37 protein-coding genes, 1 tRNA gene and 1 pseudogene are annotated in these 46,285 nt (G+C 60.5%); 26 read left to right on the forward strand and 13 right to left on the reverse strand.

What is annotated here, in order from left to right; translation table 11 throughout:
• Nucleotides 1–183: 183 nt before the first annotated feature.
• Together GYA94_RS15115 and GYA94_RS15120 are read right to left on the reverse strand one after the other, a co-directional pair.
• Nucleotides 184–1,341 carry an alpha/beta hydrolase family protein gene (locus GYA94_RS15115; RefSeq protein ID WP_161892612.1) on the reverse strand — a complete coding sequence of 386 codons (1,158 nt, stop codon included), beginning with the start codon at nucleotides 1,339–1,341 and terminating at the stop codon, nucleotides 184–186.
• Nucleotides 1,342–1,432: 91 nt separating this feature from the next.
• On the reverse strand, nucleotides 1,433–2,380 hold the full coding sequence (locus tag GYA94_RS15120; protein WP_110679215.1) for a LysR family transcriptional regulator: 948 nt from the start codon (nucleotides 2,378–2,380) through the stop codon (nucleotides 1,433–1,435).
• 281 nt (nucleotides 2,381–2,661) lie between these two features.
• Between GYA94_RS15120 and GYA94_RS15125 the strand changes: the two genes are divergently transcribed.
• The 16 genes from GYA94_RS15125 to GYA94_RS15200 all read left to right on the forward strand — a co-directional run bounded on the left by GYA94_RS15125 (nucleotide 2,662) and on the right by GYA94_RS15200 (nucleotide 20,901).
• Nucleotides 2,662–3,603 carry a VOC family protein gene (locus GYA94_RS15125; protein WP_161892613.1) on the forward strand — a complete coding sequence of 314 codons (942 nt, stop codon included), beginning with the start codon at nucleotides 2,662–2,664 and terminating at the stop codon, nucleotides 3,601–3,603.
• A gap of 2 nt (nucleotides 3,604–3,605) precedes the next feature.
• Entirely contained in the window at nucleotides 3,606–3,947 is a 342-nt protein-coding gene (locus GYA94_RS15130) for a Rieske (2Fe-2S) protein (protein ID WP_110679213.1), read from the forward strand.
• A 142-nt stretch (nucleotides 3,948–4,089) separates the two neighbouring features.
• Nucleotides 4,090–5,214 (forward strand): FAD-dependent oxidoreductase, encoded by a 1,125-nt coding sequence (locus GYA94_RS15135; protein ID WP_161892614.1) that lies wholly within the window; start codon nucleotides 4,090–4,092, stop codon nucleotides 5,212–5,214.
• A gap of 137 nt (nucleotides 5,215–5,351) precedes the next feature.
• The gene (locus tag GYA94_RS15140) at nucleotides 5,352–7,034 is read left to right on the forward strand and encodes a DUF1302 domain-containing protein (protein WP_161892624.1); all 1,683 of its coding nucleotides are present in this window, start codon (nucleotides 5,352–5,354) and stop codon (nucleotides 7,032–7,034) included.
• An 11-nt stretch (nucleotides 7,035–7,045) separates the two neighbouring features.
• Nucleotides 7,046–8,410, forward strand: a complete 1,365-nt coding sequence (locus GYA94_RS15145) for a DUF1329 domain-containing protein (protein WP_161892615.1) — start codon at nucleotides 7,046–7,048, stop codon at nucleotides 8,408–8,410.
• 55 nt (nucleotides 8,411–8,465) lie between these two features.
• Nucleotides 8,466–9,563 (forward strand): WD40/YVTN/BNR-like repeat-containing protein, encoded by a 1,098-nt coding sequence (locus tag GYA94_RS15150; protein ID WP_110679228.1) that lies wholly within the window; start codon nucleotides 8,466–8,468, stop codon nucleotides 9,561–9,563.
• A 4-nt stretch (nucleotides 9,564–9,567) separates the two neighbouring features.
• Complete coding sequence (locus GYA94_RS15155) at nucleotides 9,568–12,018, forward strand: efflux RND transporter permease subunit (RefSeq protein ID WP_110679209.1); 2,451 nt, start codon at nucleotides 9,568–9,570, stop codon at nucleotides 12,016–12,018.
• Between the two features lie 128 nt (nucleotides 12,019–12,146).
• Entirely contained in the window at nucleotides 12,147–13,343 is a 1,197-nt protein-coding gene (locus tag GYA94_RS15160) for an MFS transporter (RefSeq protein WP_110679208.1), read from the forward strand.
• 16 nt (nucleotides 13,344–13,359) lie between these two features.
• Nucleotides 13,360–13,950 (forward strand): malonic semialdehyde reductase, encoded by a 591-nt coding sequence (locus tag GYA94_RS15165; protein WP_110679207.1) that lies wholly within the window; start codon nucleotides 13,360–13,362, stop codon nucleotides 13,948–13,950.
• A gap of 23 nt (nucleotides 13,951–13,973) precedes the next feature.
• Entirely contained in the window at nucleotides 13,974–14,546 is a 573-nt protein-coding gene (locus GYA94_RS15170; protein ID WP_110679206.1) for a cupin domain-containing protein, read from the forward strand.
• The gene (locus GYA94_RS15175; protein WP_110679205.1) at nucleotides 14,543–15,535 is read left to right on the forward strand and encodes a fumarylacetoacetate hydrolase family protein; all 993 of its coding nucleotides are present in this window, start codon (nucleotides 14,543–14,545) and stop codon (nucleotides 15,533–15,535) included. Before GYA94_RS15170 ends, GYA94_RS15175 begins: the two co-directional genes overlap by 4 nt.
• Nucleotides 15,526–16,518, forward strand: a complete 993-nt coding sequence (locus GYA94_RS15180) for an NAD-dependent epimerase/dehydratase family protein (RefSeq protein ID WP_110679204.1) — start codon at nucleotides 15,526–15,528, stop codon at nucleotides 16,516–16,518. The genes GYA94_RS15175 and GYA94_RS15180 overlap by 10 nt, the downstream gene beginning before the upstream one ends.
• On the forward strand, nucleotides 16,515–17,300 hold the full coding sequence (locus GYA94_RS15185) for a cyclase family protein (RefSeq protein ID WP_110679203.1): 786 nt from the start codon (nucleotides 16,515–16,517) through the stop codon (nucleotides 17,298–17,300). Before GYA94_RS15180 ends, GYA94_RS15185 begins: the two co-directional genes overlap by 4 nt.
• Before the next feature lie 13 nt (nucleotides 17,301–17,313).
• Entirely contained in the window at nucleotides 17,314–18,951 is a 1,638-nt protein-coding gene (locus GYA94_RS15190; protein WP_438826238.1) for an arylsulfatase, read from the forward strand.
• The gene (locus GYA94_RS15195; RefSeq protein ID WP_161892617.1) at nucleotides 18,948–19,931 is read left to right on the forward strand and encodes an SUMF1/EgtB/PvdO family nonheme iron enzyme; all 984 of its coding nucleotides are present in this window, start codon (nucleotides 18,948–18,950) and stop codon (nucleotides 19,929–19,931) included. The genes GYA94_RS15190 and GYA94_RS15195 overlap by 4 nt, the downstream gene beginning before the upstream one ends.
• A gap of 139 nt (nucleotides 19,932–20,070) precedes the next feature.
• Complete coding sequence (locus GYA94_RS15200) at nucleotides 20,071–20,901, forward strand: cache domain-containing protein (RefSeq protein WP_110679200.1); 831 nt, start codon at nucleotides 20,071–20,073, stop codon at nucleotides 20,899–20,901.
• A gap of 127 nt (nucleotides 20,902–21,028) precedes the next feature.
• Here the strand turns inward: GYA94_RS15200 and GYA94_RS15205 are convergent, their stop codons facing one another.
• Nucleotides 21,029–21,727, reverse strand: a complete 699-nt coding sequence (locus GYA94_RS15205; protein WP_110679199.1) for a CatB-related O-acetyltransferase — start codon at nucleotides 21,725–21,727, stop codon at nucleotides 21,029–21,031.
• A gap of 203 nt (nucleotides 21,728–21,930) precedes the next feature.
• Here GYA94_RS15205 and GYA94_RS15210 point away from each other — a divergent pair, with 203 nt between their 5' ends.
• Both GYA94_RS15210 and GYA94_RS15215 read left to right on the forward strand, forming a co-directional pair.
• Nucleotides 21,931–22,461: a phenolic acid decarboxylase gene (locus GYA94_RS15210; protein ID WP_054913434.1), complete on the forward strand. Its 531-nt coding sequence runs from the start codon at nucleotides 21,931–21,933 to the stop codon at nucleotides 22,459–22,461.
• Between the two features lie 212 nt (nucleotides 22,462–22,673).
• A complete protein-coding gene (locus GYA94_RS15215) occupies nucleotides 22,674–23,726 on the forward strand; it encodes an alpha/beta hydrolase (RefSeq protein ID WP_161892618.1) in 1,053 nt (350 codons plus the stop codon).
• Nucleotides 23,727–23,791: 65 nt separating this feature from the next.
• On the opposite strand, the gene GYA94_RS15220 is transcribed toward GYA94_RS15215, so the two are convergent.
• Together GYA94_RS15220 and argE are read right to left on the reverse strand one after the other, a co-directional pair.
• Nucleotides 23,792–25,069 carry an MFS transporter gene (locus GYA94_RS15220; protein ID WP_110679197.1) on the reverse strand — a complete coding sequence of 426 codons (1,278 nt, stop codon included), beginning with the start codon at nucleotides 25,067–25,069 and terminating at the stop codon, nucleotides 23,792–23,794.
• Between the two features lie 46 nt (nucleotides 25,070–25,115).
• The gene (gene argE, locus GYA94_RS15225) at nucleotides 25,116–26,423 is read right to left on the reverse strand and encodes an acetylornithine deacetylase (RefSeq protein ID WP_232108535.1); all 1,308 of its coding nucleotides are present in this window, start codon (nucleotides 26,421–26,423) and stop codon (nucleotides 25,116–25,118) included.
• Nucleotides 26,424–26,528: 105 nt separating this feature from the next.
• Here argE and GYA94_RS15230 point away from each other — a divergent pair, with 105 nt between their 5' ends.
• From GYA94_RS15230 to betB, 3 genes are all read left to right on the forward strand, one after another.
• Nucleotides 26,529–27,440 carry a LysR family transcriptional regulator gene (locus GYA94_RS15230; protein WP_054913438.1) on the forward strand — a complete coding sequence of 304 codons (912 nt, stop codon included), beginning with the start codon at nucleotides 26,529–26,531 and terminating at the stop codon, nucleotides 27,438–27,440.
• A 78-nt stretch (nucleotides 27,441–27,518) separates the two neighbouring features.
• The gene (locus GYA94_RS15235; RefSeq protein ID WP_161892619.1) at nucleotides 27,519–29,270 is read left to right on the forward strand and encodes an N-acyl-D-amino-acid deacylase family protein; all 1,752 of its coding nucleotides are present in this window, start codon (nucleotides 27,519–27,521) and stop codon (nucleotides 29,268–29,270) included.
• 17 nt (nucleotides 29,271–29,287) lie between these two features.
• Nucleotides 29,288–30,757, forward strand: a complete 1,470-nt coding sequence (gene betB, locus GYA94_RS15240) for a betaine-aldehyde dehydrogenase (RefSeq protein ID WP_161892620.1) — start codon at nucleotides 29,288–29,290, stop codon at nucleotides 30,755–30,757.
• Here betB and GYA94_RS15245 read toward each other — a convergent pair.
• Nucleotides 30,733–31,401 (reverse strand): TetR/AcrR family transcriptional regulator, encoded by a 669-nt coding sequence (locus GYA94_RS15245; protein ID WP_161892621.1) that lies wholly within the window; start codon nucleotides 31,399–31,401, stop codon nucleotides 30,733–30,735. The two genes, betB and GYA94_RS15245, sit on opposite strands and share 25 nt — an antisense overlap.
• 291 nt (nucleotides 31,402–31,692) lie before the next feature.
• On the opposite strand from GYA94_RS15245, the gene GYA94_RS15250 reads away from it, so the two are divergent.
• Complete coding sequence (locus tag GYA94_RS15250) at nucleotides 31,693–33,609, forward strand: DUF1302 domain-containing protein (RefSeq protein ID WP_174824184.1); 1,917 nt, start codon at nucleotides 31,693–31,695, stop codon at nucleotides 33,607–33,609.
• A gap of 86 nt (nucleotides 33,610–33,695) precedes the next feature.
• Nucleotides 33,696–35,024 carry a DUF1329 domain-containing protein gene (locus GYA94_RS15255; protein ID WP_054913443.1) on the forward strand — a complete coding sequence of 443 codons (1,329 nt, stop codon included), beginning with the start codon at nucleotides 33,696–33,698 and terminating at the stop codon, nucleotides 35,022–35,024.
• Between the two features lie 96 nt (nucleotides 35,025–35,120).
• Here GYA94_RS15255 and GYA94_RS15260 read toward each other — a convergent pair whose 3' ends face one another.
• The 4 genes and pseudogenes from GYA94_RS15260 to GYA94_RS15270 all read right to left on the reverse strand — a co-directional run bounded on the left by GYA94_RS15260 (nucleotide 35,121) and on the right by GYA94_RS15270 (nucleotide 39,708).
• Complete coding sequence (locus GYA94_RS15260; protein ID WP_054913444.1) at nucleotides 35,121–36,080, reverse strand: cation diffusion facilitator family transporter; 960 nt, start codon at nucleotides 36,078–36,080, stop codon at nucleotides 35,121–35,123.
• 144 nt (nucleotides 36,081–36,224) lie between these two features.
• The gene (locus tag GYA94_RS28725; RefSeq protein WP_371105812.1) at nucleotides 36,225–36,980 is read right to left on the reverse strand and encodes a methyl-accepting chemotaxis protein; all 756 of its coding nucleotides are present in this window, start codon (nucleotides 36,978–36,980) and stop codon (nucleotides 36,225–36,227) included.
• Between the two features lie 102 nt (nucleotides 36,981–37,082).
• Nucleotides 37,083–38,291, reverse strand: a pseudogene (locus tag GYA94_RS28730) (cache domain-containing protein); the annotation flags it as partial.
• Nucleotides 38,292–38,355: 64 nt separating this feature from the next.
• Nucleotides 38,356–39,708: an APC family permease gene (locus GYA94_RS15270; protein ID WP_110679189.1), complete on the reverse strand. Its 1,353-nt coding sequence runs from the start codon at nucleotides 39,706–39,708 to the stop codon at nucleotides 38,356–38,358.
• A gap of 446 nt (nucleotides 39,709–40,154) precedes the next feature.
• Here GYA94_RS15270 and GYA94_RS15275 point away from each other — a divergent pair, with 446 nt between their 5' ends.
• Both GYA94_RS15275 and nadA read left to right on the forward strand, forming a co-directional pair.
• A complete protein-coding gene (locus GYA94_RS15275) occupies nucleotides 40,155–41,663 on the forward strand; it encodes a YdgA family protein (RefSeq protein WP_161892623.1) in 1,509 nt (502 codons plus the stop codon).
• Nucleotides 41,664–41,894: 231 nt separating this feature from the next.
• Nucleotides 41,895–42,953 carry a quinolinate synthase NadA gene (gene nadA / locus GYA94_RS15280; RefSeq protein ID WP_009684090.1) on the forward strand — a complete coding sequence of 353 codons (1,059 nt, stop codon included), beginning with the start codon at nucleotides 41,895–41,897 and terminating at the stop codon, nucleotides 42,951–42,953.
• Nucleotides 42,954–43,346: 393 nt separating this feature from the next.
• Here nadA and GYA94_RS15285 read toward each other — a convergent pair whose 3' ends face one another.
• From GYA94_RS15285 to GYA94_RS15295, 3 genes are all read right to left on the reverse strand, one after another.
• Nucleotides 43,347–44,318, reverse strand: coding sequence for a magnesium and cobalt transport protein CorA (locus GYA94_RS15285; RefSeq protein ID WP_009684091.1), 972 nt, complete (start codon nucleotides 44,316–44,318; stop codon nucleotides 43,347–43,349).
• A gap of 64 nt (nucleotides 44,319–44,382) precedes the next feature.
• Nucleotides 44,383–45,102, reverse strand: coding sequence for a lysophospholipid acyltransferase family protein (locus tag GYA94_RS15290; RefSeq protein WP_110679186.1), 720 nt, complete (start codon nucleotides 45,100–45,102; stop codon nucleotides 44,383–44,385).
• A 151-nt stretch (nucleotides 45,103–45,253) separates the two neighbouring features.
• Nucleotides 45,254–45,943 carry a crotonase/enoyl-CoA hydratase family protein gene (locus GYA94_RS15295; protein WP_110679185.1) on the reverse strand — a complete coding sequence of 230 codons (690 nt, stop codon included), beginning with the start codon at nucleotides 45,941–45,943 and terminating at the stop codon, nucleotides 45,254–45,256.
• 198 nt (nucleotides 45,944–46,141) lie between these two features.
• Here GYA94_RS15295 and GYA94_RS15300 point away from each other — a divergent pair.
• Nucleotides 46,142–46,231, forward strand: a tRNA-Ser gene (locus GYA94_RS15300).
• Nucleotides 46,232–46,285 lie beyond the last annotated feature (54 nt).

Consider the following 46,285-nt stretch of genomic DNA (forward strand, 5'->3'; position numbering starts at 1 on the left):
GCAGCCTGTACAGGCTGCGGGCTTTTTCTTTTATCTGGCCAGAATAATCATTTGAGCCTGCCCGCCTCCTGCGCAAACTGGGCCAGGTGTTTTGCTGAAACGCCTGAGTCGGCCTGTTTCAGGCACCTCCAAGCTTTATCGTAAAAGCTGGGAAGTGGCTGAAAAACCACAGGACCCTTGCAGTCAGGCGAGGCGACCACCGAGGGTTTCAGCGACCCAGTCGGCTATATAATGGCCAGCGTTGATACTGTTATCGAAGCTTGAGTGCTGTACCCCCCCCATACGCTCATCGAAAATCTTCAGCTCGCGTTTTGGGCTGTTGACCAGTTGCTCGTAGGTGCGTTCGGCCCACTTGACGGGAATCTGCGAGTCCCTAGCGCCGTGGGTAACGAGAAATGGGACCTTGATGCGATCCAGCACGCCGTCCAAGTGCACGTTCTCGGCGATGCGCATGAAGTCCTCCATGTCCTTAGCACCCCATACCCATTGAACGTGAGCCCAATAGTGCGGTACCGGAAAGCTACCTTCCTTCTCCAGGCGGCGCTTTTGTACATCGCGCCAGTCATGGTTCGCCCCCCAGACCACGCCGCAGGCGAAGCGCGGTTCGAACGCCACTGCACGCGGGCAGTAATACCCACCAAGGGAAACGCCTTCCATGCCGATACGCTTGGCATCGACGTCGTTGCGGGTTTCCAGCCAGTCCACCACACGGCTCGCCCAATGTTCGCTGTCGTACCGCGCGGTCAGGTGATGCAGGCGCAATGCCTCTCCGGTACCCGGCTGATCGATGATCAAAGAGGACACACCACGTTTGGCCAGCCAAGCGGGCAGGCCAACGCGATACTTCATTTCCTTGGTTGAGTCCAGTCCGTTGACCTGAACCAACAGCGGAGCCGCTCCAGTAACACCTTCGGCGCGTACAAGCAGGCCGGACAGATGCGCCCCCTCATAGGGTATTTCTACCCGCTCGCAGTTTTCCTTGGACAACTCAATGCTGCGAGCGAAGGTTTGTAACACGCGTTGATAAAGCGCTTCGCGACCTGGAGCGCCATGAGCCTGAAGGCGCTCGCAGGTCAGGTAGTAAGTCGATGCCCGGCTGTATTTCTCGCCCGCTGAGAACAGGCGCCCTGCGGCTTCATCTTCCTCGGCCATGCTGCAAAGCTTGTCGGCCATTTTTGCCCAGGTCTCGCGGAAGGCCGCAGTACCGGCCGCATCCGGATGCTTGGCAGCTTCAGCGAGCGGTTTGCACATTTCTTCGATTTCGCCGATGCGCGCGCCCATCTCTATGGCCAGGTTGACGGAAAGATCCCAGACGTAGTTGGTAGGGAAGTAACGGAACATTCTTGTTGTCCTTTGAGGTCGTCTGACACGCCCGCCTTGCAGGCGTAGTGCTGAGTCACCTTAAGGACCCATTCGGCAAGTTGGCCAATCGTTACTTTGGATGCGAGGTATCACGCGCCGCGATGCCTGGGGGCGAGAGATCGACCGTCTTGATGAATTCGTGAATACGTTCGCGCAGCCATCGGTGCATGGGGTCCCCGTCCATGCTGCGGTGCCATAGCATGAATTCCCGCATGGCCGGAATCTTCACAGGCGTTGGGAGAATACGTAGTGGCAGATATCTGGCGTAGAGGTATGCCAGCCTACGGTGCATGGTGGCGATGCGCTGAGTGCCCACCACCAACTGCGCAACGGTATTGAAGTCGTGGGTGATCACCTCCAGGCGGCGATTGAAACCGTACTGGGTCATGAACCATTCTTCAATACTTGAACTGCGGTTGCGACCGAAGCCAACCGAGATGTGTCCCAGTTCCATATATTGCTCGAGCGATAATTGCTCCCCCACCAAGGTATTGCCGGCCCAGACCACGCACACGTGTTCTTCCTCGAACAGCAGGTGCGATGGGTGTCCTTCGATTACGTAACGTTCAGGAACGATCATCAGGTCGATTTCACCACGGACCAATAAGTCGCCATCGTTAGGCGCGATCATGTCGAAGGTAATGTGGGGAGCCTGCTCGTGAATTTTCTGTATCACCTGCGAGAACAGTACGGTGATCAGATAGTCAGAAGCCATCAGCTTGAAGTGCCTTTTGCTTGAGACCGGGTCGAACAGCTGTTTGGTGGTGATGGACGAGCGAATGGTCAACAGCACTTCGCGTACCGGCTTGGCCAGCTCCAGTGCATAAGGTGTGGGCTGCATCTTGCGGCCGACTTGCACCAGTAATTCGTCCTCGAAAAATGTCCGTAAGCGACCCAGCACCCCGCTTGTGGCTGACTGAGTCATATGGAGGCGTTCGGCCGCGCGGGTGATGTTCTGCTCTTCCAGCAGTACATCCAATGCGACCAGCAGGTTCAGGTCGAGGTGGTTGAAGCGCATGGCATAGATCCTGATCGTTGTATTTATTTTCAAGATACATTTGCCGCCAACTATGGCTTTAGTCAACCTGCCCTGCACCACGATCGAGCTATGTCGCCTGCAGATGGGCGAGTGACGATGTATTGCGTTTGTCGATACCTCGCATCCCCATACGTGATTGGTCCTCATTGTCTGTTTTGCCTCATCTTGATTGCCAAGTCGCGGCGCTGGTGAGCTGCCCGGCTTCCACCACCGGCGGCTCGCCAACTCGCCGGAAGAACAATTTCAATGGAGTGGTAGTCATGAACATCATTGGCCTTGACGCGCTGGTATTTGGCGTCGATGACATTCGGGCTTGTGCCGACTGTCTGCGCGATTACGGTCTGGCCGCCATCGAACTAAGCGAAGAAGGCGGGCGGTTTGAAGCGCTCGATGGTACGGCCATCATTATTCGTCGACACGACGATCCGGCTCTGCCCCCCGCTATGGGGCCGGCACCTTCCCTTCGCGAAACAGTCTATGGGGTCGGGGCCTCGACCGACCTCGACGCCATTGCCGAGGAGCTTGGACGTGACCGGGCTGTGGTGCGTGATGCCCAGGGTGCCTTGCACAGTGTCGACGACCTGGGTTTCGCCTTGGCGTTTCAGGTTACTTGCCGACGTGCCTTCGACGCTGAGGCTGATCTGACCAATGCCCCCGGTTTTGCTCCCCAGCGCCCGGCCAACAAGCCAGGTATCACGCCGGATATGCCAGCACTCCCACGTACGCTGTCGCACGTGGTGTATTTCGTACCTGATGCCGCGAAGGGCGAAGCGTTCTACCGAGATCGCCTGGGTTTCGTCACCACCGATACCTTCGTTGGAGTCGGCCCTTTCATGCGCACTGGTGCAATGGTCGACCACCACTGCCTGTTCATGATCCAGACGCCGCCCCATATGCGCGGTTGCGAACATTTTACCTTCCATATGGGCAGTGGTACCGAGGTGCTACTGGCTGGTCGGCGGTTCGAAGAAAAGGGTTGGACCAGCTTCTGGGGGCCGGGCCGTCATCTGTTCGGCTCCAACTGGTTCTGGTACTTCAACAGCCCGCTGGGTTGTCATATCGAATACGACGCAGACATGGACACTCATGATGATCAGTGGGTGGCCCGTCAAGCACCGATGTCCGCGGATAACTCGCAGCTTTTCCTCTTCTCCTCCAGGGAGAAGTGGGCACCCGGTGGTCCGCCGCCAAAGCACGGTTGAGCATGTTTGTCGCGCTTTGCCGGCTCGATGAGCTGGTGGAGGGGCAGTCGCGTGGATTCGACCCGTTGCAGCGTGGCAAAGATAGCCTGTTTGCCCTGCGTCACGCTGGTGTCTTCTATCTCTATCGCAACAGTTGCCCGCACCTGGATGTACCTCTGCACTATCGCAAGGACCGCTTTCTGTCTGCCGATGGTTCTCGAGTCATCTGCTACGCGCATGGCGCCCAATTCGAGCCCGATACCGGCCTTTGCGTGTTCGGACCCTGCTTGGGAGAGCGATTGGTAGCCGTGCCCTGGAGGGAGAGGGGAGGTTGGCTGACGGTCGATGAGCGGGTATTGCAGTGAGTTGAGGTATCGCGATCGGCGATACATCGAATCCATACATGCGATTAGTCAAATTCCTGGTTTGGCCAGAAGCTGGTGGCCAAGGCTGCACAGCACCACCACCAGCGGCCATTTCAAATAAGAACAAGAAGCGAGAAGTTACATGAATTCAGTCAAGACAGTCTTGGTCGTCGGGGGTGGAATCGGTGGTCTTTGCGCAGCCATCGCCCTACGACGCAAAGGTATCGCCGTCGACCTGGTCGAATTGAAATCCGAGTGGACGGTGTACGGTGTCGGCATCATCCAGCAGAGCAATGTCGTGCGTGAGATGTCACGGTTGGGTCTGCTTGATGCCTATCTCGATGCGGCCTATGCCTTCGAAGATGTTGCCATCTACACCACCGATGGGCAGCCACTGGTGCGCATCCCAGGTCAGCGTCTGGCCGGTCCACAATACCCTGCCAATGTTGGTATTTCCCGACGTGCCCTGCACAAGGTACTGAGCGAGACGACCATCGAACTGGGTGCCAAGGTACGCTTGGGCACCACTTTGCAATCGATGGAACAGGATGAACGCGGCGTCGATGTGGTGTTCACCGACGGCACCCGCGCACGCTACGACCTCGTGGTAGGGGCCGACGGCTTGTACTCCAAAGTGCGCGAGATGCTGTTCGGCAACAAGTACATGCCGCGTTTCACCGGCCAGTCGGTGTGGCGTTACAACTTCCCGCGTATGCCGCAGATCGATCATCTGGCGAACTATCAGGGACCTGCGGGCAATGCCGGCTTGGTACCGTTGTCCGATGAGCTCATGTACATGTTCACCACTTCTCATGAGCCAGGCAATCCTTGGATGCCCAATGATTCTCTGGCTGCCGAGATGCGTCAGCGCCTGCAAGGCATGGGAGGGCTGATTGCCGAGTTACGCGAGCAGATCGCCGACAACGGGCAGGTAGTCTACAAGCCCCTAGAAGCTGTGTTCGTCAACGAACCTTGGTATCGCGGCCGTGTCGTGATCATTGGCGACGCTGCGCATGCCACCACTCCACATCTGGGCCAGGGTGCCGGCATGGCCATCGAGGATGCTTTGGTGCTTAGCGAGGAACTGACTGCCGAAGGAGATATTGGGCAGCAGTTGGCGCGCTTCATGGCCCGGCGCTTCGAGCGCTGCAAGTATATCGGCGAAAAATCTCTCCTGGCGGGTGAGAAGGAGATGGCGCGTGATCGCGACTTCGACCGTATTGGGCTTGTCAAGGAAATGCTGGAAGTTACTGCCAGGCCAATCTGAGGCCTTTAACCCGGCCGTGCTCGCCGGCATGCCGCCGGCGTGAATTCGGTGCGGCGCTTCATACGATTCGAGTCGCCTTGCAGCGATGCGTGAACAAAGCAAAAAACTCTCATAAAAACAAAAAGAGGTTTATATCGATGGCAAATCGAGAGCTCGTTGCACCCTGGCGAAAGCTGGCTGCCGACCGCCTGACCCTTGCCGCAGCGCTGCTGGCATGCACCAACCAGGCGGTTGCATTTCAGATCGATACTGCAAACCCCGACCTCAGTCTGCGCTGGGATAACACCGTCAAATACAGCGCCGCTTGGCGTATGCAGGATCGCAGCAGCAAGCTATCCGAGGGTCAAGTTGCGCGTAACCAGGATGATGGCGATCGCGCCTTTGGCAAAGGCCTTATTTCCAATCGGCTCGACATTTTCAGCGAACTGGACATGGGGTTTCGCGATTTCGGTGCCCGTGTCAGCGCCGCCGGCTGGTACGACACTGAGTATCAAGAACACAATGACAACAATGATCCCGCCCGGGCTAACCAGCGTTCGGTAGCTTACGATGCGTTTACCGACGACACCCGTCATTTGCATGGAGGTGACACCGAACTACTCGACGCCTTCGCCTACTGGAATGGCGAGCTGGCCAATAGAGCCCTGTCGGTGCGCCTGGGCCGCCATGGCCTGGTATGGGGCGAAAGCATGTTTTTTGGTGCTAACGGCATTGCTGGCGGGATGGCGCCCGTGGATGTGGTCAAGGCGATTTCCGTGCCCAACACCCAGTTCAAAGAGATCACCCGTCCGGTCAGCCAAATCTCCACGACTTATCAACTCACGGATGATCTTTCCCTGGGCGCCTTCTACCAGTTCGAGTGGGAGGAAACCCGCTTGCCAGGTGCAGGCAGCTACTTCTCCGTAAGCGACACTATCGGCGAGGGCAATGAGCGCCTGGTCGTAGGCGACCCGTTTCCCGCCTTTCTCGGTGGTAACCCGAATAGTCCATCAGCGTTTTTCCACGGTAAGGACAAGAAGGCCAAGAGCTCAGGTCAGGGCGGTGTGCAGTTGCGCATCACTGACGATACGGTTGAATACGGCCTGTACGCCATCCAATACCACGACAAGTCACCCAAGCTTTACCTCAAACCCAGCACCACCCCCGAGTTCAGCACCGGAAAGATCGGTGAGTATTACTGGGTCTATCCTGAGGATATCCGGGCACTGGGCGCCAGCTTCATTACCACGGTGGGTGAATACAGCTTCGCAGGTGAAGCCTCCATGCGCTGGAACATGCCACTGGTTTCCAATGGCCAGACGGTCCTGCCCGGCGTGGCCGCGGACAATAACGATGATGCCCTTTACGCGATTGGCCGAACCGCCCATGTCAACCTGAACATGATTGCGTCCTTCGGGCCGAATTTAATTGCGCAAGAGTCGGGGCTGGTCGCCGAAATCGCCTGGAATCGCCTACTCAAAGTTACCGAGAATCGCAGTGCGCTGGACCCCAATGCGACTGACGACGCGGTGGGCCTGAAGCTGGTGTACACCCCCACTTACCGGCAGATCATGCCTGGCATCGATCTCAGTGTGCCAATTGGTATCAGCTACTTCCCCATGGGTAAGTCCGCTGTGGTCGGCTCTTTCGGCCCTGACAAGGGCGGTGACGTCAACATTGGCGTGAGTGCCACCTACCTCGACCGCGTCACCCTTGGCCTGACTTACACACACTATTACGGCCCCGAGGACACCAATCTGAACTCGGCCAGCCAGTTCAATTACAAGCAGTCGTTGAAAGATCGCGATTACTTGGCCTTCTCCGTGAAAACCACATTCTGAGGATCGCGCACATGGCTAGTCAGTTTGCACTCAAGACGTTTTTCCTGACGCTCGCAGGAGCGATGGCCCTGAGCTTGCAGCCGGTGATCGCTGCTACCGCCGACGATCTTGGCAAAAGCCTGACACCGTTCGGCGCCGAAGCATCCGGCAACGCCGACGGCAGTATCCCTGCCTGGACTGGAGGCATGACCACGGTCGATCCCTCCTACAAACCCGGAGGCAAACGTGGCGATCCATTTGCCTCGGAAAAGCCGCTGTTCAGTATTACCGCGAAGAACATGGCCCAGTACGAAGGCAAGATTAGCGATGGCACCAAAGAGATGCTCAAGCGCTACCCAGACACTTATCGCCTGGATATCTACCCGACGCACCGTACGGCGGCCGCACCTCAGTGGGTGTACGACAATACGGCAAAGAATGCCCGGAACGCCAAGCTGGTCGAGAGCAGTGCGGGCCTGATTCCTGAGGGCGCTTATGGGGGTATTCCGTTCCCGGTACCGAAAAACGGCAGCGAGGCGATGTGGAACCACCTCCTGAACTGGCGTGGTACACCGTTGGCCATGGACTTCCGGCATTACCTGGTCACTGCCGAGGGTACGCCAGTCATGACTACGGACGGCAAGGCCATCCAAGAGATGCCCTATTACTACCCGGAAGGTTCGGCAGACAAGTTCGATGGCGATTATTGGTTGTTCCGATTGACCAACGTGGGGCCAGCCCTACGTGCGGGCGAGCAAATCATGGGGCGCACCAACCTGAACGGCGATAAAAGCCAGGCTCACGTCTATCTGGCGGGTCAGAGACGTGTACGCAAGCTGCCCAACGCCTGCTGCGACACGCCGACTCCGGCCACCGCTGGCGTCATGTCCTTCGATGAGTTGAATGTATTCCAAGGTCGCATGGACCGCTTCAACTGGAAGTTGGTGGGCAAGCAGGAAATGTACATCCCCTACAACACGAACAAAGTGCAAACCGCGAGCAACCCAGAAGATGTGCTGGGCAAGCACCATATGAACCCGGATTACGTGCGCTGGGAGTTGCATCGCGTGTGGGTCGTCGAGGCAGAGATTGCCCCTGGCAAGCGCCATCAGTTGCCGAAAGGGCGCTACTACCTCGACGAGGACACTTGGCAGGCCATTCTGGGTGATCGCTGGGATGCCAACGGCCGACTGTCGAAGAGTCTCTGGTCGCTGCCAGCTGTCATGCCGGACATCCCTGCAGTGGCTCAACTTTCCTCAGGTTTCTACGACCTGACCTCCAACACCTGGTTCATCCAGAACCTCTATGCGGGCAAGGCACAGCAGTACGCGATCGTCGATCGCTATAAGTCCTCCGAGTTTTCGCCAGCAGCGATGGCCGGCCGAGGCGTGCGCTAGAGCCTGATCGGGAGGGCCATGAGTCCTCCCTGTTCGATGCAGTTCGAGGTGAATGATGAGCAGATCGAGATGGACAAGCGGCTTTCTTTTAACCCTTGCCTTGCCCTTTTCGTTAGCCACCCAAGCCCAGCCGCTGGCTGTGGCTGGCGTGCTACAGAGTCCAGCGATGCGGACAGTGAATGCAACACATGCCGTTTTCAGCAGTGTCGTGCGTGCCGAGGATCGGCTGGTTGCCGTGGGCGAGCGGGGGTTGATCCTGTTGTCAGATGACAATGGCCTGACGTGGCGTCAGGCCAGCGTGCCGGTTTCCGTAGGTTTGACGGCCGTGCAGTTCGTTGATGCCCAACATGGCTGGGCGGTAGGCCACGGCGGTGTGGTGTTGTTCAGTGAAGATGGCGGGGAGAGCTGGCAGGTGCAGTTGGAAGGGCACCACGCTGCCGAGTTGGAATTGCTTGCCGCACAGCAGGCGGTAGGCGTGACAGCGGATGTCGATGCGGCTCAGGCACGTGTCGAAACGGCGCAGCGGTTAATGGATGAGGGCGCGGACAAACCGCTACTGAACCTGCACTTTACCGATCAACAGCACGGCCTGGTCGTCGGCGCCTATGGTATGGCGCTGCGTACTGCCGATGGTGGAAGGACTTGGCAGTCGGTTGCCGGCCAGATCGACAACCCGACAGGTTTGCATCTGTATGCGGTAGCTCAACAAGGCCGTGACTGGTACTTGGCCGGTGAGCAGGGTTTCCTGGCCCGCTCCAGCGATGATGGTCGGCACTTCGAGCAACTGCCAAGCCCCTATGAGGGCACATTTTTTACGCTGGTGCCAAGACAGGACGGCTCGCTGTTGCTTGGCGGTCTGAAAGGCAATGTTTTCCTCATCCGCAGCGCTGGCAGGGTAATCGAACCGCTGGAAGTGCCAACGCCGGTGTCATTCAGCGACGGCACGCGCCTTGATGATGGCCGAGTGCTGCTAGCCAACCAAGTGGGTGCCGTGTTCGTTTTGGGGGCTACCAGCCACCGTCTGCAGCAGCTGATCCCACCCCAAGGGCGTCCTCTTGCCGGGCTGGCCCAGGCCGCGGACGGCAGTCTGGTCGCTGCTGGGTTTACCGGTCTGGCTCAGCTGTCTTCATCTGCTGCGAAGGTTTCGGAGTGATTTCATGACTTTCAATACGTCTGCCAGCCAGCAAGCCTTCGACCCGCGTTCCGGTTCGTTGATTGAGCGAGCCTTGTTCAATCACCGGCACTGGGTACTGCTGGTCTGCCTGGTGAGCACGCTGCTGCTGGGCTGGCAATCGAGCCGCCTTGAGCTCAACGCTAGCTTCGAAAAAATGATTCCCACCGGGCACCCCTACATCGTCAACTATCTGGAGAACCAGAAGGAGTTGTCTGGCCTCGGTAACGCGCTGCGTATTGCTGTCGCCAATAAAAAAGGCGATATCTACGACGCCGACTACATGAAGACCTTGCAGGCGCTGAGCGATCAGATCTACCTGCTTCCTGGCGTTGACCGTGCTTTCATGAAGTCGTTGTGGACTCCCGCCACACGCTGGGTATCGGTGACCGAGGAGGGCCTGGACGGGGGGCCGGTGATCCCTGATCAATACGACGGCGGGCCTGATTCGCTGGCAGAACTGCGACGCAACGTGCAACTGTCCAACGAGATTGGCCAGTTGGTATCGTTCGATCAGCACTCCAGCATTATCTACGTCCCTCTGTTGGCGAGCACTGCCGACGGTCAGCCGCTGAATTATGCACAACTATCTTCCCAGATCGAGGAACTGCGCAGCCGCTTTCAGAGCGACAGCATTGCCATTCACGTGACCGGGTTCGCCAAGAAGGTCGGCGACTTGATTGCAGGTCTGGAGCAAATTCTGCTGTTCTTCGCCGCCGCGATCCTGATCACCACGGTTGTGCTCTACAGCTATACCCGCTGCGTACGAAGCACACTGCTGGTGGTCATCTGCTCACTGGTGGCGGTGGTCTGGCAGCTTGGCCTGCTGCCCTTGCTGGGGTACGAGCTGGATCCGTACTCGGTGTTGGTGCCGTTCCTGGTGTTCGCGATTGGAATGAGCCATGGCGCGCAGAAGATGAACGGCATCATGCAGGACATCGGGCGTGGCATGCATCGCTTGGTGGCGGCACGTTTCACGTTCCGACGACTGTTTCTGGCCGGTCTTACTGCGCTGCTGTGCGATGCTGTGGGCTTCGCTGTGCTGATGATCATCAAGATCCAGGTGATTCAGGATCTCGCCATCATCGCCAGCTTGGGCGTCGCAGTGCTGATCTTCACCAACCTGATCCTCTTGCCGGTGCTGCTCTCCTATGTTGGGGTCAGCCCGAAGGCCGCGCAACTCAGCCTCAAGAGCGAGCGAGCCGAGCAGTGTGGCCAGGCACGGCACGCCTTCTGGCGCTTTCTCGATCTGTTCACCCGTCGTCCTTGGGCCGGCGTGTGCGTGGCAGTGAGCCTTGCATTGGCGGTGCTGGGCTTCATGGTCAGCCTGCACCTGAGCGTTGGCGATCTGGACCCAGGTGCCCCGGAACTGCGAGCCGATTCGCGCTATAACCAGGACGATGCTTTTCTCACTCGGCACTACGGCGCAAGTAGCGACTTGTTCGCGGTGATGGTCCATACACCGGCGGGCGCCTGTGCGCGTTACGACATCCTGCGCAAGGTCGACCAGTTGGACTGGCAGTTGCGCAGCCTGCAAGGCGTGGATTCGACCAATTCGCTGGCGTTACTCAATCGTCGCATGCTGGTCGGCCTGTCCGAAGGCAGTCCGAAGTGGTACGAGCTGCAAAACAACCAGGCGACGCTGAACATGATCACCGCCAGCGCACCTCGAGGGCTCTACAACGAGGCGTGCAACCTGCTGACCCTGTATGTTTACCTCACCGACCACAAGGCCGAGACGCTGACTCGTCTGGTGGATCATGTCGAAGCCTTTGCTGCTGCCAACGACACTGAAGAAGTGCAGTTTATGCTTGCGGCTGGCAACGCGGGTATCGAAGCGGCCACCAATATTGTCGTGAAACAGGCCAACCGAGAGATGCTGTTCTGGGTCTACGGTGCGGTGATTCTGCTGTGCCTGATCACCTTCCGCTCCTGGCGCGCCACACTGTGCGCGGTGATCCCGCTGATGCTCACCTCGATCCTTTGCGAAGCGCTGATGGTCTGGCTAGGGATTGGCGTGAAGGTCGCAACGCTGCCGGTCATCGCCTTGGGCGTGGGCATCGGCGTGGACTACGCGCTGTATGTCATGAGCATCATGCTCGGCCATTTGCGCGAGGGGGCAAGCCTTTCGCAGGCCTATTACCGTGCGCTGCTCTCGACCGGCAAGGTGGTCATGCTGACCGGCGTCACCCTGGCCATTGGTGTGGGTACATGGGCGTTCTCTCCGATCAAGTTCCAGGCCGACATGGGCATTCTCCTGGCGTTCATGTTCGTCTGGAACATGGTCGGTGCGCTGCTGTTGCTCCCGGCCCTGGCCTATTTCCTTCTTCCTGTCGGCAAGCGCCATGCCCCGTTGGTCGAGCATGCGGCCGATCATGAGGTACATGCCCAACCTGCAGATGCTGTCATGCCTGCGCCACGCGTAGCCCATGGCTGAACTCGACTTTCCAAAACAACAATAGGCATCGCCAATGAAACGACTGACCTTGCTGCTCAATAGCCTCCATGAGGGGCTCATCATTTACGGCGCCATGTTCTGGGGCATCCTGCCGTATGAGGTGAGCCATGAGCACTGATCGCCAAGCGGGGCTCGCGCAATCCGCGCTGCTGCTGTTCGGTAGCTGTCTGCCGGTATTGGGGGCGGTATTGATCGCGCCGATCCTGCCGCGTATGCAGGAGCATTTCGCCGACACGCCGAGCGTCGCGATTCTGACGCCCATCGCGTTGACCATTCCGGCGCTAGTGATCGCATTGCTGGCCCCTTTTGCCGGAATGATTGCTGACCGTCTGGGGCGAAAACCCCTGCTGCTTGGTTCGCTCATGCTGTACACGCTTTGCGGTCTGTTGCCTTTGTGGCTGGAGTCGCTGCCGGCGATCGTCGCCAGCCGGGCCGGACTTGGCTTGGCGGAGGCCGGAATCATGACCTGCTGTACCGCGCTGATGGGCGACTACTACCAAGGCTCTCGACGTGAACGGCTGTTCGCGTTGCAGATGGTCGCCACCTCGCTTTCGGCAGCGGTGTTCATCGCGTTGGGCGGTGCCTTGGGGCAGAACGATTGGCGCTTGCCATTCATGCTCTATGCCGCCGGGGTGCTTCTACTGCCGATCATGGCCCGGTGTCTCTGGGAACCAAGCCCCTTGGAGGCGAGCTCACATCAGGCAGCGCCCGAGAGGTTTCCATGGAATGCGCTGTTGCCGCTCTATGCGTTGACCATCCTGGCCGGCATCAGCCTGTTCATCGTTCCGGTACAGGCGGGGTATCTGCTTACCCTCTTGCAGGTGGACGCCCCGCAGCAGATTGGCATGACCATGGGCGCGAACCAGCTTGGCGTGCTGATCGGTGCACTGCTTTTCCGGCTGCTGACAGGCCTGCGTCGGCAGACCGTGATGCTGCTGGCATTCGCCACCGCCGGGCTGGGCGGTTTGCTGATGGCGAAGGCGGGTAGCCATGGGTGGGTCATTGTCGCCGTGCTGGTCAACGGGCTCGGAGTTGGCCTGATGTTACCGGCCCTGATCACTTGGGTAATGAGCAAGGTCAGCTTTGCCCAGCGCGGCCGGGCAGCGGGCGGCTTCACGGCGGCACTGTTCGCCGGGGAGTTCCTCAGCCCATTGGTGGTGATTGCCTTCACAGGCGGCCAGCTTGCCGCCTTGCCAACAGTGCTGGTCTGGATCGCCATCATGCAATTCGTGCTGGCGCTGGTCTGCCTTGTTTTGCATCGCGTATTCCGCGCCTTGGCCGAATCGGCCGCTGCGCTTGCCTGACCCGTAGAGGTTGTCCATGACCTATCTGCCCGACTCCACGACGCTTGACCAACTGTTTTTGACGGCCCGCTCGCATAACCAGTGGCAAGATCGCCCGGTGCCTACCGAGCTGCTACATCGGCTGTACGAGCTGCTGCGGCAGGGACCGACCAGCAACAACTGTTGCCCGGCGCGCTTTGTATTCCTGGCCAGCACCGAGGCCAAGCACAAGCTGTTGCCAGCGCTCAAGGGGCACAACGGCGAGAAGGTGCTGCATGCACCCGTGACGGTCATCGTCGCTTGGGACAGCCGCTTCTTCGAGCACCTACCCGAGCTGTTTCCGCTTTATGACGCTGCGGCTGTTTATCGCGATGACCCCCAGTCGACCTTCGTTGCGGCCCTTCGAAACAGTAGCTTGCAGGGTGCCTACCTGATGCTCGCCGCCCGGGCACTGGGCCTGGATTGCGGGCCGATGTCCGGCTTCGATGCGGACCGGGTAGACGCCACATTTTTCCCGGACGGACGCTGGCGCAGCAATTTCCTTTGCAGCCTGGGTTATGGCGATGCAGAGGGCTTGCGCCCGGCTGGGCCGCGACTGCCCTTCGAGCAAGTTTGTCAGGTGCTGTGAGTCCACGGCCTAGGAGTCTTCGTATGCAAACACTTCCTGCATTCCGGCGCATCGTCACGGGCCATGACGGCAACGGCCGCGCTGTTGTCGCCATGGCGGGTGAAACGCCCAATAACTTCCCGCTCAAGGCCGTGCCCGGCACGGTGTTCTACGAGGTATGGAGCAGCCACGACAGCCCAGCATCTCTGGATAATTCTGGGGATCCCACGAATAAACCTTTGCAGCTCGGTCCCGCTGCATCAGGCAGTGTCATCCGGGTGGTCGACATTCCACCGGACAGCCTGCAGAACCAGGTTAGCGCCGAGGAGGCTGCCGCCGCGTTCGCCGAGATCGGTCAAGCGCAGGCCGGCACCGGCAAGCCAGACTCGAAGCATAAGCTGATGCACCGCACCGAGACCTTGGACTACGGCATTGTCACCGAAGGCGAGGTTTGGCTGGTGCTCGACGGTGAGGATGTTCACCTCAAGCGCGGCGACATCGTGGTGCAGCGCGGTACCAATCATGCGTGGAGTAACCGTACCGAGCAGATGGCGCGTATGGTCTTCATCCTGCTCGATGGCCGCTATGCCGATGAATTAAGGGAGCTGGTCGAATGAAATTGGCAACGTTGAATGACGGCACTCGTGATGGCCGTCTGCTGTTGGTCTCGCGCGATTTGACGCGCGCTGTGAGTGCCGCCGATCTTGCGCCGACTCTGCAGGCCGCTATCGACCATTGGTCGAGTGTGGAGCACGCGCTGCAATGTCGCTATGACGCACTGAACCGCGGCAACTTGAAGGGCGCGTTCGATTTCGACGCAGGAAAAGTGATGGCACCACTACCGCGCGCCTGGCAATGGCTGGATGGGTCGTGCTTTCTCAGCCACAGCGAGCTGATGCAACGTGCGTTCAACCTTGACCCTATCGAAGGGGTAGCGCACACGCCGCTGATGTACCAAGGTGCGGGCGATGACTTTCTAGGTCCGCGTCAGGACATCTCCCTGCCCAGCGAGGCCCATGGTATCGACTTCGAGGGTGAATTCGCCGTTCTGGTCGACGCGGTACCGATGGGGTGCACGGCCGAGCAGGCGCGTCAGCACATCCGATTGCTGCTGCAGGTCAATGACGTCAGCCTGCGCGCACTGGCGCCGCGTGAAATGCGCACTGGCTTTGGCTTCGTCCAAGCCAAGTCGTCCTCCAGCTTTGCGCCGGTGGCGGTGAGCCCCGACGAGTTGGGTGCGAGCTGGCGCGATGCGCGCGTGCACCTACCGTTGCAGGTCGAATGGAATGGTGAGTGGTTTGGGCATCCGCATGGCGGCGACATGCATTTCGGCTTCGATCAGTTGATTGCCCATGCGGCGCTGACTCGACGGCTGAGTGCCGGCACGCTGATTGGTTCAGGTACGGTCTCTAACCGTGACCGCAGCGTCGGCTCGGCCTGCATTTCCGAGCGACGGGCCATCGAGATGATTGAGCAAGGTGCACCACGCACAGGTTTCATGGGTTTTGGTGATCGCATCCGCATGGAAGCACGCTGTGCCGACGGCAGCGCGTTGTTCGGTGCCTTGGACCAGCGTGTGGTGCAGGAGGTAACCCCATGCGAGTGATGATCACCGGTGCCAACGGATTCGTCGGGCGCGAGCTCTCACTGCGCCTGCTGGCCGATGGCGTGCTTTGCGGCCAGCCTGTAGAGGCTTTGCTGCTGCTGGACCAAAGCCTGGACGGCTTTCCCGAGGACAAGCGCATCCGCCGATATTGCGGCAGTGTGGCCGATACCGCGTTGGTGCGGCGCGCGCTCGCTGACGGTGTCGATGTCGTGTTCCACTTGGTCAGCGTGCCAGGCGGTGCTGCCGAGGCGAATTACGAGCAGGGCTACGAAGTTAACTTGAGGGCCAGCCTGGAATTGCTGCATCAGTTGCGTAATGCAGACCGTGCGCCCCGTCTGGTTTACGCCAGTAGCATCGCGGTATACGGCAGCAATCTTGCTTTGCGCATGGACGAGGCATCAGCCTGTCTGCCGCAGTCGTCGTACGCCACCCACAAACTCATCGTCGAATCTCAGCTCGTCGACCTGGCTCGGCGTGGTGAGGTGGATGGAGTTGCGCTGCGCTTGCCCGGTATCGTCGCCCGTGCGCGTCAGTCGCGGGGGCTGAAGTCGGCCTTCATGAGCGATCTGCTGCAGGCGTTTGCGGCAGGCGAACACTATGTGTGCCCAGTTTCAGCGCAAGCCACGGCCTGGTGGATGTCGGTTCGTTGTTGTGTGGACAACTTAGTGCACGCCGCTGAATTGCGAGGCGAACTGGCGAGCCGGGTTATTCAGTTGCCCGTGTTACAGCTATCGATCGAGCAGGTGCTGGACGCGCTGTCGATCTGCTTTGGCGAAGAGCCACGCAGCCTGCTCAGCTTCGCTCCGGAGCCTGAACTGGAGGCACGCTTCGGCTGTTATCCGCCGCTGCGCACACCGCAGGCCAAGGCCCTCGGTTTCCACCACGACGGGTCCGCAGCCGCGCTGCTGCGCAATGCCCTGAATCTGCCCGCGACGCCACGAGCGCGTCGTCCCGTCCCGTCTCTTGCAGGAGCACCATCATGAGCCAGAAGAAGCGTCGCCTGGTCGATTTGTCCGTCACACTCGACAACAACCCCTACACCGACCCGCCGCCCTTGCTGCCGAAGATCGTTTACATGGATCACCAGCAGGGCTGGCCAGAGATGGCGGCGATGTTTCCAGGCTTGCGCAAGGAGCAAATGCCGGGCGATGAATCCTGGGCCGCCGAGCGGCTGGACATCACCACTCACAGTGGCACGCACATGGATGCGCCTTGGCACTATGCGTCGACCACAAATGGCGGTCAGCCGGCATTCGGTATCGATGAGCTGCCGCTGGAGTGGTGCTTGCAACCAGGCGTCAAACTGGACTTCCGTCATCTCCCTGATGGGCATGTGGTGAGCGCGTCCCAGGTCGAGGCTGAGCTGGACCGCATCGGGCATCATCTTCAACCGCTGGACATCGTGCTGGTCAACACCCGCGCAGGCAGCCTGTTCGGTCAGCCAGGGTACCTGGAGGCCGGTGTCGGTATGGGGCGCGAAGCCACGCTGTACTTGTTGGAACGCGGGGTACGGGTGGTCGGGACCGACGCCTGGAGCTGGGATGCCCCGTTCAAATATACACGGCAGCGTTTCGACGAAACGGGCGATGCCTCGTTGATCTGGGAGGGTCACAAGGCCGGGCGGGATATCGGCTACGGCCAGATGGAAAAGCTCGCCAATTTGCACAGCTTGCCGGCCAACGGTTTCCAGGTTTCGTGTTTCCCCTACAAGATCAAGCATGCCTCAGCGGGCTTTGTGCGCGCCGTGGCTATCTTCGAAGAATAAAAAGGAGTTTGCCGTGCGCCTTCCTGCCTTACTGACCGTCGCGATTTGCCTGGCAAGTGCCAGCGTAGTGGCAGCCGACCGGCCCAATATTCTGCTGATCGTCGCGGACGATCTCGGTTACTCCGACCTGGGTGCATTTGGTGGCGAGATCGAAACGCCCAATCTTGATCGCATGGCCGTCAATGGCCTGCAACTGACCAGCATGTACGCGGCGCCGACCTGTTCGCCGACCCGAGCCATGCTGATGTCCGGCACAGATAACCATTTGGCAGGCCTGGGTACCATGGGCGAAGCCATCCAGCCCTTCCAGCGAGGCAAGCCGGGTTACGAGGGCTATCTCAATCAACAGGCACACTCCATCGCGCAGCTGCTGCGTGATGGTGGTTATCGCACTAGCATGGTGGGCAAATGGCACTTGGGGCTGGCGCCCGAACAAGGGCCTGATAGACGTGGTTTCGAGCAGTCGTTCACGCTGCTTGAGGGCGGTGGCGTGCACTTCAAGCCCACTCCCGGATCCAAAGCGAAGATCGAGCAGATTACCTACCGTGAAAACGGCCAGCCGGTGGAGCTGCCGGAAGATTTCTATTCCACCGATTTCTATACCGATAAGCTGATCAGCTACCTCAGAGCGGGTGAGGGTAGCGACAAGCCGTTCTTTGCTTATGCCGCCTTCACCTCGCCGCATTGGCCTTTGCAGGCGCCTGAGCCTTACCTCGATAAATACCGCGGTCGCTATGACGGCGGCTACGACGAAGTGCGGGCGGCGCGTGTTGCGCGGATGAAAGAGAAGGGTTTGATGCCGGCTGATTTCCAGGCGGCGGCACCACTGCCGGTAACTGCGCAATTACCAGGTTGGAAAGAGCTGAATGCGCAGCAGCGGCAGGTCGAGGCCCGCAAGATGGAGATTTACGCTGCCATGGTGGACAACCTTGATCACAACATAGGTCGGTTGCTCGACTATCTGCGCGAGAGCGGACAGCTGGACAACACCTTGATCGTGTTCATGTCTGATAACGGCGCCGCAGGGGAGCGCCATGAGGTGTTCTACCCTGCAGGCCCAGACACCGACAACAGCCTGGAAAACATAGGGCGTCGCGGCTCGCAGATCGACTATGGGCTGCGTTGGGCGGAGGTCAGCGCGACGCCGATGCGTCTGTTCAAGGGTACCACTGCCGAGGGCGGCATCAGCGTTCCTGCCATCGTCCAGCTTCCTGTCAGCCTGCGGCGCCAAGGTTTGGAGCGCAGCGTGGCGCGCGTCGATGATCTGGCGCCGACCTTTCTCGCCCTGGCATCTTTGCCTGATCCAGGTGATACCTATCACGGCCAGGCCAAGCATCCCATCACGGGTCGCTCAATGCTGCCGATGCTTCAGGGCAAAGCGCGTCATGACGGAGTCATGGCGGGCGAGTTGTTCGGCAGCCGCTACTACCGGGAAGGCGATTTGAAGTTGCTGGGCCTGGTCCCGTGGGCGAAGCCGGGCGAGGCACCCCAGCCTCTGCGTTGGCAGCTTTTCGACCTGTCCCGCGACCGTGGCGAGCAGCACGACCTGGCAGATAGCCAGCCGCAGACCATGGAGCGGCTCAAACAGGCCTGGCAGGCTTATGCGCGTCAAGTAGGCGTGGTTGCCCCACCGCAAGCCGCCAAACCATGAAGCGTTGGTGGAACAGCGGTTTTATTCTGGCGGGCGTTGTGTTGGCGGTGGCCGTGGTATGGCCTCGTCCTGCACCGGTGCTGGGCAGTCGCACCACATGCGAGGCTTATGACGGTTTGCCCAACGGCTGGGAAAGCGAACCACTGGCCGGCATGATCCGTATAAGTGGGGGGCGTTTCACACCAGGCAACGAAAGGGGGTATCCGGATGAGCGCCCTTTGGGAGCCGTGGATGTTGGCGACTTCTGGATTGATCGTACCGAGGTCACTCGTGCGCAATTCGGTGTCTTCGTGGCCGCCACAGGCTATGTCACCGAAGCTGAGCGAGCGGGTGTGGCCGCCGTATTCAGCCCGCCACGGAACGGCGCCCAAGACATTACCCCTTTGAACTGGTGGAGGCTGGTCAAGGGCGCTGACTGGCGCCACCCTGAGGGCCCCGATGCTGCCCCTGCCGCCCTGGATGGGCGGCCTGTCACCTTAGTGACCCTGGCTGATGCCCAGGCCTATGCAAACTGGCGTGGCAACCGGTTGCCAAGTGAGGCCGAGTGGGAGTACGCGGCGCGTGCAGGCGGCTCTTCCCAGCGCTTGGGCGAGCTGCCGCTGGATGAAGATGGGAAGCCCGCTGCCAACTATTGGCAGGGCGCATTTCCGCTGATTGATATTGGCGAAGACGGGTACGCCGGCCTGGCCCCGGTTGGCTGTTTCGCGGCTAACGCCTTTGGTTTGTTCGACATGATCGGCAATGTCTGGGAGTGGACCACCGATAAACAGTGGGGCCCCTTGATGGGCCATGCCAATGGCGACCCCGGGCAGTTGCGAGCAGTCTCAGGCCGATCATCGTCCAGGGTTATCAAAGGGGGGTCATATCTGTGCTCGGGCAACTACTGTGCTCGCTACCGCGCGGCTGCCAGGGAACGCCAGGAAGCTGACTTGGCGACGTCGCATGTCGGTTTTCGGACCATTCGCCCTATCTTGCCCTGATGCATGACCCACGTGGAGTTGTGGCGATAGGTGTGGGACGCATCGAGGCCCCGGCCTCTGTGCTAACTGATTCAAAGTGAACCCGACCGGGTTTCTGTATGCATTGCTCGTACGTCTGGGCGTATAGGAGAATTGGAATATGCGTTTGATTGCATGCTTGTGCAGCGCCTTGTTATTACTGAGCTATGGTTCGGCGAAGGCCGATGAACAGCAACGCGCTCGGCAGTTGCTCCAGCGCGCGGTGGAATACTACTGCGTGCAGGGCGATATCGCTTTTGCTGCATTCAGCCGCCAAGGCGAGTTCATCGATAATGAGCATTATGTGTTCGTGGTCGATACCAACGGTACGCTCTTGGCGAGCGGCGGGACGTCGGCCACCTGGATTGGTCGGGATGTGACCCAGGCCTTCGAGCCAGAGGTTCGCGCAGGATTTCGCAAGGCACTGTCTGGTGACGAGGGGCAAGTGCTATCGGCAGAATACCGCTGGATGAACGCGCAAGACGGCAGAGTTGAACGCAAGCGGGTTTTCTTCCAGCGCGTGGGCGATCGGGTACTGGCCGTTGGCATGTACCTACCGCGCGCAACGGCTGACCAGGCCAAGGCGTTTCTGAATCGCGCAGTCGAAGCTATCGAGCTCGAGCCCGAAGCCACCCTGCAGGCTATCAACAACCTGTCCGCGCGTTTCAATGAGGATGACCTGTATCTCTTCATCATCGATCTGCGCAATGGTCGCTACGTGGCTCATGGCTACAACCGCAGGTTGCTGGGTGTCGAGTTCACCACCATCAAGGATCCCGAGGGCAAGCCGGTCGGCGCGCCCATTCTCGAGATGATGAAGAGTCGATCTGAAGGGGGGTACGGCTACCGCTGGCGTAACCCGGTGACCGGCAAGGTGGAAGACAAATATGCGCTACTGCGTAAAACCGGTCATCTGCTCGTCGCGACGGGCTACTACCTGGGCTCCCAGTAAGCAAATGCCGTTGTGGGGCTGTACTCGGGCAACTTCATGTAATCGGGAAATCAAGCCGTTACTTCATCAGTAGCTTCGACGCGCAAACGCAAAGGCCATCGGCGAAGTTTGATAAAGCTGCAATCCACTACGGCACTTCTTGCACCCTGCGCTTGGCGATGGAGAGTTTCGAGTAGTGTACTGGGGCGGCGGGTGCACCATTTTCAATCGCCTTGAGAAACGCCTCGGCGTCGTTCATGGGCAGGCGTTTGAGGTACTCGACATCCAGGTTCCACCATTGGCTTGCAAGCAGCCGCTCAATGACTTCAGCGCTATGCCGGTATTTGATGAACTTGGCTGGGTTTCCGCCAACGATCGCATAGGGGGGCACGTTTTTTGTCACCACTGCCCGTGTGGCAATGATTGCCCCCGTGCCTACCTCTACACCTTCCAAAATGGTCGCGCCATGCCCGACCCAGACATCGTGGCCCATGGTGACCCAGGAAAGCGCTGGAGAATAGGACAAGCCTCCCGTTTCATACTGGAAGGGGTGCGTGCTTACCCAATCGGTTGGGTGGGTATGCTTTTCCTGGCCCAGTGTGCAGTCGGATCCGATCGAGCAAAAACGGCCGATCGCAGAAATCACGGATAACGTGCTGCCACTCCTGATGTAGGTGTGGGCACCGATGGTCACCGACGGCGACTCTACCTTGACGTGTCCAAGGCTTACACCTTGCTCAATGGTTGCGCAGGCACGGGCGCTGAAGGAACCAGAACCTCCGGCGGCTTTGCCGCCCAGTTTTCGGAACGCTTTCTTGAATTGTTGTTCCCTGAGGATTCTGAGCATCTTTCTGATGGCACCACGGCTGTTGAGTGGGGATGTTAGCAAGCACCTCGCGATCAAAGAAGGCCTGGCCTGCGCTGCCCGGTCTCGCGCGCCGGCAATCTGCGGGTGTGGGCAGCTTGAGCCGCTGTGTTCAGCGCAAACTCGCGGACCGCCGCCTATAATCGGCTAGCTATGTATGTCTAACGATTATCGTGGAGATTACAATGAGCAACGCTTCAGTATCGTCTGAGCCCGTTCAAGATTTTTCCAGCTTCGTAGGTCGGCATTTCATCTACACCTATGCCAATGGATGGAAGTACGAATGGTATGCACGCAATGAAAAAACCTGTGACTATCGTATCCACCAAGGACTGGTTGGCGGTCGCTGGGTTACCCACCAGCCCATGAACCTGGTGCAGTTGGCGCCGGACTTGTTCAAGGTCGATTGGCATGAGCCAACCGGCACTTGCGTCAGCCTTTCATTCGACCTGTCGCGCCGGATTCTGCACGGCACCATTTTCTTTCCGCAATGGATCGCTGGCGAAGGCCAGCACCCGGAAAAAACCATTTGTTATCAAAACGAATTCATCGAAGACATGCATAGATTCCGCGATGAAGGCCCGGCTTATCCCTATGTGATCATCGCCGAATTCGCCCAGATCACCTATATGGAAGATGTGGGTACCGATAACGACAGCGTCATCAATGCCGCGCCGGGGCAACTGCCTCAGGGCTACACCGAGCGCGTCAACTGACGCTATTGCACAGGACTCGCAGGGGGCTCGCCCTGCGACCTGACAGCAAGTTGAGTGCCGCCGCCCAGGTGACTGCCGACAGGCCCGCCGCGCTCTACTAATTAGAACGCATCTCTGCAGCCCTCTGCTTGTAGCCCTTTAGGGTGCCTCATAAGATTAGCCAGTTTCGCCTGTATTTCTATCGAGGCGTTGATTCTGGGAGTGGGGAATCCATGAAGAGGCCAGTCAGCCAGGTCGGCATGAAGTGGGTCGTCGAGGCGTTGGGCAGGCTACCCCATCGCTTGCAATCTGCCATTGGCGGGTCTCGACTCAACCAGCCGGGTCACGTGTTAAGCGCCGAAGTGGCGATGTTTCTCAGGCTGATGGGGGATCGCGAGCTTGCCCGCCCGCAGCACCAGCCCCTGGATAAAGTGCGCAAACAGACCGACCATGACGCCTGGGTGTTTGGCGGCTGTGATGCACCTGTCGACCTGGAGCGAAGCTTCACGATCGACGGGCAGGGCGGGCCTGTTCCAGTCAAGACGTTCGTAACGAACGACTGCGCGCAGGGCGTACTCATTTACTTCCACGGTGGCGCCTGGGTATCCGGAAGCCTGGCAAGCTGTGAAAGTATCTGCCGGTATCTGGCGCGCGAAGCCAGGCTGCACGTACTGTCGGTGGACTACCGGCTGGCACCCGAGCATCCATTTCCTGCCGCCATCGATGACGCACTGGCAGCCTATGAGCATGTGCTGAAGGAAATGCAGGCGGCCAATACGCCTGGCGCATTCATTGCCGTGGCGGGCGACAGCGCGGGCGGCAATATTGCTGCCGCGTTGTGCTACACGCTCAGAGAGCAGAAACGGCGCTTGCCCGACTTCCAACTGCTGTTCTACCCGGTCCTGGACAACGAAAACAGGTCGACGTCCTATTCGCTGTTCGAAACAGGCTATGTGTTGACTGCGGACCAGATGAACTGGGCGCGTGAGCTGTATGTGCCCAGCCGGGCCTACAGCAAGCCGGCTGTGTCGCCGTTGCTGGTCGACAGTTTTGAAGGGCTGCCACCAACGTATATTGCCACCGCCGAGTTCGATGTACTTCGCGATGAAGGTGAGGCGTATGCGCACCTGTTATCGGCCGCTGGGGTGAACGTGACCCTGCGCAGGGCGGCTGGGCTCATTCATGGGTTTGCGAACATGATGGGCGTCAGTCGCGTGGCCAGGCAGGAAATGCAGCAGGCAGTAGCAGCGCTGGTACGTAGCCGACAAGTGCACGGTGGGAAATGAGGGGTTGTCAGGCCTCTGGTGCCTGACAACCGCCAAGTGTGCATGCCCCGATGCGCCCTGTTGCGTCAGGGGACACTTTTGATTTTCAGCACCAGCAGCCCGCCCATCAAGCCTGCCAGGCCTGCAAACATGTAGAGGGCAGGGTAGCCTCCGAACTGGGTCACCAGCATGGCGCACAGGGCAGGGGCGAGGATCTGTGGCCCGACGATGGCAACGTTGATGATCCCCAGGTCCTTGGCATGGTCCGCCGAACTGGGCAGCACCTGGCTGATGAGCGCTTGATCGACGGCGACATAGGCACCATAGCCAACACCGAGTACCGCTGAGGAAACCATAGCCATCGGCCAGTTCTGCCAGAAGGCCAACAACAGCGAAGCCACTCCCATGATCATCCCCGACACCGTCACGATGGCTTTGCGCCGGCCGGTTCGATCCGATATGGCCCCGCAGGCGAAAGCGGTGACCACCACGGCAGCGGTATAGATCAGCACCAGCTTCAGCAAGCCGTCTTCGGCCCGCTCACCCGGGAAAAGCGCCTCATAGCGCAGGCCGTCGCGAAGAAAGTACAGAAAGAACAGGGTACCCGTGGCGCTGCTGAGGCCGACCAGAAAGCGCGTCGACCATGCCCAGGCAAAATCCGGATGCTTTCTGGGGCTGATCCAGAAGGCCGAAAAGAACGCCTTCCAACGCCATTCACCGGTGTGCACCTGCTGCCCCAGCGGATCATCGGTAAACAACACAAATGGCATTGAAAGCACCACGAATATGGCCGCGACGACGGTGTAGCTTTGCGCTATGCCGACACCCAGCGTGGTGGTGATGACGGCGCCCAGTACAACTGCCACGGACAACATCACGCCATTCCAGGCGCTGACAATGGCCCGTTGCTCAACTGGCACGCGGTCCGGTATTGCAGCGGTGATTGCACACAACACCCCGCTGGTGCCCACTTGTACCAAGGCCCAATAAACGACGATGCCCGTCCAGGTCGTTTGCTTGCCCAGCATGTAAAGTGCCAGCGCGCCGACGACAATGCCGAGAAAGTTCCACGGGTGACGGCGGCCGAACACTGAGCGGGTTCTGTCCGACAGAAAGCCGATGACAGGCTGTGCGACCAGTGCGATGGCCGAGCCAATGCCCATCACCATGCCCAGCGCGCTTTCTTTTGAGTTGGGCGCCAATATTTCCATCTGCTGGGCAAGCAGTACTTGGATGGGGGCGAATACCGCCAGCCAGACGCCAAGCAGTGACAGTGCCATGGCTAGAATGAAACCCCCGCCTACACGGGTGCCAGGCCCGTGGTCACAGCGCTGCATTTTCAAATCCGTGCGCAACTCACCCATCGTATTTTCCTTGTTGTTATTGATCGGTCAAGGTCGCCAGCCAGTGTCAAACCTGCTGGCTGAGCACCAGCTTGTTCAGGAAGCTATTGCAAAGGTCCAGTTGCTCGAGCGACACGTATTCATTGGCCTTGTGTGCCTGCTCGATGTAGCCGGGCCCACAAACGATGGTGGGCACGCCAACTTCCTGAAATAAGCCTGCCTCGGTGGCATAGGAAACCCGGCGTACGCGGGTGTCTTGCCGCAAGCCGGCAATCAGCGTGCAGATTGCTTCTTTTTCGCTGGGGCTCAATGCGGGTGCCCTGGAGATTTTCTCGAAGACGATTCCTGCGGTATGCACGCGTGACTTCATCTCCGGCTGCAGCACCTCTTCGGCGTAGCGGGTTATTTTTGCGTATATCGATTCGGGGTCGACGCCTGGCAGGTTGCGGAACTCGAACTGAAACTCGCAGTGTTCCGGGATCGTGTTGATTGCTATGCCGCCACTGATCGTGCCTGTTTGCGCGGTACTGAACGGTACGTCGAAACCCTCATCGAACGGGCCGTGATGTGAAGACTGCCGTGCGAGGTCGCTGATGAAGGTAATCAGCCGCGCGGCATACTCGATGGCGTTCACCCCGGCCGGTTGCAGCGACGAGTGCGCAGCATGCCCTTTGACCTTGCAGCGGTAGGCATTGATGCCCTTGTGGGCAACGACGATGCCCATGCCGGTGGGCTCGCCAACGATGCAACCCTGCGGTGCAACGCCGCGCTTGACCAGGTCTTGCACCATTGAGGGGGCACCGGCACAGCCGATTTCTTCATCATAGGACAGCGCAAAATGCAGCGGCGCTTTCAACGCGGTGCGCAGCATGTTCGGCAGCTGTTCCAGAGCGACTCCAATGAAGCCCTTCATGTCGCATGCGCCACGTCCGTACAGCTTGTCGTCGCGTACGGTCGGTGAGAAAGGGTCGGACGCCCAGGCCTGGCTGGTGACCGGAACCACATCGGTATGGCCGGACAAGACCAACCCGCCGGTCGTAGACCCGTCACACGCAGGGACCGTGGCGAACAAGTTGGCCTTGCGCCCGTCACGGTCGTAGATGAGCGTGCTGTCGATACCGTAAGACTTGAAGTAGTCGCGCACCACTTCTATCAACCCCAAGTTCGACAGCGCGCTCGTTGTATCCATGCTGATGAGCCGCTCGACCCATGGGTAGGCAGTGCAAAAATTAGCAGAAGTCATCTTATGGTCTTCATTCAAAGTACATCGGCATTGGGTGGGCGCGGCGGTGGATGGCGCGAGTTTGCCGAGCACCAATGCCCACGTTTGAATCATCGCGTGCGGCCAACCGCCTGCATTATTGAAGTTCTGCAAGGCTGCAGGTACACCTGCCGGGCTGATGCTATGACGCCTAAAAAGTGACTACAATCAATGTCAGCTTGTTTTTTGTTCTGATTGTTAGATCAACGAGGGCGCGTCATGAGTCGACTGATCAACCTTTCACGCATTGCCTATTTCCACGAAGCTGCCCGTTGCGGCAGCATTCGCGCGGCTGCCGACCTGCTGAACGTCGCCCCATCGGCGGTCACCCGGCAGATCCAGTTGCTGGAGGCCGAACTGGCGACGGTATTGCTCGAGCGGCGTGGCCGGGGCGTGGCGCTGACGGAGGCGGGGAAGCAGGTCATCGAGTTTCACCGTGAACAGGAGGCGCACCTCGGTGACCTTCTGGGCCGGCTTCAGTCGCTTCGGGAGATGAAAACGGGCCACGTGAGCCTGGTTCTGGGTGAGGGGTTCGTCAACGACATCCTCAACGGCCCCTTGCCGCGGTTCTGCAAAGCCTACCCAGGCGTGAAAATCAGCCTCGACTCGGCGGGTACCAACGAGCTGATTCGCAAGGTACTGGAAGACGACGCCGAGATCGGGCTGGTCTACAACCCGCCGACCCACCCCAAATTGGTCTCTCGCGCCTGCCGTGTGCAGCCGATGAAAGTGATCTTCAGCCCCGACTCGCCGCTGCGCAAGGGCGACGGGCCCCTGCGTGCCCGTGAGTTACTGGACTACCCGCTGGCGGTCACCTATTCCACGCATGGCGTCAGGCAACTGGTGGATGTGCTGGAGCTGGCCGAGAAAGTCAGGTTCGACCCGGTGATGACCACCAACTCGATCGCCACGCTCACCCAGTTCGCCAAGACAGGGCTGGGTATCGCCTTCCTGCCGGCATTCGCCATAAAAGCAGAGCTGGACGCTGGGGAACTGCTGTGCCGGGATGTGGGCCATCCACTTTTCCTGACGGCCGAAGCCCACGTGGTAACGCGTGTTGGGCGCCGGTTGTCCTCGGCGGCTGCGCGCATGCTGCAAGTACTGACAACGCAGATGCAGGCTTTCAAGTAAACACAAGTATGACACTTGACAGGGCAAGTCGCGCCTGTATTCTGATGACAAGCGTAGTCAAAATGTGAGAACAATAATATGCATTATGACCTGATCATCAAGAACGGCCTGGTCTTCGATGGCGTCAGCCACAATGGCGTGGCGGCGGATGTTGGCATCCAGGACGGGCGTGTTGTTGCCGTCAGTGCATCAGCACTTGACCCGGCAGTGGCGGCAGCGGTACTGGATGCGAAAGGTTGCTGGGTGATGCCCGGTTTTCTGGAAATGCACTCGCACTACGATGCGGAGATATTGAGTTCTGCTGCATTGAAAGAATCCATCCGCCACGGTGTCACCACCGTGGCGACGGGTCTTTGTTCGCTGAGCATGGTTTCAGCTTCGGCGCAGGATTGCGCGGATCTGTTCAGCCGTGTGGAGTCCATCCCGCATGACCATGTACTGGACCTGCTGACCACACATAAGCGTTGGTCATCGCCGGCCCAGTACCGCACCTTCCTCGAAGGGTTGCCGTTAGGGCCGAACGTGGCGTGCTACATCGGCCACTCCGATATCAGGGCTGCCGCCATGGGGCTGGTCGAGGCCACCACGCCGCGGCCACCGACCGAGCAGGAACTGCGCAGCATGGAGGCCCTGCTCGATGAAGCGTTGGACCAAGGGTTCCTTGGCCTGTCGGTCATGAAAACCAAGATCGACCGGGTGGCCGGCGAACGTGCATGGTCGCGCCCACTGCCCTCGACCTTCGCCAGCTGGGCCGAAATGGCACGGCTGTTCAAACGGCTGCGCGCGCGCGGGGCGATCCTGCAGGGTGCCCCGGATGTGGCCGAGCCCTCCAGTGCCGTACGCCTGATGTTCGCTGCTTCGGGCTGGTTCCGGCCAAAGCTGAAAACCACATTGCTCACGGCGCTGGACCTGAAGGTGAAGCCCAGCCTGCAGAAGATGGTTCGCCTGAGTGGCTGGGTTACCCAAAAGCTGCTGCGCGGCAACCTCAAATGGCAGTTTCTACCGGCGCCACTGCGGGTCTACAGCGCGGGGCTGAACTTCAACAATTTCGACGAATTTGCCGGCGGCCTGGTACTGCGCAACCTGAAGAACGAAGAGGACCAGTACGCAGAAGCCACCAAGCCCGAGTTCCGTGAATTATTCAAACAGGGTTTGGGCAGCGTATTGAAAGTAGGGCTCTGGCAACGCGACTTTTCCGACGCTTATGTCACAGCCTGCCCGGACCCAAACCTGATTGGCCGCAATTTCGGCGAAATCGCCAGGTCGCGCGAGCAGGACCCTATCGACTGCTTCCTCGATCTGGCGGTGCAGTACAAATCCGAGCTTGTCTGGACCACGCTGATGGGCAACAGCCGGGTCGAGGTCATGCACAAACTCATGCGCAGCCGCAGCGTCCATGTCGGCTTCGCTGATTCCGGGGCGCATATTCGTGGCCTGGCTTTCTACAATTTCCCGTTGCGCTTCCTGAAATATATCCGCGATGCCCACCTGGAAGGTAACCACTTCATGAGCGTGGGCGAGGGGGTGGCGCGTGTCACTTCCGAACTTGCCGACTGGTACGGGCTGGACGCAGGCAGGCTGAGGCCGGGCGCCCGGGCAGATATCGCCATCGTTGATCCCCAGGGCTTGAACAGTGACCTGGACGCGGTCAGCGAAGACCTCATCGAAAACACCCCGCTCAGGCGGTTGGTCAACCGCAACGACCAGGCAGTGCTGGCCACGTTGGTCAATGGGCGAGTGGCCTATGCCAGGGACGGTGGGTTTGCCAAGGACCTTGGCGTAGCGCACCACTATGGCAAATTCCTGCCGGCCCGTACTCAGCCTGCCTGAGCAAGAGGATCACCAACATGCACAGAACCATAGGGCAGTTCATCGATGGCAGGCAGGTCTACGCCAGCGGTTGCAGCACATTCGACTCGATCAACCCAGCCAACGGCCAGCTGTTGGCCACTGTCGAGCAAGCCAGCGCAGGGCAGGTCGACGACGCCGTGCTGTCGGCCAGCGCGGCGCAACGCGAGTGGGTCAAGCTTCCGGTGGCTGAGCGCACTGCGATAATGCTGGATGCAGCCAAGCTGATCTTGCTGCGCAATGACGAACTGGCGCAGCTGGAAACCCTCGATACCGGCAAGCCAATCTTCGATACCTCCAGGGTCGACATCAAAGGCGGGGTAGCGGTCATGCGCTATTTTGCCGGCTTGATGGCGGCTATCGAAGGCCGGCAGTCACCTGTAGGCGAAACAGCGTTCACCTATACCCGACGAGAACCGCTGGGTGTGGTGGCCGGGGTGGGCGCCTGGAACTACCCCCTTCAGATCGCCATGTGGAAGCTGGCGCCCGCGCTTGCGGCTGGCAATGCCATGGTGTTCAAGCCCAGCGAGTTGACACCCTTGTCCACCCTGCGCCTGGCCGAACTGCTGGTCGAGGCTGGCGTACCCGCAGGGTTGTTCAATGTGCTGCAAGGCAATCAGGCCGTGGGCAAGGTGCTCAGCGAGCACCCAGGTATCGCCAAGATTTCGTTCACCGGGAGCGTCGCGACCGGCATGAAAGTGATGGCCAGCGCCGCCGGCACACTGAAGAAGGTCACCATGGAACTGGGTGGCAAATCACCGTTGATCATTCTGCCCGACGCCGATATCGAGCGAGCGGCAGATATTGCGGTAATGGCCAACTTCTTCAGCAGCGGCCAGGTGTGCACCAGTGGTACGCGGGTGTTCGTGCACCGCGCTATCCAGGCCAGGCTGCAGCGTGCAATCCTGAAGCGGGTTGAAAATATTGCGATTGGCGACCCCAGTGACCCGCGCACGCGGTTCGGCCCTTTGGTCAGCCAGGCGCACCGCGAGAAAGTGCTGGCCTACATTCAAAGCGGTCGCGACGCCGGCGCGACATTGCTGTGTGGCGGGCACCTGCCGGCAGGGCAGGCGTTCGCGGCAGGCAGTTACTTGCTTCCGACTGTGTTTACGGACTGCAGCGACGACATGCAGATTGTTCAGGAAGAGATATTCGGGCCGGTGATGAGCCTGTTGACCTTCGACAGCGAGCAAGAGGTGATCGCGCGTGCCAATGCCTCGGTACTAGGCCTGGCGGGCGGCGTGGTAACCCAGAACATCTCCCAGGCGCACCGTATCGTGCACGCGCTGGAGGCGGGTATCTGCTGGGTCAATACCTGGGGCCAGGTGCCGCCTCAAATGCCCGTTTCCGGCAGCAAGCTGTCTGGTATCGGCCAGGAGAACGGCATCGAGGCACTGTTCGAGCACACGCGGACCAAATCGGTGTTCATTGAACTGGGCAGCTATCAGTCCGTTTTCCCACCCTGCTGATCGTGCAGGGCTGCGCCAGGCACCTTGGCGCAGCCTTCGATCAGGGCAAGCCCTGTGTCGATCAGCACGTTCACAGGGTCCCGGTATTGGCTCAAGGTCCAGTACACGGCAATCTGGTTTATTGCCCCGAGTATGCCCATGCACATGTACAGTTCCGAGGCGACCGGCTTGAAGCCACCGTAGGTGCGGTTGATCGCGGACAACAGGAAGTTGCAGAAGCGCAAGTTGTTCTGCTGGTAGAGGTTGTCGACGCGTTGGCTTACCCCGAGCACTTCGACCAATACGATTTTCGCCACCAGCGGGTCCTGCATGGCCTCGAAAAACGTGGCGAGGAACTTGCGGCCTGCGTGGTGTTGTACCTGGTCGTGGTCCTGGTAGAGCTGGCTAAGGCGTTGTTCCAGGTCGTCCATGATCGATACGTACACCGCGCACAGCAGCTCTTCCGTGCCCTCGAAGGACTCGTAGAAGTACCGATCGGTGAGTTTCGCCTCGCTGCACAGGTCGCGCACGGTCGTGGCGCGGTAGCCCTGGGTGCCGAACAGCTGCATCCCCGCCTTCATGAAGGCCTCCCGGCGGGCCTTGATGCGCTGCTCTTGGCTGACGCCACGGTAGGAGCGCTCGGCACCCCCGGAGGTTTTGCTCATTGTGGCCACCCTTCTAATAAACTGAATTCCATTGTAGTCAAAATTTTTAAATCACGACAAGCGCGGCCCTGTCGCACCGCGCTGTGCCGTTCAGTCACGGAAAAAGGCACTGATTTAAGCAACAAAGCCGCGTAAGAAACTGAATGGTCAGCGCCCCTAGACGATTGACAGCAGCCAGCCTTGGACGCATCTTGATGACATGCATCGTCAGATAATTCGAGTTTGGACCTTGCTCTGGTCGCGTCACTCCGGTGCGTAAAAAAACAAAAAGACATCCCAGGAGCAGTACTGATGAAATCTTTCCGTTTTGCTGACCCTTGTGGGTCGAAAAGCAGGGTTGCATGGCTCGGCTTTGCGTCAGCTATCACCTTCACCCAGCCCGCTGCAGCGCTCGAATTTGCCCTCGCCGATGGCGATATCACCGGCACCCTGGATAATACCGTGTCTTTCGGCCAGGTATGGCGAGTTCAAGGCCAGGCGAAAAACAACGATGCGCTCAATGGCAACGACGGCAACCGCAACTTCGATACCGGGCTTGTTTCGCAGGTGTTCAAACTGACCTCGGAGCTTGAGGCCAAGTACCAGAATTATGGGCTGTTCGTTCGTGGGTCGGCGTTCTATGACACGCAGATAATGGACAAACGCAGTGACTACTACAACAACCCGGCGGTGGTAGAGCCTAGCCAGAATTATCCAAAGGATGACAGCTTTACCCGCAGTACCCGACACCTCGCCGGCCGCTCTGCCGACATTCTGGATGCCTACGTATACGGGGCATGGGACGTGGCCGATCACCCCCTGACGGTGCGTTTCGGCAGGCAGGTGTTCAACTGGGGTGAGTCCTTGTTCTATCGCGGCGTGAGCGTTTCGAACCCCGTGGATGCGGTCAAGTACCGCTTGCCTGGCTCTCAGGTCAAGGAAGTGCTTGTGCCGGTTGAGGCGCTGAGCCTGAATTTCGGCCTGACCGACAACCTGTCCATGGACGCTTACTACCAGTTGAAATGGAAAGAAACGGCGCTTGACCCGGTTGGCAGCTACTACTCCACCACCGATATCTTCGGGCCGGGTGGCAACACTGCGTACGCCCAGGTCCCTGCATTGGTTCCGGCAATGGCAGCGTACGGCATGGCCACCCAGATCCCGGGCGGCCTTGGCCAAGGCCCCTTCAATGCCAGCCGCTACCTCGACCCCGCCACGGGCATCTTCAAGGTCAGCAATGTGCAGTCGGACGACAAGGCTCGGGCCAGCGGGCAATACGGTATCAGCCTGCACTATATTGCCGAGGCCTTGAATGCCACCGACTTCGGCTTCTACTTTGCCAATTACCACACCAAGGAGCCCGTGCAGCAGATCGACACCGGCGCCTACCGTGGCGTCGATCTGACCACGCTTGATTCGCTAATCGGCCCCAGCGCCGCCCGGGCATTGGCAACCCTGGACCTGTCACAGAATGCCAATGTGCGCCGTGAGTATGTCGAGGACGTTCGCATGTACGGCCTCAGCTTCAATACCACGATAAACAATGCGTCGGTTTTCGGTGAAATTTCCTATCGGCCGAATCTGCCGATTGCAATCAGTGCGACCAACGACCTGGTGGGTGACCTTCTCGCGCAAGGCGTGGCCGGTACGTCGGGGCTGTCCGACGCCAACCTCAGCGGCGCCCAGGCGTGTGCCTCGCTGGGCGGTAAGCCGTTCTGCCGGGGCGGGGTCTATTCCAACTACGAGCGTGTCGAGTCGATCAACGCCTCGCTGGGAACCATCTACAACTTTGGCCCGTCGTTGGGCTTCAACTCGTTGGTCGGCATTGCCGAAATCGCGACCCAGTCCTACCACGGCAGCGACTTGAGTTATACCGGGTACAACCCCACCCCGGTAAAGCGCAAGTTCGCCGGCACCCCAGACACCACCGACAACCCCATGACCCGCGAGGCGTATGGCTACACGCTCAGCATGCAGGGCACCTGGACCAACGTATACGCTGGCGTGAACCTCTCGCCGTTCTTCGTCCACACCAACAACTTCAAAGGCAACTCCGACCTGACCGGCAGTTTCATGGAAGGCCGAAAAGGCTACACCTTCGGCATCAAGGCTGATTACCTGAGCCGCGTTGAAGCCGGCCTGCAATACACCCTGTTTACCGGTGCGGGGCAAAGCAACCTGATCCGTGACAGGGACAACGTCAGCATGGACGTGAAGTACTCGTTCTAACGAGGTATTCATTCTTTCAAGCAGGGCTAACCATGAAATACTACGTCAAGCATGCCAAGTGTCTTTCTCTCGTCGTTGGCACCGTTATGCTGTTCGCCTTCGGCGCGGCACACGCCGCTGTGTCCGAACAACAGGCAAGCCGGCTGGGTAAAGACCTTACCCCCCTGGGCGGCGAAACCGCGGGCAACGCCGATGGCAGCATCCCCGCCTGGACCGGCGGCCTGAGCAAACCCCCGGCCGGTTACGTGCCAGGCCAGCATTACGTTGATCCGTACCCGGACGACAAACCGTTGTTCACCATCACCGCGGAAAATGTCGAGCAGTACAAAGGCAAACTGAGCCCCGGGCAGATCGCCCTGCTCAAAGCCTACCCGCAGACCATGTCTTACCCGGTCTATACCACTCGCCGCAGTGCTGCCGAGCCACAGTGGGTGTACGACAACACCCGGCAAAACGCGACCACGGCGGAGCTGGCCGAAGGCGGCAACGGCTTCATCCACGCATTTGGCGGTATCCCGTTCCCGATCCCGCAAAGCGGCGTGGAGGCACTGTGGAACCATATCGCCCGCTACCGCGGTACCTATGTGGTCCGCAAGCTCTCGGAAGCCACCGTTCAAGCCAATGGGCAGTACAGCCTGGCCACTTATGACCAGGACGTGCTGTTCAAGTACTACGTCAAAGGCGGCAGTTACTCGACGCTGAACAACATCCTCTTCTACTACCTCAGTGCCGCCCGTAGCCCGGCCCGTATGGCGGGTGAGGCGTCGCTGGTGTACGAAACGCTGAACCAGGTGGCCGAGCCACGCATGGCCTGGGGCTACGTGCCTGGGCTGCGGCGGGTGCGTCGCGCCCCTACCATCTCCTACGACACGCCGGACAGCGGTTCCGATGGCCTGATCACCGTTGATGACCGTGATATGTTCAACGGCTCCCCCGATCGCTACGACTGGAAGCTGGTCGGCAAGAAAGAAATCTACATTCCCTACAACAACTATCGAATCGCCAGCCCGCAGTACAAGTACGATGACATCATCAAGCCCGGCCACCTGCTCAGTGCGCCGACCCGCTTCGAGTTGCACCGGGTGTGGGTGGTAGAGGGCACGTTGCGGCCAACGGCGCGGCATATCTACTCGAAACGGGTGTTCTACCTCGACGAAGACAGCTGGCAAATCGCGCTTGCCGACCGCTATGACAGCCACGGCGAACTGTGGCGGGTATCGATAGGCTACATGAGCAACTTCTACAACGTGCCCACCACCTGGACCACCGTCGACGCATTCTATGATTTGCAGGCGCGCCGCTACATGGTTCAGAAGTTGGAAAACGAGGAAAGCAAAACGCTCGACTTCAGCCAGCCAGTGCCCTCCGAAGACCGCTACAAGCCTGCAACCCTGCAGCGCATGGGCAACCGCTGACACGTGCCGCCAGGCGGCTCTGCCCGTGGCGGGCGGTGCCGCAGGGTTTCAGATGCCAGGCTGGCCGTGCCATGCCAGCCCGGCATTCTCGAAAGCTCATTCCGCCCATTCCGGGTCGCCCGTGAACACCACCGTCAACCAGCGGTTCGGCCCTTCACCGCCCACGGCTTCACCAATCTCGTTGCGCCACGCGTCCCATTCATCGATGGTCTTCGCTGCCATGGCCTTGGGTACGATGAAGTACAGCTCGATCTCGCGTGAGCGCCCGACCTTGGCAACATAGGCACGGTAGGACTGCAACCCGTGGCGGGCGACAAAGGCTTTGGCCACTTCGTCCACGTGCAGCTTGAGGTCGCCTGGGGTGACCAGGAAAATGTCCGCCAGGGCCTGGCGCACCACCGCCATCGGCAGCGGCACAATCACCAGGCACACCAGCGCCAGTACCGCCGGGTCGATGTACGGTGATACCCACTCCCATGAGGTTCCCTGAACCGCGTAACCAAAGCAGAAGGCGATCAGCAGCGCAGCGGTGATGCTGGCCGACATCACCCAGCCCTTGACATCCATGGCCACGAAGTCCGACTTCAGCTGGCGGTTGGCGCGGGCCTCGACCAGGGCGATGGTCACGCAGCAGATCACGGTCACTACCGCGTAGACCATGGCAATGCCGAACTCCAGGTGTCGGCCGCCCTGCAGCAGGCTGCTGACGGCGTTGATCAGGGCATAGACCGCCACGCCGCTGAGCAGGATGCCATTGAGTGCCAGCACCATCGGCTCCAGGTGCCAGAAGCCCATGGTGAAACGCTCGCGCAGCTTGCGCGACATCTGCACGCTGGTGGTATGCGAGGTGATCAGCTTGACCACCACCAGCGACAGGCCGCTCATGCTGGCGTCGACCAGTGAGTAAACGCCATCGAACATGATCGAGAACGACCCGGAGGCCACGCCGAAAGCGATGCCGATGCTGGCGATGAACAGGGTGACGGCGATCGAGGTGCGCAGCAGGCCCTGTTCGCAGGTGATGTCGAAGAACGAGGATCGGGGGGCGGTTTGCATAAGGTGTGCTCGGCAAAAACGATGATGCTGTGGTGCCTGTGAGGGCCTCTTCGCGGGTAAACCCGCTTCTACAGGGGGCATGGCTTCAAAGGCCAGTGCTGGTCCTTGTGGGGGCGGGTTTAACCGCGAAGAAGCCCTTACAGATTAGACGCGGAACTGCTCCATGAGCGCTTGTTGCTGGTTGGCCAGCCGGTTCAAGGCCTGGCTGATGCGTGCCGACTCGTCTGCCTGGCCTGCCAGCGATTGGGTAACGTCGCGAATGCCGGCTACGTTGCGGTTCACCTCTTCGGCCACTGCGCTCTGCTCCTCGGCGGCCGAGGCAATCTGCAGGTTCATGTCGCTGATCACCGCCACCGCCTCGCCAATGCGTTGCAGTGCCGGCAGGGCCTGCTCCATGCGTGCGGCACTGGCTTGCGCCTGGCGTTGGCCCTCGTGCATGGCGCCCACGACATCCTGGGTGCCTTGCTGCAAACCTTCGATGACCTGGCGAATTTCCTCCACCGACACCTGCGTGCGCTGGGCCAGCCCGCGCACCTCGTCGGCGACTACGGCAAAGCCACGGCCGGCTTCCCCGGCACGGGCTGCTTCAATGGCCGCATTCAGTGCCAGCAGGTTGGTCTGCTCGGCGATGGTGCGGATGACTTCCAGCACCGTGCCGATCTGAGTGCTGCGGCCCTCCAGGGCGCGTGCGTCGGCCATGGCCGTGTCCATGTCCAGTGCCAGCCGGTCGATGCCCTGGCGGGTGCTGTCGATCAACTGCAGGCCTTCCTGGCTGGCCTGGTCGGCGGCACGTGCCGCCTGGGCCGCCTGCGCGGCGTTATGGGCGACATCCAGCGCGGTGGCGCTCATTTCATTGGCCGCGGTGGCCACTTGCTCGATTTCACGGTGTTGCTGCTGCATGCCGGCGCTGGTCTGGCTGGCGATGGCTGCCGACTGGTCGGCGGTGCCGCGGGCCTCCTGCAGCGAGCCTTTGAGCTGGGCGATGACCGGCTGCAGTTTGTCGAGGAAGCGGTTGAACCACGCGCTGAGCTGGCCCAGTTCGTCCTGGCGGGCGTAGTCCAGGCGGCGGGTAAGGTCGCCTTCGCCGCTGGCGATGTCTTCAAGCCGGGCAGCCACCGCCAGGATCGGGCGGGTTACCCCGCGGGCCGTGAGCCACACCAGCAGCAAGCCCAGCACTGCCGCGCCCAGGCCGATCAGCAGGCTGGTCAGGTTGGCACGCTGGTTGTGCGCATCCAGGCGCTGATTGAGGGCTACCGCGGGCGCCTGCAGCACGCTTTCCGGCACTTCCAGCAATACCTGCCACGGGGCGGCGTCGGGAATGGGCGTGAAGGGGTGCGCAACCCGTAACTGGCCAGCGGCAACTGCAGGTTCAACGGGTTTGCCGAGCATGCTGGCGTCGCGGCTATTGCCTGCCAGCAGGCCGGCCGCGCTGGCGATGCTCACCTGGCCCTGACCCTCGAACAGCTCGCGGCGGCCGTTTGTGCTCAGTTGCTGCAGGTTGTCCAGGCTGATATCCAGGCCGACCACGCCCACCACTTTGCCGTGTTCCAGCAAGGGCAGGGCGATGCTGGTCATCAGTACCTGGCTGCCGTTGACCTCGTCCAGATACGGTTCCAGCAGGCAGGTTTTGCCGGTCTCCAGTGGGCAGGTCAGCCAGCGGTTCTTCGCCGCGCCGTTGCTGCCGATGCTGGCGTCGCCGAGCAGCGCTTCTGGCATGGCTTCGCGCTCCAGGGTGCCCGGGCGCGGCTGCGACCAGTACAGCGAAAAGCGCCCGCTCTCGTTGCTGCCCACCGCGTCCTGGCCGCGGTACTGGCTGTCTTGCTGGTCCAGTGCATCGGGTTGGAACACCAGGTACAGGCCGATCATGTCAGGTTTGCCGGCCAGGCTGGCTCGCGCCTGGCGGGTGAGTTCGGCACGCAGGTCGTTGCCACCTCGGGCTTGCAGCACTTGCACCAAACGGGCAAAGCCATTGCCGTATTGATAAGCGTCCATGAAGTAGCGCTGAATGCGCATGGCCTGGGTTTCGGCATGGGCCTCCAGGCGCTGCCGCGCGCTGCTGTCGAGCATGGCGGTGTTGGCTTGGTTGACCAGCGTGGCACTGCGCTGTGCCTGAGTCAGCGAGGTGGCCACCAGCAAGGCGACGATGGCCAGCAGGCAAAGGCCGGCCAGCAAGGTGATCTTCCATTGGATGGAGAGGCGGCGCAGCAGCATGGAGCTTTCCTTTTCGAACACTGCAACGCCCGCGGCCAGGCGCGGGCGTTGTGGGTAGCGTGGGTCATTCAGGCACGTAGTTGGGGGGCGCCGAGCGGAACGCCTTGGTCAGCCAGCCCAGGTACAGCAGGCCGAGCGCCGCCCAGATACCGCCAAAGATCAGCGAGTGGGCATTCAGGTCCAACCACAGCGAAACGATGATGCAGAAGCCGATGGTGGGCAGTACCAGGTACTTCAGCTGGTTGGCCAGGCCCTTGCGGTTGCCTTCGCGCAGGTAGCAATGGTTGATTACCGACAGGTTGACGAAGCTGAACGCCACCAGGGCGCCGAAATTGATGATCGAGGTGGCAGTCACCAGGTCGAAGAAGATCGCCGACAGCGAAATGATGCCGACCACGGCAATGTTCAGTACCGGTGTCTTGTAGCGTGCGTGCAGGCGGGCGAAAACGCGGGCCGGGATCACGTTGTCGCGGCCCATCACGTACAGCAGGCGCGACACGCTGGTCTGCGAGGCCAGGCCCGAGGCGATGGTGTTGATCACCGTGCAGGCTATGAACACCGACTGGAACAGTTTGCCCCCGACATACAGGGCGATTTCCGGCAGGGCCGCCTCGTGGTCATGGAAGCGCGCCATGGTCGGGAAGTAGGCCTGGATGAAGTACGACACGGTGATGAACACCACGCCACCGATCAGGGCGGTGAGGAAGATCGCCCGCGGGATGGTCTTGCCCGGATCGCGGGTTTCTTCGGACAGGCAGGTGACGGCGTCAAAGCCCAGGAACGAGAAGCACAGGATGGTCGCGCCGGCGGCCAGTGCGCTGAACTGGGTCTGACCGTCGGCGAACGGGATCAGGCTCCAGGCCGTGCCAAGCCCTTCACCGTGGTGCAGGCCACGCACGCACAGGTAGATGAACACGGCGATGATCGCCACCTGCACGCCCACGAACAGCAGGTTGAAGTGCGCCACCAGGTTCACGCTGCGCATGTTGATCAGGCTGATGAGGGTCACGAAAGCGGCCACCCACACCCATGCGGGTACTTCCGGGAACATCGCCGAGAGGTACAGCTTGGCCAGCAGGGCATTGACCATTGGCAGCAGCAGGTAATCCAGTAACGACGACCAGCCGACCAGGAAACCCACGTGCGGGTTGATCGCGCGCTGGGTGTAGGTGTAGGCCGAACCCGACTGCGGGAAGCGTTTCACCAAGGTGCCATAGCTGACTGCGGTGAACAGGATGCCGGCCAGCGCCAGGATGTACGCGCTGGGCACGTGGCCGGCGGTTATCCCGCTGACGATGCCGAAGGTGTCGAATACGGTCATCGGTGTCAGGTAGGCCAGGCCGATGATGATCACGTGCCACAGGCGCAGGGTTTTGCGAAGTTGGCCGTTGCCGGCAGCGCTAGGGTCATGCTGCATGCTGGCATGGCTCCTGTTGCTGGGCGCGAACGGCGGGCACGGGGTATGGCGCATGCGGCAAGGGCGAGCGGGTGAGCTCCATGTTGTTCACCTTTTATGTTGGAGCAGCGGAAGGCGCGAGGGGGCGCGCAAAGTGGTGAAAATAAAAAACGATGGGTAGGTGGGTGTCAAGTTAAACATGACAAGACGTTACGGCATTGAAATATTTATCGATATTAAGTGGAGTTTGTTCGGTTTTTACGCGGTTTTTTGCGGTTCTGATCAATTTGTGTGTTCGAAAAAATCAACGATTCGGCCATGGGGTCAATCGGTTTGTCAGATGCTTCCGAAAGGCAGGATTTCGGCACTTTGGCCTGCGTCCCGTGCCTGCGGGGGTGATATTCTTCGTACTCTGTGTGGCCCGTGGCCGCCTACCCAGCCCTTACGGACAGCAATCGGTTCAATTCATGAAGAAATCAGTTGGCATTCTTTCCGGCCTGGCGGTTGCCATCGCCGTCGCAACCACCGCTGGCGCCTGGTACACCGGCAAGCAGTTGCCAGCCGAGCTGGACAACGCGCTTGCCCGCAGCAACGCCGAGCTGCAAAAGGCCCTGGTCACCACCGGTGGCAGCCTGCGTATCGAGCGGGTGTCGCTGGAGCAGCACTTCTTCAGCAGTACTGCCCAGTACCGGCTCAAGGCCCGCGACATCAACGTGGGTGAAGGCGAGGTGATCAACTTCGACGTGGGCGTGACCGACCACATCGAGCACGGCCCATTCCCCTGGTCGCGGGTCAAGGCGCTGAAGCTGGTGCCGGTGATGGCCGTCAGCAACAGCACGTTGCAGAAGGACGATGCCGTCGCGCCTTGGTTCGACGCTGCCGGCGGCAAGGTGCCGCTCAGCGCGCAGACCAGCCTGGGTTACGGGGGGGATGTGGTCAGCCGGATTCAACTGGCGCCGCTCAAGCTCGACAAGGCAGACGGCAACCGCCTCGATTTTTCGGGGATGCAACTGGAGGTCAGTGGCGACAAGGACGGCAAGGCCTCCAAGTTCCACGGCCATGCCGACCGTTTGCTGATGAAGCTGGTGAACGACGACCAGCCACCGGCCACATTCGAGCTTCAGGGCCTCAAGCTTGGTGGCAACCTGGCGGCCACGCCGTACGACAATATCTACGTGGGCAACGTCGACCTGTTGTTGGCCGAGGCCAAGGTCACGCTAGGGCCAAAGCAGCAGGTCCTGCTGGTCAAGGGCGTGGAGCAGTATGCCCTGCAGAGTCTTGAAACCCCCGACACCGTGGGCGGCCGCGTGGAGTACAAGGTCGGGGACATCAGTTGGGACGGCCGCGCGGTGGGCAAGGCGCAAATGGCGGTAAGCATCACTTCGGTCAATGCCCCGGCGCTGCAGGCCTTGTCGAAGTGGTACCAGTCGCACCTGCCGGAGTTCGAAGCTGCCGCTGCTGCCGGCCAGCCGGTGCCGCAAATCCAGATGGACGCCGCCGAAAAGGCCCGCTTCCAGGGCGACCTGCGGCAACTGCTGGCGGCCAAGCCCAAGGTGGCGGTGGAAAACCTGTCGTTCAAGACCGCCAACGGTGAGAGCCGCTTCAACCTGGCGATGGACTTCGCCGCGCCGGCCAGCTTCGACCTGCCGCCGGACCAGCTGAGCAAACAGGTCGTCACCGAGGTGAAGAGCAAGCTCTCGCTGTCCAAACCCATGATTGGCGACCTGGCGACACTGCAAGCGCTGCTCGATGGCCAAACCGATGCCCAGGCGATCGCCATGCAGTCGGGGCAGGCCGGGGAGATGGTCGGCATGATGGCCGTGCAGAGCGGCCTGGCCACCGTGCAGGGCGATGATGTGGTCAGCAGCCTGCACTATGCCGATGGCATGGTCGATTTCAATGGGCAGAAGATGACCGTGGAAGAATTCGCCATGCTGATGGCCGCGCACCTCGCAGCGCTGTCGCCGCGGGGGTGATGGTTATCCGGCGCTGGTCTCCTGGTGGCTTCACCCGCGAACAGGCCAGCGCCGGCAACACAAAAACCCCTTTAGTAATCGCTGGATTCTCTGTAGCCTTCGGCCTCCGATAATAATCCGCGCCCGCAGAGGGCCGTGGCGGCCTGCGCCGTCCGGCACCCTTAGCCGATCTGTCAGGGCCGGGTGATACACTCGATTTGATGCGCACGCGCGCTTGCAGGTCCAGCGATCATGACCCAGATTTCCGAACGCCTGTTGGTTCAGGCCCACCTCGACGCCAAGCAGCCCAACCCGCTGACAGCCGAGCAGGAGGCCGAATACCGTGCGGCCATCGCTGCCGAGCTCAAGGCCCAGAACGCTGTGCTGGTCGCCCATTATTACTGCGACCCGGTCATTCAGGCGCTGGCCGAAGAAACCGGCGGCTGCGTGTCCGACTCGCTGGAAATGGCCCGCTTCGGCAAGAACCACCCCGCCGAAACGGTGATCGTGGCCGGTGTGCGCTTCATGGGCGAAACGGCAAAAATCCTCACCCCGGAAAAGCGCGTGCTGATGCCGACCCTGGAGGCCACCTGTTCGCTCGACCTGGGCTGCCCGGTCGAAGCGTTTTCGGCGTTCTGCGACCAGCACCCGGAGCGCACCGTGGTGGTGTATGCCAATACCTCCGCTGCGGTGAAGGCCCGTGCCGACTGGGTAGTGACCTCCAGCTGCGCACTGGAAATCGTCGAAAGCCTGATGGACAACGGCGAAACCATCATCTGGGGCCCGGACCAGCACTTGGGCCGTTACATCCAGAAGCAGACCGGTGCCGACATGCTGTTGTGGGACGGTGCCTGTATCGTCCATGAAGAATTCAAGTCGCGCCAGTTGGCCGACATGAAGGCGTTGTACCCGGACGCCGCCATCCTCGTGCACCCCGAATCACCGGAAGCGGTGATCGAGTTGGCGGATGCGGTGGGTTCCACCAGCCAATTGATCAAGGCCGCGCAGACCTTGCCGAACAAGACCTTCATCGTTGCTACCGACCGCGGCATCTTCTACAAGATGCAGCAGTTGTGCCCGGACAAGGTATTCGTCGAAGCGCCTACTGCCGGCAACGGCGCCGCCTGCCGCAGCTGCGCGCACTGCCCGTGGATGGCCATGAACACCCTCGAGCGTGTGCTGCACTGCCTGCGCAATGGGGGGGATGAGATTTTTGTCGACCCTGCGTTGGTGCCCAAGGCGATCAAGCCATTGAACCGCATGCTGGACTTCACCCAGGCGGCGCGGCTCAAGCTTTCCGGTAACGCCTGAGGTTGCCGGAGGCCGCTCGGCGGCCCCAGCACAGCCACCGCGCCGCCTGCTTCGCGGGTAAACCCGTTCCTACGGCTCACGCTACCGATGTAGGAGCGGCTTCAGCCGCGAACACCGGCAAAGCCGGTGCCATCCACCGTGTTGGATTCTTCGCGGGCACGCCCGCTCCCACACCGCGAGCACCTGCAACGCCGGTGCCATCCACCCCGTCGCCTGCTTCGCGGGTAAACCCGCTCTTACAGCTTACGCTACCGATGTAGGAGCGGCTTCAGCCGCGAACACCGGCAAAGCCGGTGCCATCCACCGGGTTGGATACTTCGCGGGCACGCCCGCTCCCACGCCGGCAACGCCGGTGCCCGTAGCGGAATTGAGTCGCGATGGGCCGCAAGCGGCCTATAGCCAGCCCGACCTCTTGAAACTGGCATACAACCCGGTACACCCCGCAGCAATCACCCCCAACACCGCAAAATAGCCGTAATGCCAGCTCAGCTCCGGCATATTCTGGAAGTTCATCCCATACACCCCGGCGATCGCCGTGGGGAACGCCAGGATCGCCGCCCACGCGGCAAACTTGCGTTGCACGATGCTTTGCCGTGACGACTCCAGGAACATGCCGATCTCGATGGTCTGGCTGGCAATGTCACGAATGCCCGACAAGTCCTCCATCTGCCGGGTGACGTGGATTTGCACGTCACGAAAATACGGACGCATGTTCTTGTCGATGAACGGGAAGCTCAGGCGCTGCAGCTCTTCGCTGACCTCAACCATGGGCGCCACGTAGCGGCGCAGGCGCAGGATGTCGCGGCGCAGGCTGTGCAGGCGGCGAATGTCATCCTCTTGCAGTGAGCCCCCCAGCACGCTCTGCTCCAGCGCTTCGATCTCGCCATGGATGGCTTCGCTGACTGGCTGGTAGTTTTCGGTGACGAAGTCGAGCAGGGCGTACAGCACGAAGTCTTCACCGTGCTCCAGCAGCAAGGGCCGCGCCTCGCAGCGCTGGCGCACCATGGCATAGGATTTGGAGTGGCCGTTGCGGCAGGTGATGATGTAGCCGTTGCCGGCGAAGATGTGGGTTTCGATGAACTCCAGCTTGCCTTCGTGACGTACCGGCGAGTATGTGACGATGAACAGCGCGTCGCCGAATGTCTCGAGCTTGGGCCGGCTGTGCTTTTCCAGGGCATCCTCAATGGCCAGTTCGTGCAGGTTGAACTGGCATTGCAGGGTGGCCAGCTCCTCGGCGTTGGGCTCTTCCAGGCCGATCCAGACAAAATGCCCAGGCTTGCGTGCCCACTCGCTGCCCTCGTCGATGCTGATGTTGGTGACCTTCCGGCCGGCGCTGTACACCGCTGACGCCACTACTCGACCCATGGTTGCCCGCTTATTCCGGTTGAACACGGTTCATAGCTTGGGCTGTAGACGGCAGAAGAGCAACCTAGCCCTTGCCCAGTTCCCCTTCCATGCGCTCGATGCACTGTTGCATCTGCACACGGCACTGCTCCACCAGTGCTGGCAGGTCCTGCTGGGTCAGGCCCGCGGTGGCAATGGGCGGCAGCGAGCGCACGATCACGGTGCGGCGGCGCCAGCTGTTCAGGCTCAGGCGCCGGGCATAGCGGCTGACGCACACTGGCACGATCGGCACGCCGGCCTCGATGGCCATGTGAAACGCGCCTTTCTTGAACGCCAGCAACTGCTCGCCGGCATTGCGTGTGCCTTCGGGGAAAATCCAGATAGAGGTGTCGTTCTGCAGCACCCGGGTGGTCTTCTGCAGGGCCTTGCGCGCCTGGTAGGCATTGTTGCGGTCGACCAACACGTTGCCGCCCAGCCAGAACAGCTGACCGAACAACGGTATCCAGCCCAGGCTTTTCTTGCCGATGGCGACCGTGCGCTGCGGCACCACCTGGCCCAGCACGAACAGATCGAAGTTGGACTGGTGGTTGGCCACGATCACGCAACCGGGCGGTTGGTCCCACAGCGGGCCGACCTCGGCCTTGACCTTGATGCGCAGCAGCCAGGTGCCCGGCCGGCTGTAAAGGCGTGCGAACAGGCGGCTGTTGTCGGGGTTGAAGGGGCGGCACAAGCCAATGGCCAGGCCCAGGACGCCAACGGCGAGAAAGTGCAGCGCCAGCAGGAGCATGCGCAATAAATAAAGCATGGTACGACTCACACCAGACAGTCGCCGGGCAGTGTACGGCTGTGCACTGGTTGGGGCAAATGCCGGTGTCAGCTTGTGCTGGCCACTTCGCGGGTGAGCCCGCTCCTGCGCGGGAGCAGCGTACGCCTGCCCCGCGTCGCGGCCAGCAGGCTCAACCCATAGGCTGCTGGTCCAGTTGTATGGCGGTGTCCAAGGCCTCGAGCAGCCCTTTGCGCACCTTCAGCTTGGTGTTCTTGTGCGCCAGCATGTTCAGCTTCTTCAATTCCCGCGCCACGTTCAGCGCCGCTTCCTGCAGTTGTTCGGCGGGCACCACCTTGTCGAGGAAGCCGGCATCCACCGCCGCATGCGGGTCAAACACTTCGGCGTTGATCACCGACCGGTGGAAGGCCGAGCGGCGCAGACGGTCGCGAGCCAGTTCGATGCCGGCGTGGTGCATGGTCATGCCGATCTGCACTTCGTTCAGGCAGATCTTGTACGGCCCTTCGACGCCAATGCGGTAGTCGGCCGACAGCAGCAGGAAGGCGCCCTTGGCCACGGCATTGCCCGGGCAGGCGACCACCACCGGGAAGGGGTGAGCCAGCAGGCGGCGGGCGAGGGTGGACCCGGCGGTGACCAGGCTGATGGCTTCCTGTGGGCCGCGGGTCATCACCTTGAGGTCGTAGCCGCCCGACAGAATGCCCGGCTGCCCGGTGATGATCACCACCGCGCGGGCCTCGGCGGCGCGGTCCAGCGCGGCATTGAACGCGCTGATGACCTCCGGCGAGATGGCATTGACCTTGCCGTTGTTCAGGGTCAGGGTGGCGATGCCGTCTTCGGCGTGGTAGGTAATCAGCTCGCTCATGGCAGAGTCCTTTTGTTGGCGTGGCACCGACGTTACCCAGCGCGATGGCCAAGGTAAAGCAGCAAGGCTGACTGGTCGGTCAGCGCCCAGCCGGGCTCTGGTGCAAATACATGAAAAAACTGAAAAAAATGCTTGCCAAAGGGGAGCGCTTTCACTAAATTAGCGCACCTCGACGGGCCGCAAGGCTTGAAGAGAAACGGTGAAGTGTCCGAGTGGTCGAAGGAGCACGCCTGGAAAGTGTGTATACGAGAAATCGTATCAAGGGTTCAAATCCCTTCTTCACCGCCACATTCTACGAAAAGCCCCCGCGCTGAACAGCCCGGGGGCTTTTTGTTGTGCGCC

Origin of the sequence: Pseudomonas juntendi, from assembly GCF_009932375.1 — a bacterium.
Lineage (GTDB): Bacteria > Pseudomonadota > Gammaproteobacteria > Pseudomonadales > Pseudomonadaceae > Aquipseudomonas > Aquipseudomonas juntendi.

Excerpts from the sequence above, each read along its gene's own strand:
- GYA94_RS15115 (WP_161892612.1), bottom strand. The coding sequence starts at position 1,341 with ATGTTCCGTTACTTCCCTACCAACTACGTCTGGGATCTTTCCGTCAAC.
- GYA94_RS15120 (WP_110679215.1), bottom strand. The coding sequence starts at position 2,380 with ATGCGCTTCAACCACCTCGACCTGAACCTGCTGGTCGCATTGGATGTA.
- GYA94_RS15125 (WP_161892613.1), top strand. The coding sequence starts at position 2,662 with ATGAACATCATTGGCCTTGACGCGCTGGTATTTGGCGTCGATGACATT.
- GYA94_RS15130 (WP_110679213.1), top strand. The coding sequence starts at position 3,606 with ATGTTTGTCGCGCTTTGCCGGCTCGATGAGCTGGTGGAGGGGCAGTCG.
- GYA94_RS15135 (WP_161892614.1), top strand. The coding sequence starts at position 4,090 with ATGAATTCAGTCAAGACAGTCTTGGTCGTCGGGGGTGGAATCGGTGGT.
- GYA94_RS15140 (WP_161892624.1), top strand. The coding sequence starts at position 5,352 with ATGGCAAATCGAGAGCTCGTTGCACCCTGGCGAAAGCTGGCTGCCGAC.
- GYA94_RS15145 (WP_161892615.1), top strand. The coding sequence starts at position 7,046 with ATGGCTAGTCAGTTTGCACTCAAGACGTTTTTCCTGACGCTCGCAGGA.
- GYA94_RS15150 (WP_110679228.1), top strand. The coding sequence starts at position 8,466 with ATGAGCAGATCGAGATGGACAAGCGGCTTTCTTTTAACCCTTGCCTTG.
- GYA94_RS15155 (WP_110679209.1), top strand. The coding sequence starts at position 9,568 with ATGACTTTCAATACGTCTGCCAGCCAGCAAGCCTTCGACCCGCGTTCC.
- GYA94_RS15160 (WP_110679208.1), top strand. The coding sequence starts at position 12,147 with ATGAGCACTGATCGCCAAGCGGGGCTCGCGCAATCCGCGCTGCTGCTG.
- GYA94_RS15165 (WP_110679207.1), top strand. The coding sequence starts at position 13,360 with ATGACCTATCTGCCCGACTCCACGACGCTTGACCAACTGTTTTTGACG.
- GYA94_RS15170 (WP_110679206.1), top strand. The coding sequence starts at position 13,974 with ATGCAAACACTTCCTGCATTCCGGCGCATCGTCACGGGCCATGACGGC.
- GYA94_RS15175 (WP_110679205.1), top strand. The coding sequence starts at position 14,543 with ATGAAATTGGCAACGTTGAATGACGGCACTCGTGATGGCCGTCTGCTG.
- GYA94_RS15180 (WP_110679204.1), top strand. The coding sequence starts at position 15,526 with ATGCGAGTGATGATCACCGGTGCCAACGGATTCGTCGGGCGCGAGCTC.
- GYA94_RS15185 (WP_110679203.1), top strand. The coding sequence starts at position 16,515 with ATGAGCCAGAAGAAGCGTCGCCTGGTCGATTTGTCCGTCACACTCGAC.
- GYA94_RS15195 (WP_161892617.1), top strand. The coding sequence starts at position 18,948 with ATGAAGCGTTGGTGGAACAGCGGTTTTATTCTGGCGGGCGTTGTGTTG.
- GYA94_RS15200 (WP_110679200.1), top strand. The coding sequence starts at position 20,071 with ATGCGTTTGATTGCATGCTTGTGCAGCGCCTTGTTATTACTGAGCTAT.
- GYA94_RS15205 (WP_110679199.1), bottom strand. The coding sequence starts at position 21,727 with ATGCTCAGAATCCTCAGGGAACAACAATTCAAGAAAGCGTTCCGAAAA.
- GYA94_RS15210 (WP_054913434.1), top strand. The coding sequence starts at position 21,931 with ATGAGCAACGCTTCAGTATCGTCTGAGCCCGTTCAAGATTTTTCCAGC.
- GYA94_RS15215 (WP_161892618.1), top strand. The coding sequence starts at position 22,674 with ATGAAGAGGCCAGTCAGCCAGGTCGGCATGAAGTGGGTCGTCGAGGCG.
- GYA94_RS15220 (WP_110679197.1), bottom strand. The coding sequence starts at position 25,069 with ATGGGTGAGTTGCGCACGGATTTGAAAATGCAGCGCTGTGACCACGGG.
- GYA94_RS15230 (WP_054913438.1), top strand. The coding sequence starts at position 26,529 with ATGAGTCGACTGATCAACCTTTCACGCATTGCCTATTTCCACGAAGCT.
- GYA94_RS15235 (WP_161892619.1), top strand. The coding sequence starts at position 27,519 with ATGCATTATGACCTGATCATCAAGAACGGCCTGGTCTTCGATGGCGTC.
- betB (WP_161892620.1), top strand. The coding sequence starts at position 29,288 with ATGCACAGAACCATAGGGCAGTTCATCGATGGCAGGCAGGTCTACGCC.
- GYA94_RS15245 (WP_161892621.1), bottom strand. The coding sequence starts at position 31,401 with ATGAGCAAAACCTCCGGGGGTGCCGAGCGCTCCTACCGTGGCGTCAGC.
- GYA94_RS15250 (WP_174824184.1), top strand. The coding sequence starts at position 31,693 with ATGAAATCTTTCCGTTTTGCTGACCCTTGTGGGTCGAAAAGCAGGGTT.
- GYA94_RS15255 (WP_054913443.1), top strand. The coding sequence starts at position 33,696 with ATGCTGTTCGCCTTCGGCGCGGCACACGCCGCTGTGTCCGAACAACAG.
- GYA94_RS15260 (WP_054913444.1), bottom strand. The coding sequence starts at position 36,080 with ATGCAAACCGCCCCCCGATCCTCGTTCTTCGACATCACCTGCGAACAG.
- GYA94_RS28725 (WP_371105812.1), bottom strand. The coding sequence starts at position 36,980 with ATGCAGCAGCAACACCGTGAAATCGAGCAAGTGGCCACCGCGGCCAAT.
- GYA94_RS15270 (WP_110679189.1), bottom strand. The coding sequence starts at position 39,708 with ATGCAGCATGACCCTAGCGCTGCCGGCAACGGCCAACTTCGCAAAACC.
- GYA94_RS15275 (WP_161892623.1), top strand. The coding sequence starts at position 40,155 with ATGAAGAAATCAGTTGGCATTCTTTCCGGCCTGGCGGTTGCCATCGCC.
- nadA (WP_009684090.1), top strand. The coding sequence starts at position 41,895 with ATGACCCAGATTTCCGAACGCCTGTTGGTTCAGGCCCACCTCGACGCC.
- GYA94_RS15285 (WP_009684091.1), bottom strand. The coding sequence starts at position 44,318 with ATGGGTCGAGTAGTGGCGTCAGCGGTGTACAGCGCCGGCCGGAAGGTC.
- GYA94_RS15290 (WP_110679186.1), bottom strand. The coding sequence starts at position 45,102 with ATGCTTTATTTATTGCGCATGCTCCTGCTGGCGCTGCACTTTCTCGCC.
- GYA94_RS15295 (WP_110679185.1), bottom strand. The coding sequence starts at position 45,943 with ATGAGCGAGCTGATTACCTACCACGCCGAAGACGGCATCGCCACCCTG.